General features: G+C 59.0%; 47 protein-coding genes and 2 pseudogenes (1 of these 49 cut by a window edge). 25 read left to right on the forward strand and 24 right to left on the reverse strand.

Features of this window, described 5'->3' with window-relative positions; translation table 11 throughout:
* From KQP88_RS25575 to KQP88_RS09495, 3 genes and pseudogenes are all read left to right on the forward strand, one after another.
* Positions 1 to 165: pseudogene (locus KQP88_RS25575) on the forward strand (MCP four helix bundle domain-containing protein); its annotated part reaches 606 nt to the left of the window's first position; the annotation flags it as partial.
* Between the two features lie 15 nt (positions 166 to 180).
* Complete coding sequence (locus KQP88_RS25580) at positions 181 to 1,020, forward strand: methyl-accepting chemotaxis protein (protein WP_407681833.1); 840 nt, start codon at positions 181 to 183, stop codon at positions 1,018 to 1,020.
* Between the two features lie 110 nt (positions 1,021 to 1,130).
* A complete protein-coding gene (locus KQP88_RS09495) occupies positions 1,131 to 2,375 on the forward strand; it encodes a D-mannose isomerase (protein WP_216705484.1) in 1,245 nt (414 codons plus the stop codon).
* A gap of 6 nt (positions 2,376 to 2,381) precedes the next feature.
* Here KQP88_RS09495 and KQP88_RS09500 read toward each other — a convergent pair whose 3' ends face one another.
* On the reverse strand, positions 2,382 to 3,473 hold the full coding sequence (locus KQP88_RS09500) for an AbrB family transcriptional regulator (protein WP_216705485.1): 1,092 nt from the start codon (positions 3,471 to 3,473) through the stop codon (positions 2,382 to 2,384).
* A gap of 120 nt (positions 3,474 to 3,593) precedes the next feature.
* Between KQP88_RS09500 and KQP88_RS09505 the strand changes: the two genes are divergently transcribed.
* Entirely contained in the window at positions 3,594 to 4,496 is a 903-nt protein-coding gene (locus tag KQP88_RS09505; RefSeq protein WP_216705921.1) for a LysR family transcriptional regulator, read from the forward strand.
* A 95-nt stretch (positions 4,497 to 4,591) separates the two neighbouring features.
* The gene (locus tag KQP88_RS09510) at positions 4,592 to 4,810 is read left to right on the forward strand and encodes a hypothetical protein (RefSeq protein ID WP_216705486.1); all 219 of its coding nucleotides are present in this window, start codon (positions 4,592 to 4,594) and stop codon (positions 4,808 to 4,810) included.
* Positions 4,811 to 4,956: 146 nt separating this feature from the next.
* Here KQP88_RS09510 and KQP88_RS09515 read toward each other — a convergent pair whose 3' ends face one another.
* The gene (locus KQP88_RS09515) at positions 4,957 to 5,454 is read right to left on the reverse strand and encodes a nucleoside 2-deoxyribosyltransferase (RefSeq protein ID WP_216705487.1); all 498 of its coding nucleotides are present in this window, start codon (positions 5,452 to 5,454) and stop codon (positions 4,957 to 4,959) included.
* A gap of 159 nt (positions 5,455 to 5,613) precedes the next feature.
* Here KQP88_RS09515 and KQP88_RS09520 point away from each other — a divergent pair, with 159 nt between their 5' ends.
* From KQP88_RS09520 to pstB, 5 genes are all read left to right on the forward strand, one after another.
* A complete protein-coding gene (locus KQP88_RS09520) occupies positions 5,614 to 7,266 on the forward strand; it encodes a VRR-NUC domain-containing protein (RefSeq protein WP_216705488.1) in 1,653 nt (550 codons plus the stop codon).
* Positions 7,267 to 7,621: 355 nt separating this feature from the next.
* Positions 7,622 to 8,641 (forward strand): phosphate ABC transporter substrate-binding protein PstS, encoded by a 1,020-nt coding sequence (gene pstS / locus KQP88_RS09525; RefSeq protein ID WP_200993080.1) that lies wholly within the window; start codon positions 7,622 to 7,624, stop codon positions 8,639 to 8,641.
* Between the two features lie 84 nt (positions 8,642 to 8,725).
* Positions 8,726 to 9,721, forward strand: a complete 996-nt coding sequence (gene pstC, locus KQP88_RS09530; protein ID WP_117164994.1) for a phosphate ABC transporter permease subunit PstC — start codon at positions 8,726 to 8,728, stop codon at positions 9,719 to 9,721.
* Positions 9,718 to 10,602: a phosphate ABC transporter permease PstA gene (gene pstA, locus KQP88_RS09535; RefSeq protein WP_025259633.1), complete on the forward strand. Its 885-nt coding sequence runs from the start codon at positions 9,718 to 9,720 to the stop codon at positions 10,600 to 10,602. Before pstC ends, pstA begins: the two co-directional genes overlap by 4 nt.
* Entirely contained in the window at positions 10,602 to 11,381 is a 780-nt protein-coding gene (pstB, locus tag KQP88_RS09540) for a phosphate ABC transporter ATP-binding protein PstB (RefSeq protein WP_117164992.1), read from the forward strand. Before pstA ends, pstB begins: the two co-directional genes overlap by 1 nt.
* Here the strand turns inward: pstB and KQP88_RS09545 are convergent.
* A complete protein-coding gene (locus KQP88_RS09545) occupies positions 11,362 to 12,309 on the reverse strand; it encodes a LysR family transcriptional regulator (protein ID WP_198728662.1) in 948 nt (315 codons plus the stop codon). The genes pstB and KQP88_RS09545 overlap by 20 nt on opposite strands.
* A gap of 167 nt (positions 12,310 to 12,476) precedes the next feature.
* Between KQP88_RS09545 and KQP88_RS09550 the strand changes: the two genes are divergently transcribed.
* Positions 12,477 to 13,481, forward strand: a complete 1,005-nt coding sequence (locus KQP88_RS09550) for an alpha/beta fold hydrolase (RefSeq protein ID WP_216705489.1) — start codon at positions 12,477 to 12,479, stop codon at positions 13,479 to 13,481.
* 183 nt (positions 13,482 to 13,664) lie between these two features.
* Here KQP88_RS09550 and KQP88_RS09555 read toward each other — a convergent pair whose 3' ends face one another.
* Positions 13,665 to 14,498 (reverse strand): HDOD domain-containing protein, encoded by an 834-nt coding sequence (locus tag KQP88_RS09555; RefSeq protein ID WP_216705490.1) that lies wholly within the window; start codon positions 14,496 to 14,498, stop codon positions 13,665 to 13,667.
* A 523-nt stretch (positions 14,499 to 15,021) separates the two neighbouring features.
* Here KQP88_RS09555 and KQP88_RS25585 point away from each other — a divergent pair.
* From KQP88_RS25585 to KQP88_RS09590, 8 genes and pseudogenes are all read left to right on the forward strand, one after another.
* Positions 15,022 to 16,056: pseudogene (locus KQP88_RS25585) on the forward strand (HAMP domain-containing protein); the annotation flags it as partial.
* A gap of 93 nt (positions 16,057 to 16,149) precedes the next feature.
* The gene (locus KQP88_RS25590; RefSeq protein ID WP_374011480.1) at positions 16,150 to 16,914 is read left to right on the forward strand and encodes a methyl-accepting chemotaxis protein; all 765 of its coding nucleotides are present in this window, start codon (positions 16,150 to 16,152) and stop codon (positions 16,912 to 16,914) included.
* A gap of 137 nt (positions 16,915 to 17,051) precedes the next feature.
* Positions 17,052 to 17,618: a phosphonate metabolism protein/1,5-bisphosphokinase (PRPP-forming) PhnN gene (gene phnN / locus KQP88_RS09565; RefSeq protein ID WP_216705491.1), complete on the forward strand. Its 567-nt coding sequence runs from the start codon at positions 17,052 to 17,054 to the stop codon at positions 17,616 to 17,618.
* A 157-nt stretch (positions 17,619 to 17,775) separates the two neighbouring features.
* The gene (locus KQP88_RS09570; protein WP_216705492.1) at positions 17,776 to 18,597 is read left to right on the forward strand and encodes an alpha/beta fold hydrolase; all 822 of its coding nucleotides are present in this window, start codon (positions 17,776 to 17,778) and stop codon (positions 18,595 to 18,597) included.
* A 261-nt stretch (positions 18,598 to 18,858) separates the two neighbouring features.
* Positions 18,859 to 20,154, forward strand: a complete 1,296-nt coding sequence (locus KQP88_RS09575; protein ID WP_216705493.1) for a nitrate regulatory protein — start codon at positions 18,859 to 18,861, stop codon at positions 20,152 to 20,154.
* 288 nt (positions 20,155 to 20,442) lie between these two features.
* Positions 20,443 to 21,777, forward strand: a complete 1,335-nt coding sequence (locus KQP88_RS09580) for a CmpA/NrtA family ABC transporter substrate-binding protein (RefSeq protein WP_216705494.1) — start codon at positions 20,443 to 20,445, stop codon at positions 21,775 to 21,777.
* 27 nt (positions 21,778 to 21,804) lie between these two features.
* Positions 21,805 to 22,680, forward strand: coding sequence for a nitrate ABC transporter permease (ntrB, locus tag KQP88_RS09585; RefSeq protein WP_200993071.1), 876 nt, complete (start codon positions 21,805 to 21,807; stop codon positions 22,678 to 22,680).
* Positions 22,681 to 22,691: 11 nt separating this feature from the next.
* Positions 22,692 to 23,501, forward strand: a complete 810-nt coding sequence (locus KQP88_RS09590; protein ID WP_216705495.1) for an ABC transporter ATP-binding protein — start codon at positions 22,692 to 22,694, stop codon at positions 23,499 to 23,501.
* Positions 23,502 to 23,553: 52 nt separating this feature from the next.
* Here KQP88_RS09590 and KQP88_RS09595 read toward each other — a convergent pair whose 3' ends face one another.
* The 9 genes from KQP88_RS09595 to KQP88_RS09635 form a co-directional block, all read right to left on the reverse strand.
* Positions 23,554 to 24,453, reverse strand: a complete 900-nt coding sequence (locus KQP88_RS09595; protein WP_216705496.1) for an AEC family transporter — start codon at positions 24,451 to 24,453, stop codon at positions 23,554 to 23,556.
* Positions 24,454 to 24,505: 52 nt separating this feature from the next.
* The gene (locus KQP88_RS09600) at positions 24,506 to 26,026 is read right to left on the reverse strand and encodes an amidase (protein ID WP_216705497.1); all 1,521 of its coding nucleotides are present in this window, start codon (positions 26,024 to 26,026) and stop codon (positions 24,506 to 24,508) included.
* A 212-nt stretch (positions 26,027 to 26,238) separates the two neighbouring features.
* On the reverse strand, positions 26,239 to 27,351 hold the full coding sequence (locus KQP88_RS09605; RefSeq protein ID WP_260406294.1) for a M20 family metallopeptidase: 1,113 nt from the start codon (positions 27,349 to 27,351) through the stop codon (positions 26,239 to 26,241).
* Between the two features lie 50 nt (positions 27,352 to 27,401).
* Positions 27,402 to 28,829, reverse strand: a complete 1,428-nt coding sequence (locus KQP88_RS09610) for a M20 family metallopeptidase (protein ID WP_216705499.1) — start codon at positions 28,827 to 28,829, stop codon at positions 27,402 to 27,404.
* Positions 28,826 to 29,812 (reverse strand): ABC transporter ATP-binding protein, encoded by a 987-nt coding sequence (locus KQP88_RS09615; RefSeq protein ID WP_216705500.1) that lies wholly within the window; start codon positions 29,810 to 29,812, stop codon positions 28,826 to 28,828. The genes KQP88_RS09610 and KQP88_RS09615 overlap by 4 nt, the downstream gene beginning before the upstream one ends.
* Positions 29,809 to 30,810: an ABC transporter ATP-binding protein gene (locus KQP88_RS09620; protein ID WP_216705501.1), complete on the reverse strand. Its 1,002-nt coding sequence runs from the start codon at positions 30,808 to 30,810 to the stop codon at positions 29,809 to 29,811. Before KQP88_RS09620 ends, KQP88_RS09615 begins: the two co-directional genes overlap by 4 nt.
* 16 nt (positions 30,811 to 30,826) lie before the next feature.
* Positions 30,827 to 31,735: an ABC transporter permease gene (locus KQP88_RS09625; RefSeq protein WP_198728646.1), complete on the reverse strand. Its 909-nt coding sequence runs from the start codon at positions 31,733 to 31,735 to the stop codon at positions 30,827 to 30,829.
* A gap of 8 nt (positions 31,736 to 31,743) precedes the next feature.
* Positions 31,744 to 32,661: an ABC transporter permease gene (locus KQP88_RS09630; RefSeq protein WP_025259652.1), complete on the reverse strand. Its 918-nt coding sequence runs from the start codon at positions 32,659 to 32,661 to the stop codon at positions 31,744 to 31,746.
* Between the two features lie 78 nt (positions 32,662 to 32,739).
* Positions 32,740 to 34,260, reverse strand: coding sequence for an ABC transporter substrate-binding protein (locus tag KQP88_RS09635; protein WP_216705502.1), 1,521 nt, complete (start codon positions 34,258 to 34,260; stop codon positions 32,740 to 32,742).
* A gap of 187 nt (positions 34,261 to 34,447) precedes the next feature.
* Between KQP88_RS09635 and KQP88_RS09640 the strand changes: the two genes are divergently transcribed.
* The 4 genes from KQP88_RS09640 (at position 34,448) to KQP88_RS09655 (ending at position 38,269) form a co-directional block, all read left to right on the forward strand.
* A complete protein-coding gene (locus tag KQP88_RS09640; protein WP_200993062.1) occupies positions 34,448 to 35,356 on the forward strand; it encodes a LysR substrate-binding domain-containing protein in 909 nt (302 codons plus the stop codon).
* 147 nt (positions 35,357 to 35,503) lie between these two features.
* Complete coding sequence (folE2, locus tag KQP88_RS09645; RefSeq protein WP_216705503.1) at positions 35,504 to 36,409, forward strand: GTP cyclohydrolase FolE2; 906 nt, start codon at positions 35,504 to 35,506, stop codon at positions 36,407 to 36,409.
* An 11-nt stretch (positions 36,410 to 36,420) separates the two neighbouring features.
* Positions 36,421 to 36,981 carry a gamma carbonic anhydrase family protein gene (locus tag KQP88_RS09650; protein ID WP_025259656.1) on the forward strand — a complete coding sequence of 187 codons (561 nt, stop codon included), beginning with the start codon at positions 36,421 to 36,423 and terminating at the stop codon, positions 36,979 to 36,981.
* Positions 36,982 to 37,102: 121 nt separating this feature from the next.
* Entirely contained in the window at positions 37,103 to 38,269 is a 1,167-nt protein-coding gene (locus tag KQP88_RS09655) for a DUF1624 domain-containing protein (RefSeq protein WP_216705504.1), read from the forward strand.
* Between the two features lie 178 nt (positions 38,270 to 38,447).
* On the opposite strand, the gene KQP88_RS09660 is transcribed toward KQP88_RS09655, so the two are convergent.
* From KQP88_RS09660 to KQP88_RS09675, 4 genes are all read right to left on the reverse strand, one after another.
* A complete protein-coding gene (locus KQP88_RS09660) occupies positions 38,448 to 39,176 on the reverse strand; it encodes a DUF4198 domain-containing protein (RefSeq protein ID WP_216705505.1) in 729 nt (242 codons plus the stop codon).
* Positions 39,177 to 39,198: 22 nt separating this feature from the next.
* Positions 39,199 to 41,322: a TonB-dependent siderophore receptor gene (locus tag KQP88_RS09665; protein WP_216705506.1), complete on the reverse strand. Its 2,124-nt coding sequence runs from the start codon at positions 41,320 to 41,322 to the stop codon at positions 39,199 to 39,201.
* Between the two features lie 165 nt (positions 41,323 to 41,487).
* A complete protein-coding gene (cuyB, locus tag KQP88_RS09670) occupies positions 41,488 to 42,984 on the reverse strand; it encodes a cysteate racemase (RefSeq protein WP_216705507.1) in 1,497 nt (498 codons plus the stop codon).
* Positions 42,985 to 42,994: 10 nt separating this feature from the next.
* On the reverse strand, positions 42,995 to 44,278 hold the full coding sequence (locus KQP88_RS09675) for a dicarboxylate/amino acid:cation symporter (protein ID WP_216705508.1): 1,284 nt from the start codon (positions 44,276 to 44,278) through the stop codon (positions 42,995 to 42,997).
* Between the two features lie 225 nt (positions 44,279 to 44,503).
* On the opposite strand from KQP88_RS09675, the gene KQP88_RS09680 reads away from it, so the two are divergent.
* Positions 44,504 to 45,430: a LysR substrate-binding domain-containing protein gene (locus KQP88_RS09680; RefSeq protein WP_216705509.1), complete on the forward strand. Its 927-nt coding sequence runs from the start codon at positions 44,504 to 44,506 to the stop codon at positions 45,428 to 45,430.
* A gap of 10 nt (positions 45,431 to 45,440) precedes the next feature.
* Here the strand turns inward: KQP88_RS09680 and KQP88_RS09685 are convergent, their stop codons facing one another.
* The 4 genes from KQP88_RS09685 to KQP88_RS09700 are packed head-to-tail and all read right to left on the reverse strand — an operon-like array spanning position 45,441 to position 51,658.
* Positions 45,441 to 48,314 carry a bpX6 domain-containing protein gene (locus tag KQP88_RS09685; RefSeq protein ID WP_216705510.1) on the reverse strand — a complete coding sequence of 958 codons (2,874 nt, stop codon included), beginning with the start codon at positions 48,312 to 48,314 and terminating at the stop codon, positions 45,441 to 45,443.
* Positions 48,311 to 50,104 (reverse strand): hypothetical protein, encoded by a 1,794-nt coding sequence (locus tag KQP88_RS09690; RefSeq protein WP_216705511.1) that lies wholly within the window; start codon positions 50,102 to 50,104, stop codon positions 48,311 to 48,313. Before KQP88_RS09690 ends, KQP88_RS09685 begins: the two co-directional genes overlap by 4 nt.
* Positions 50,091 to 50,531: a bpX5 domain-containing protein gene (locus tag KQP88_RS09695; RefSeq protein ID WP_216705922.1), complete on the reverse strand. Its 441-nt coding sequence runs from the start codon at positions 50,529 to 50,531 to the stop codon at positions 50,091 to 50,093. The genes KQP88_RS09690 and KQP88_RS09695 overlap by 14 nt, the downstream gene beginning before the upstream one ends.
* A 5-nt stretch (positions 50,532 to 50,536) precedes the next feature.
* The gene (locus KQP88_RS09700; RefSeq protein ID WP_216705512.1) at positions 50,537 to 51,658 is read right to left on the reverse strand and encodes an AAA family ATPase; all 1,122 of its coding nucleotides are present in this window, start codon (positions 51,656 to 51,658) and stop codon (positions 50,537 to 50,539) included.
* Positions 51,659 to 52,100: 442 nt separating this feature from the next.
* Here KQP88_RS09700 and KQP88_RS09705 point away from each other — a divergent pair, with 442 nt between their 5' ends.
* Complete coding sequence (locus tag KQP88_RS09705; RefSeq protein ID WP_216705513.1) at positions 52,101 to 52,283, forward strand: hypothetical protein; 183 nt, start codon at positions 52,101 to 52,103, stop codon at positions 52,281 to 52,283.
* Positions 52,284 to 52,518: 235 nt separating this feature from the next.
* On the opposite strand, the gene KQP88_RS09710 is transcribed toward KQP88_RS09705, so the two are convergent.
* The 3 genes from KQP88_RS09710 to nirB all read right to left on the reverse strand — a co-directional run bounded on the left by KQP88_RS09710 (position 52,519) and on the right by nirB (position 57,541).
* Positions 52,519 to 54,477, reverse strand: coding sequence for a DNA topoisomerase III (locus KQP88_RS09710; RefSeq protein WP_216705514.1), 1,959 nt, complete (start codon positions 54,475 to 54,477; stop codon positions 52,519 to 52,521).
* Between the two features lie 119 nt (positions 54,478 to 54,596).
* Positions 54,597 to 54,983 (reverse strand): nitrite reductase small subunit NirD, encoded by a 387-nt coding sequence (gene nirD / locus KQP88_RS09715; RefSeq protein WP_198728616.1) that lies wholly within the window; start codon positions 54,981 to 54,983, stop codon positions 54,597 to 54,599.
* Positions 54,983 to 57,541: a nitrite reductase large subunit NirB gene (nirB, locus tag KQP88_RS09720; protein WP_216705515.1), complete on the reverse strand. Its 2,559-nt coding sequence runs from the start codon at positions 57,539 to 57,541 to the stop codon at positions 54,983 to 54,985. Before nirB ends, nirD begins: the two co-directional genes overlap by 1 nt.
* Positions 57,542 to 57,671 lie beyond the last annotated feature (130 nt).

Raw genomic sequence — 57,671 nt, forward strand, 5'->3', positions numbered from 1 at the left:
ACTATCGGTCTGGCCCTGTTGCTGACTCGCAGTATCGTCAAGCCTCTGGAAAGCGCTGTGTCTGCCGCCGAGCATGTGGCCAGGGGTGATCTGACCCATGAGGTCGTAGTGGATGGCAGTGACGAAGTCACTCGTCTGTTGCGTGCCCTTGAGCAGATGAAAGACAACCTGCGCACCGCCATGCGCAATATCAGCAGTTCCGCCACCCAACTGGCTTCTGCTGCGACTGAACTCAACTCGGTCACTGAAGACAGTTATCGCGGCCTGAACCAACAGAACGCCGAGATCGATCAGGCAGCCACGGCTGTCAATGAAATGACCTCGGCCGTTGAAGAAGTGGCGCGCAACGCAGTGTCCACCTCCGATGCTTCCAACCATTCCAGCGCCTCGGCCAAGGCCGGTCAGGCGCGTGTGAACGAGACCGTGCAGTCGATCCAGACCCTGACCACCAACGTACAGTCTACTTCGTCGCTGGTTCAGAACCTGGCCGATCAGTCTCAGGACATCGGCAAGGTGCTGGATGTCATTCGCTCCATTGCCGAGCAGACCAACCTGCTGGCGCTCAACGCCGCCATCGAGGCTGCGCGTGCCGGTGAGTCGGGCCGTGGTTTTGCGGTGGTGGCCGACGAGGTGCGGGCACTGGCCCATCGTACCCAGCAGTCGACTCTGGAAATCGACACCATGGTCAGCGCCATGCGCAATGGCTCCGCTCAGGCGCTTGAGTCGATGATGACCAGTCGTGACCGTGCCCATTCAACCTTGTCGCTTGCCCAGGGGGCGGGTGAGTCCCTGAGCGAAATCACTTCGTCCATCAACCAGATTTCCGAGCGTAACCTGGTCATCGCCAGCGCCGCCGAGGAACAGGCACAAGTGGCCCGTGAAGTGGACCGCAATATCGTCAATATCCGCGACCTGTCCATGCAGTCCACCCAGGGTGCAAACCAGATCAGCGCCTCCAGCCATGAGCTATCGCGCCTGGCTGCCGACCTGAATCAGGTCGTGTCCAACTTCAAGGTCTGAAGCAGAACCTTTACAGGTCCGCTTGCCGCTGACCGGCCGTGGCGCGCATGATTGCCCACGGTCGGAAAGACCACCGGTAAATTTCTTATCGTTGGAGGCGGCATCGCGTCATGGACAATAACAACTACAACTTCAGCAGTTGGCTGCTTTCGCAACGTCATCATCAATGGCTGGCCCAGGAAGGCATGCGCCTGCTGGCTTTCGCCAAGGCCTCGAAGCTTGAGAACGGCTTCGGCAGCCTCGACGACTATGGTCGCCTCATGGTCGGTGCCACGGCTCAGACCATGAACACTGCCCGCATGACCCACAGTTTCGCCATGGCCCATGCTCAGGGCATTCCCGGCTGCGCCGCGCTGGTGGATCACGGCATTGCAGCCCTCAGCGGCCCGTTGCGTGACGCCGAGCACGGTGGCTGGTTCAGTGCAGCGCTGGAGGAGGGTGGCAAGACCGACAAGCAGGCCTATCTGCACGCCTTTGTCGCCCTGGCTGCCAGCTCCGCGGTGGTGGCCGGGCGCGAAGGTGCCCAGGCGCTGCTGTCCGATGCGATACAGATCATCAAGACCCGTTTCTGGAGCGAAGAAGAGGGCGCCATGCGCGAATCCTTCGCTCGGGACTGGCAGGGCGAAGAAGCCTATCGTGGTGCCAACAGCAACATGCACAGCACCGAGGCTTTCCTGGCCCTGGCGGATGTTACCGGCGACGCGCAATGGCTTGACCGGGCGCTGAGTATCGTCGAGCGGATCATCCATGAGCATGCCGCGGCCAATGACTTCCAGGTCGTCGAGCATTTCAGCCAGTCCTGGCAGCCTTTACCCGACTACAACCGCGACAACCCCGCAGACGGTTTCCGGCCTTTCGGCACCACGCCGGGGCATGCTTTCGAGTGGGCGCGTCTGGTTCTGCATCTGGAGGCCGCCCTCCAGCGCGCAGGCCGTCCGACGCCTGAGTGGTTGCTGAACGATGCCCGTCAGTTGTTTGCCAATGCCTGCCGCCATGGCTGGAATGTCGATGGCGCGCCAGGCATCGTCTACACCCTCGACTGGGAGAATCGCCCGGTGGTGCGCCATCGTCTGCACTGGACCCATTGCGAAGCCGCCGCCGCAGCCGCTGCGCTGTTGCAGCGTACGGGTGAAAAACAGTACGAGGACTGGTATCGCTGCTTCTGGGAGTTCAACGAAACCCTGTTCATCGACCATGAACACGGTAGCTGGCGTCATGAACTCAACGAGGAGAATGTGCCCAGCGCGGATATCTGGCCGGGCAAGCCTGACCTGTATCACGCCTATCAGGCCACTCTGCTGCCGGTATTGCCGCTGGCGCCAAGCCTGGCCAGTGCCTTGGCGGGCATGGCCTGACGCGAATCAGTGTGCCGGTATCCGCTTGTCGGTCAGGCGGATGATCTGCCGGGCCAGGAAGCTGCCGGTCAGGATCACGCCGAACAGGCGCAGGGTCTGCATCGCCAGCACGAAACCGACGTCGGCATGGGTGTCGATGGCAATGATCGCCATCGCATCCAGGCCGCCGGGGCTGGTGGCCAGGTAGACCGAGAGGTAATCCTTGTCCAGCATCACGGCAATCAGCCAGGCCGAAAGGGCGCACAGCACGATCAGCAGCATCGAAGCGAAGATCATCATCGGCAGGCGTCGCCAGACGTAGCTGATGGTTTCGCGGTCGAAACGCAGGCCGATGTAGCAGCCTATGGCGCCATACCCCATGGCCAGCATCCAGGTGGGGATGGTGATCTGCAGCAGGCCGCTCAATTGCAGAGCACCGCCTATTACCAGCGGCACCAGCAAGGCACCGGCAGGCAGTCGCGCGCCCAGCAGCACACCGAATACGATGACCCCCAGGCTCAGGCCGAAGTCCAGCAGGTTCATGCCTTGCAGCGCCACTTCACTGCTGTGCAGGTCTGCGCCACCACTATCGGGGGCGCCCATGAAGCGGCTGACCAGCGAGCCGACCACCACCACACACACGACCCGCACATATTGCATGGTGGCGACCACCCGGGAGTCTGCGCCGTAGTCTTCGGACATGGCCACCATCGCTGAGGCCGCACCCGGCGAGGTGCCCCAGGCTGCGGTGTTGCTGGGGATGTCGGCAAAGCGCACCAGCACCAGTCCGACCAGCGCACTGAGCAGCACGGTCAGGATCGTTGCGAACAGCATCACATGCCAGGACTGGATGGCGGTCATCAACACACCGATGGTCATGGCGTGGGCGATCAGCACGCCTACCGTGCCCTGGCCCAGCTGGAAAAGCTTTTTATTCATGCGGATGGTCGCACCCGATACACCGAAGCCGATGGCGACCAGCATCGGGCCAAGGAACAGCGCCGCAGGAACGTTCAGGTACTTGAGAAATTGTCCGAAGGTGCCTGCAATCAGCAGCAGACCTGCCCATTGGGCCAGAGGAGGCAGCGAGGATAGTGACAGACTTGAAGCACGTGGCAAGGAGGTTCTCCCAGACTTTGGCTGCCGATCAGGAACTGACCGGTCGCATAAAGTATCGACACTTCAATCGATCAAGTCTATTTTCTAATAATCATGAATTGATAACTTTGGTTGATGGATATGGACCTGCGGGACCTCACTTATTTTGAAACCATCGCTGAGCTGGGGCATCTGGGACGTGCAGCCGAAAAGCTCAATCGCAGCCAGCCGGCACTGACCAAAAGCATTCAGCGTCTGGAAGAGTCTTTTGGTACGCGCCTGTTCCAGCGCGACGGACGACGCATCAAGCTGACCCCGGTGGGCGAACTGCTTCAGGCACGGGGCAGGGAGTTGCAGCAGAGCATTGCCCAGACCCAGCGCGAGGTCCGGGATTTCGCCAGTGGCATGGTGGGTAATATTCGCGTGGGCTGCGCCGCCACCATGGCGGAGTATCTGATGCCCAAGCTGACCTCCGCCTTGCTGCAACGCGCGCCTGACGTGACCTTGAAGCTGGTGGTCGGCCAGGACGACTTGCTCGGCGAATCGCTGCGCTCCGGGCAACTGGACATGATTATCTGCTCGCTGATTCCTGATGATGAGCAGGTCATCAGCTACCCGATTCTCAAGGATGAAGCGGTGGTCATTGCCAGCAAGCATCACCCGATTTTCAAGGCTCCGATGCAGATGAGCGACTTGAATGCCTATCGCTGGGTGTTACCGCCTACAGGTGTGTCTTCACGCAAGTGGCTGGATGCGACCTTTGCCGCCCATGGCCTGCCGCTGCCTGTGGTGCAGATCGAGGCGAACTCCATTTCCCTGCTTCCAGGGCTGATTGCCCAAAGCAACCTGCTGAGCTTTATTGCCCGGGAGTCACTGGAGTTTGGCAAGAACATGCAGCATCTTCGCGAAGTGCCTCTGGAGCAGACCACGATGAAACGCACCATTGGCGTGACACTGCGCAGCAGTGGTTACCTGTCTCCGGCCGCCCAGAAAATGCTGCAGATGCTGCGTGACAATGGTGGCGAATTTGTAGGCTGGACCTGATGTTTTGCGCTTTCATTCGCGGCTGCGTTAGCCTGCGGCCATGCAGATACGTAGGACGTATCTGATTTCATGAAATAAACAGGAGCCAGACAGTCATGCAGGTATCTACATTCGCAACAGACTTTCCCGACGTTGCCCGTCCGGTGCAGCATTTTGGTGGCGACCAGTCGCCTTTGAACGATGCCGATGCCGATGAAGACAATGATCCGGAAGGCTATCTGGACCTGGATATCCTTGGCCTGGATGATTTTGTCGATGCCGACAAGCTGGACCCGACGATCACCGGCGATATTGGCTCCGCGACCTTGGGTTGACCCCCACCTGTAGGTAGCGAATCGGGCGGCGCTCCGCTCATTCGCGAGAGGCCGGTACGTATTCATCGTCCAAAGGCCCCTTCGCGAATAAATTCGCTCCCACACAGTCTGCACATGTTTGCTGCGCGACAGCCTTAGGTGATCTCCTACTTTGATGCCAGATACCTGGCCAATGCCTCTATCCCCGATTCTGCACTCGGGCTGCTTCCCGCCCAGGTGCAGGCCAGCATCAGGTTGCGGGGCAGGTTGAAGTCTTCCACGATGAAACCCTGGCTGTCGAAACCGTTTTCATCATGAGGCACCAGTTCGCGCAACGAGGCGACGGGCTCGAAATATCCCCAGACCGGTTTGTTCAGCGCCACCGCCATGCCCACCTCGAATGCGGTGCCTGAGTCGGGTTCCAGGCCACGAAAGACATTGAGGTTGGCCAGCACCGCCGTGCAGCGCTGGATCATTGCGATGTTCATCGTGCAGATCAATTGCGCGGTGTCGGAAGCAGACAGCCCGGGCGGCACTTCATTGTCGAACGGGTACAACCCTTCCAGACCCTGGGCTGCACACAGGTTCTTGAGGTATTGACCATATTCGACGGCGTCCTGGCGGAACACATCAAAACCTGCGAGGTAAACCAGCGGCGCTTGCATATCCGCTCCTTGCCAAAAAGGGCGATCTTACGACCCGCAGGCCCTTTTGCGAAATGCACCATTTATCGGGCGACGTGAAAACCAGAGGATTCATGGCTGGAATCTGTACGGATAACCAGTATCCTTGGCCGCCTGTCTCTGCCGTATGTGACCGTATCCTTGAGCACTTCACCTCTCGACAATCCGTTTTATTACCTGGAAAACTTCCGTCAGGTCCTGGCTTGGATCGTCCAGCGTTACGACGATCTGCTGGATGAGCACGAGCGCCGGTTTATCAGTGATTTTTCCGGTTTGCCGACGCCTGCCCAAGGGTTGCTGGTGCGTATGGTCATGCGCAAGGGCACGCTGTTCCGGGCCAGCAAGCTTGCTTACGACGAAATTGGCGATACCCGCGAAGCGGCGCTGCCATTGCTGGCACATGGCTGGATCGACGCGCGTCCGCTGCTGGATCTGGAAGCCTTGTTTCAATTGCTGCGCAAGGACGAACTGAGCCAGTGTTTCAAGGCCCATGCGATAAAGGGCCCGGAGCGCAAGCCACAGTGGCTTGAGCGGCTGCAATCGGTCTATGAAGTCGCCCAGCCTCTGGACCAGTGGCATCCCGATCTGGACGATCAGGTATTCGAGCTGAAGGTGATGCCACTGTGTGATCGCCTGCGCCTGCTGTATTTCGGCAATCTGTATCAGGAGTGGTCGGAGTTCGTGCTGGCGGATCTGGGGATCTTCCGCTACGAAAAAGTCGAGTTTTCGCCGGATTCACGGGCCATCAGCGAGCGGGTGGACATAGGCGTCTGCCTGCAACTGCATGCCTGCCGGGAAGCCATGGGGCAGGGTGTCGAGCTGGCGCTGCTGGCCGAGCAGGCGATGGCCATCGAAACCCGCAATCCATGGCTGCAAAGACGCTGTGCCAAGCTGTTGTTCCATATAGGGCAGCAGGCCGAGCGTCTGCAGGAATGGCCGCTGGCGCTGGAGGTCTATCGCCAGTGCAATTACCCGGGTGCCCGTTCGCGGCAGATCCGGGTTCTGGAACTCAGTGCCGAATATGTCCAGGCGATGGCGCTGCTGGAGCAGGTCAGGGCCGTGCCGCAGAACGATGCCGAGCTTCAGCATCTGCAACGCATTCTGCCGCGCTTACAGCGCAAGCTGGGCCTGGCGGTCGAGAAGCGTGCGGCCGCTCGCAGCGTGTCACGCCTGGATCTGAGCGTTGTGCCGGTGCCGGGCCTGAGTGTCGAGTTCCTGATCCGCGAGCATCTGGCAGAAGAGGGCAGCGAGGTGCATTACGTCGAGAATGCGCTGATCAACTCACTGTTCGGTCTGCTGTGCTGGAAAGCGATTTTCGCACCGCTGCCGGGAGCGTTTTTCCATCCCTTCCATAGCGCCCCCAGGGATCTGCTCAGCCCGGACTTCCATGAGCGCCGTGCCGCGCTGTTCGACGAGTGTCTGGCACAGTTGGAAAGCGGCGCCTATCAGGCAACGATTCGTGAGCACTTCCAGAGCAAGTCCGGGCTGCAATCGCCTTTCGTGTTCTGGAGCGTCCTGACCCCCGAGTTGCTTGAGCAGGCTCTGGAGTGTTTGCCTGCCGAGCACCTTGGCCTCTGGTTTCGCCGCTTGCTGCAAGACATCAAGGCCAATCGCACCGGCATGCCTGACCTGATTCAGTTTTTCCCCGCACAGCGCCGTTATCGCATGATCGAGGTCAAGGGGCCGGGTGACCGCCTACAGGACAACCAACTGCGCTGGCTGGATTTCTGTGCCGAGCATGGCATGCCTGTAGAGGTGTGTTACGTGCAGTGGGCATCCGGTCGGTCGGACTGATCTCAGCGGTCCGACCGACGGGTCGTGCAAGACCTTACGGCTATAAAAAAGTATCTGTTGCGTGAAACCGGTTCTAAAAAAACGTGCTTTCTTACAATTAAAAAACACGGATGGCTCTGTGCTATTGGTGGGTGATGTCAAATTGATGTTTTGCGGTTTTCCGGCGAATTTTCCCGTAAATACTGGGCTTTTCCGCTTTTCAAGGCTCGATGAACGTAGGAGATCGATTACAGAAAACGCTCATTTCTGACTGGAATCGACTGATTGTCATTAAACAGCAACATTTCAGGTTTTAAATCCGCCTCGGGCCTCCTTAAGTGGACCACAACACTTTCTCCTGGATTGAGGTATTACCGTGATACTGCTGACTAAAAAACGCTTGTCGCTTCTGATCGCTTCGCTGTGCCTGAGCGGCGCTGCTCACGCGACTGATGTCACTGGCGCTGGTTCGAGTTTCGTTTTCCCGGTTATTTCAAAGTGGTCCCAGGACTACAGCAAGAATTCTCCAAACCGCATCAACTATCAGTCGATCGGTTCGGGCGGCGGTATCGCTCAGATCAAGGCCGCCACCGTTGACTTCGGCGCATCCGATGCCCCGATGTCCGCAGAAGACCTGCAGGCCGCTGGCCTGGGTCAATTCCCTAGCGTGATCGGTGGCATCGTGCCAATCGTCAACGTTGAAGGCATCGAAAGCGGCAAGCTGAAGCTGGACGGCGAGACGCTGGCCAAGATCTTCATGGGCTCCGTGAAGACCTGGGACGACGAGGCCATCAAGGCCCTCAACCCTGGCGTGACTCTGCCTAAAACCAACATCACTGTTGTTCACCGTTCCGACGGCTCGGGCACTTCCTACAACTTCACCAACTACCTGAGCAAAGTCAGCCCGGAGTGGAACGAGAAGCTGCAGTTCGGTTCCACCGTCAAATGGCCGGTCGGTGTAGGTGGCAAGGGTAACGAAGGCGTTTCTGCCTACGTCAAGCAGATCAAGGGTTCCATCGGCTACGTCGAGTACTCCTACGCTGCGACCAACAAACTGGCCTACACCCAGCTGAAAAACGCTGCTGGCAAGTTCGTGACCCCGACTTCCAAGACCTTCGCCGCTGCGGCTGACACTGCCGACTGGGCAAACGCCAAGGATTTCGGTCTGATCATGACCAACGCTCCGGGCGACGAAGCATGGCCGATCACTGCGACCACCTGGATCATCATGTACAAGAAGGCCAAGAACGCAGAGAAGAGTGCAGCCACTTTCGACTTCTTCAAATGGTCTCTGGAAAATGGCCAGAAGCAAGCAGAAGAACTGGATTACGTCGCTCTGCCGAAATCGCTGGTTGAACGTGTAGAAGGCTACTGGAAAACCGAATTCACCAAGTAAGTGATTCAAGCCTGTAGCTCACCCCTGTCATCAACCGCGATATCGGTTCGGTGACGGGGGCTTTTTCTTGCGAGTGGACTCAACATGACTGAAAACACCCAATACCTGTCCGCGAACGTCTCAGACATCGACTCCGAAGGCGAGAAGCGCGCCAAGCGGGATCATCGACATGACGCCTGGTTCAGGCGTTCGCTGCAAGGCGCCGCCATGCTGGTGCTGGCATTGCTGGGATGTATTGCCCTGTCGACCCTGTGGGGCGGAAGTCTGGCATTCGAGACCTTTGGTTTTGGTTTTCTGACCAGTGCCGAGTGGGACGTGAACAACGGCAAGTTTGGTGCCCTGGTTCCGATCTACGGTACGCTGGTGACATCTTTTCTGGCTTTGCTGATCGCCGTTCCGGTGAGTTTCGGCATCGCCATCTTCCTGACGGAAGTCGCGCCGCCCTGGTTGAGGATGCCCATTGCCTCGGCCATCGAGCTGCTGGCCGGCATTCCTTCGATCATCTACGGGATGTGGGGGCTGTTCGTGTTCGGCCCGTTCATGGCTGAACACCTGTCGCCATGGATCAATGAGAACCTGGGTGGCCTGCCCTTTATCGGTACTTTGTTTCAGGGCCCGCCGCTGGGTATCGGCATGCTGACCGCCGGTATCGTCCTGGCGATCATGATCACGCCGTTCATTACTTCGGTGATGCAGGAAGTTTTCCGTACTGTTCCTACGACCCTCAAAGAGTCTGCCTACGCCTTGGGCGGCACGACCTGGGAAGTGGTCTGGGACATCGTTCTGCCTTACACCCGCTCGGCGGTGGTTGGCGGTGTGTTCCTGGGTCTTGGCCGTGCCTTGGGCGAAACCATGGCGGTGACCTTCGTTCTGGGTAACGCCCACCAGTTCTCCGCATCCCTGATGATGCCGAGCAGTTCCATTGCATCGGTTATCGCCAACGAGTTCAACGAAGCCTACACCGACCTGCACCGTTCGGCGCTGATCGCACTGGGCTTCCTGCTGTTTGTGGTTACTTTCATCGTGCTTGCCCTTGCACGTCTGATGTTGTCGCGTCTTTCGCGTAAGGAGGGGTTATGAGTAAGGACGTAACCGGTAGCGAGCGCCTGTACCGGGTTCGTGATATCAAGAACAAGATCGCAATGGTGCTCAGCTGCGGCGCCACTGCATTCGGCCTGTTGTGGCTGGTATGGATTCTGCTGACCACCATCATCAAGGGCATCGATGCCCTGAACCTGCAACTGTTCTCCGGCATGACCCCGCCGCCGGGTGTCGAAGGCGGTCTGGCCAACGCGTTCTACGGCAGCCTGCTGATGTCCGGTATCGGTCTGTTGATCGGTACGCCAATCGGCCTGATGGCCGGTATCTGGCTGGCCGAGTTCGCCCGCTACTCCAAGCTGGGTAACGCTGTGCGTTTCATCAACGACATTCTGCTGTCGGCGCCGTCGATTGTGCTGGGTCTGTTCGTGTACACCGTGGTCGTGCTGCCGCTCAACCAGCTCACAGGCCAGCAGGTCGGCTTCTCGGCGATCGCCGGTGCCCTGGCCCTGGCATTGCTGGTGATCCCGGTGGTGGTGCGTACTACCGATGAAATGATGCAACTGCAACCTTCGACCATGCGCGAAGCCGCACTGGCCCTGGGTGTGCCGCAATGGAAGCTGACCCTGCAAATCGTCCTGCGTGCCGCCAAGGCGGGCGTGGTGACAGGTGTTCTGCTGGCGCTGGCACGTATCACCGGCGAAACCGCGCCGCTGCTGTTCACCGCTTTCGGCAACCAGTTCTGGAGCAGCGACCTGCTCAAGCCAATCGCCAGCGTTCCGGTGGTTGTCTTCCAGTACGCCATGAGCCCGTTCGAAGACTGGCACTCCCTCGCATGGGCCGGTGCACTGGTCATGACGCTCTTCGTACTGATTCTGAGTCTGCTTTCTCGCTTAATTCTTCTGCGCAATAGGGCGTCCTGATGAACAACCTTTCCCTTGCCAACGAAAAAACCAAGATCCAAGTGCGTGGTCTGGAGTTTTTCTACAACGAACAGAAGTCACTGAAATCCATCGACATGATGATCCCTGAAAAGCGGATCACCTCGATCATCGGCCCGTCCGGCTGCGGCAAGTCCACTCTGCTGCGCGTGTTCAACCGTATCTATTCGATGTACCCGAAACAGGAAGCGCGCGGCGAAGTGCTGCTCAATGGCGAAAACATCCTGGCGCCGGGCTATTCGATGAACCGTCTGCGCAGTCAGGTGGGCATGGTGTTCCAGAAGCCGGTGCCGTTCCCGATGTCGATCTTCGAGAACATTGCCTACGCCATCCGTCACCACGAAAAGCTGTCGCGTCGTGAAATGGAAGACCGCGTCGAGCAGGCCCTGCGTGGCGCCGCGTTGTGGGATGAAGTGAAGGACAAGCTCAAGAACAGCGCCACCAGCCTGTCCGGTGGTCAGCAACAGCGTCTGTGTATCGCACGTACTATCGCGCTGCGTCCTCAGGTTCTGCTGCTCGATGAGCCGACTTCTGCACTCGACCCGATCTCCACTGGCCGTATTGAGCAGTTGATCACCGAACTGAAAGAGCAGTTCACCGTGATCATCGTGACCCACAACATGCAACAGGCGGCCCGTTGCTCGGACTACACCGCGTTCATGTTCATGGGCGAACTGATCGAGCACGGCGACACTGATACCATCTTCACCAAGCCTTCCAAGACCCAGACCGAAGACTACATCACCGGTCGCTTTGGCTGATGCCCTCCAGGGCGGGCGCCGCCTGGTGCTCGCCCATGAATTCCTCGATCCGGCTGCGCAACCAGCGTTCTGCCGGATCGCTGTCCATCACGCTCAACCATGTCATCGACAGATCCAGCCCCGGCGTACTGAACGGCAAGGGCTCATCGTGCAATAACCCCAACGCACTCATGGCACTGGCCGTGAAGTCGGACAGGCCGGCGATCAGGTCGGTCCCGGCCATCAGCGCGGGCAGGGTGGTGAAGCGCGGCACGGACAGTACCACCTTGCGCTTGCGTCCCAGCGCCGTCAGCCACTCATCGGCAAAGCTGCTGACGTTCGCGGCGTGAGACACCACCACATGAGGCCGTGAGCAGTATTCATCCAGCGTCATGGGTGTCGACGACTTGTCGGCCCTGACCACTCGCGGCTGTACATTGCGCAATGGCTTGCGCTTGGCATTGGCTGGCAGGTCGCGGGTCAGGCAGACGCCTACGGTAATCTCGCCGGACATCAGCACTTCCGAGATATTCAGGTAATCGACGTGCTTGACCACCAGCACCACGCCCGGTGCTTCCTTGCGTACCGCCTGGAGCAAGGCGGGGAGCAAGCCGAATTCCACATCGTCCGACATGCCGATGCGAAAGGTCATGGTGCTGACCGACGGATCGAAGTCGCTGGCCAGGCTGAGTGCCATGGACATGGCATCCAGTGCCGGGGTCAGGTGCCTGAGAATTTCATGGGCGCGGGCGGTGGGTTCCATGCGATGACCGACCCGGATGAACAGCGGGTCGTTGAGCAGGCTGCGTAACCGGTTGAGTGCGGCACTGATGGTCGGCTGACCGAGAAACAGTTTTTCGGCCGTGCGCGTCACATTGCGCTCCAGCATCAATGTCTCGAAAACCACCATCAGGTTGATGTCTGCCTTGCGCAACTCATTGCGATTCATCGTTATTCCTTTGCACCATGGCGGGTCGTACGTCGAAAGGATGGCGACAGTCTATCTGACTCGGCGTTAACACTATGAAATGTCTGCTTGCGTGACAGGAGCAAGTCTGTAGGCCAGCATGCTGAATTCCCGCATGTTCACGCTCTATTTCCTACAGGAGGTTCTTTATGCGTGCTGTAAAGATCGCAGGTTTTCTCATGACACTTGCGCTGCCGGGTGCAGTGTTTGCCGAAACACCCAGCTATGGCCAGCAACTCGAAGGGTTCGCTTATCCTCACACCCTGAAGAAATTCAGCTTCCAGTCCCAGGGCCAGAAACTGGAAATGGGCTACATGGATGTTGCGCCCACCGGCAAGGCCAATGGCCGCACGGCCGTATTGATGCATGGCAAGAATTTCTGTGCCGCGACCTGGGAAGACAGCATCAAGGCACTGAGCGAGGCAGGTTATCGCGTCGTGGCGCCGGATCAGATCGGTTTCTGTACCTCCACCAAACCCGGCTACTACCAATACAGCTTTCAGCAACTGGCAACCAATACCCATGAGTTGCTGACCAGCCTGAAGGTCGACAAGGTGTCGGTGATCGGTCATTCCACCGGTGGCATGCTGGCGACACGGTATGCGCTGATGTATCCGCAACAAACCGAAAAGCTGGTAATGGTCAACCCGATCGGCCTTGAAGACTGGAAAGCCCTGGGAGTGCCTTATCGCAGCATCGATCAATGGTATGAGCGTGAACTGAAGGTAACCGCCGAAGGGATTCGCCAATACGAGCAGAAGACGTATTACGACGGCCGCTGGAAGCCTGAGTACGACAAATGGGTCGATATGCTGGCCGGCCTGAACAAGGGACCGGGCCAGAAAGCGGTCGCCTGGAACTCGGCGCTGATCTACGACATGATTTTCACCCAGCCGGTCTTCTACGAATTCCCGAAACTCAAGGTCCCGACCGTGTTGATGATCGGTGATGCCGACACCACAGCCATTGGCAGCGACATTGCACCACCCGAGGTCAAGGCTCGCATCGGCAATTACAAGGTATTGGGCAAGCAGGTGACCGAGATGATTCCGGGCGCTACCCTGGTCGAGTTCAAAGGCATGGGACATGCACCGCAGATGGAAGAACCGGTGATGTTCAACAAGGCCCTGGTTTCAGGTCTGGTTCTGAAATAGCTTTCGCGACTGAAGTTGCTCCGCAGTCATGTCGATCAATCAAGAGGCTGACTTCAAAAAACAGGTGGCTGGATCACAATCCGTGGGAGGGGCCTTGGCCGCGACAGCCAGCTTTCAGGCACTGAAAAATGTGTTGCCTGTAAGCAGGTCGTCGCGGCCAAGGCCCCACCCACATAACGGAGATCAGGACAGCAATTGTGAAAACGCCTTGTCCGCTTCCAGTACTGCCGGCAGGCCCTTGAACAGAGTGTCCAGATCCACTTCCTCCGTCAGCGGGCCGGTGGCGGCCTTCTGGGCTTCGGGTGTGGCACCGTCATGGGCCTCAAGTGCATCGGAAATCATGATGGCCTGAGCCACGATCCGGGGCAGTTGAGCGTTTTCCGGGGCCTGCATCGGGCGGGCCTGATACGCGATGGCCTGCTGAATCACCTTCGGCAGTTGCCAGCGGCGGGCCAGTTCTTCGCCCACTTCCGGATAACCGAAGCCCAATTGCAGTGTTTCGTTGGCTGCACGACCTGCTGTCCCGGCCTTGGCAGCGTTGTTCAAGCGTTCGGCCACTTGTGGCGCACCAGTCTGGATCAGCAGCTCACCAATGTTATGCATGACCCCGCAGGTAAAGGCGATTTCAGGATCTGCGCCGGTCTGCTTGGCCAGCATCCGGCAGATCCCCGCGACCTGGAAGCTTTTGAGCCAGAAGGCCTTGAGGTCGAAACTCGGCCCGGCCTTGAAAGCACCGGTCACTGCCGACGCCATCACCAGCGTGCGCAGAGTATTGAAACCCAGGCGCATGGCAGCGTCTTCGATACTGGATGACTCACGGGAGCCACGGAACCGGGCCGAGTTGGCCAGGCGCAGTACCTTCGCGGCAATCACCGGGTCCTTCTCGATATTGCGGGCGATGCTTTCCAGGTTGGAGGAGGGGTTATCGAACTGCACCATCAGGTCCTGGGCCACTTTGGGAATGCTGGGCAGGCTGTGCAACTCTTCAAACAGTTTTTCAAGGGTCATCGATGGCATCCTCGTACGTCGGATGATTCAACGATAGTCAGTTTTTTCCTCTGTGCACGTTTCCTGATGGATTGTGAGAGGTGCATCTCAGCTCTGGCACCCTGAGCCCATCATCCAGGTATTTACGATGCGATGAGCGGCGTTGAAAAAAATGAATAAAAAGTTTATGGCCTATTTATGGTCAAGTAAGGCATGTCCGTTTGAAAAATATGTCTACTCGCCAGCTTGATCATTTAAGTCGCGTTGTTCGGCACTTTATTGACGTCATTAGTGAAAAACTTTAAACAGGAAACGTTTTCAGACAGGGCTTTTAAATAAATACTCAAATTGTCATGGAAAATGCATGTGTGTATGATATCAATTCGCTCCGTTTCCGGAGTGAGCTGTTGCTGAAAGCTTTCTGGATTGCAGGCACCTACTGACCTATCAGCGGTTTTTGCCAATCTTCCTGGTTCGTAGAAACGACACAGTTGTCAGGCTTTTCGGGTGATTGCTATTTCGCCGTTCCGGTTTCTGCAATGGAAGTATTCTCATGATTAAAAGTTTAGGTTTCAGCAAGAAAATCCTGCTGGCGGCTGCGTTGATTGTGGTTGTCGCGTTTAGTGCGTTTATTGTCATCAACGACTATCGACAACGCCAAACTTTGAAATCCAATGTCCTGTCCGAACTGCAACAGCTGGGCACTCTGACGACGCAGAATATTCAGACCTGGCTGGAAAGCCGTTCGCAATTGCTGCAGTCCATGGCCCAACAGATTGCTGTCGATGGCAAGGCCCTGCCTCAATTGCAACGGGCAATCGGCTTGCAGGCTTACAGCGAGAACTTCCAGCTCAGCTACTTCGGCAGCACCGAAGGCGTGATGTTTTCCATCCCGGCCGGCAATCGCGCCGCCGATTACGATCCGCGTGCCCGTGGCTGGTACAAGGCAGCGCAGAACGCACCCGGCATCATCGTCACCGAACCTTACATAGCCGCTTCCTCGGGCAAGCTGGTGGTCACCCTGGCGACGCCGGTCAAGATCCAGAACCAGTTTGCCGGTGTCGCGGGTGCAGACATTTCCCTGGACAGTATCAGCAAGACCATCAACTCCCTGAATTTCGGCGGCCATGGTTATGCGTACATTGTCAGCGCTGATGGCAAGATCCTGATTCACCCGGACAGCAAGCTGGTCCTCAAGAACATCAGCGAAGCCTATCCGAACAACACGCCGAAAATCGTCGCGGGTGTGACTGAAATTACATCCGGTGGCAAGACGGAGTTCGTCTCCTTCACGCCGGTCCAGGGTATTTCAACCGCGAACTGGTATGTCGCCCTGGTACTGGATCAGGAAGCGGCCTACTCGATGCTCAGCGAGTTCCGCACCTCGGCGATCACCGCCATGGGTGTGGTCGTGCTGGTGATCATCCTGTTGCTGGGCCTGCTGATTCGTGTGCTGATGCAGCCATTGCACCAGATGGGGCGCGCCATGCGTGACATCGCGGACGGTGAGGGCGACCTGACCAAGCGGCTGGCCATTACCTCCCAGGATGAGTTCGGTGAGCTGGCGCAATCCTTCAACCACTTTGTCGAGCGTATCCACACCTCGATCCGTGAAGTGGCTTCCACTGCCGGGCAACTGGGTGAAGTTGCAACGCGAGTGGTCAAGGCGTCCAATTCGTCCATGACCAACTCCGACCAGCAAGCCAACCGTACCGAAAGTGTGGCTGCGGCCATCAATCAACTGGGCGCTGCCGCCCATGAAATTGCCCAGAACGCTGCGCGCACCTCGCAACAGTCCAGCGATGCCAGCGACCTGGCCGGTGAAGGCCAGAGCGTCGTGCAGCAGACCATTGCCGCGATGAACGAACTGTCGGGCAAGATCAGCGAGTCGTGCGTCAACATCGAGAGCCTCAATGGCAAGACCGCCAATATCGGGCAGATTCTCGAGGTCATCACCAGCATTTCCCAGCAGACCAACCTGCTGGCCCTCAACGCTGCCATCGAGGCTGCTCGCGCAGGTGAAGCAGGCCGTGGTTTTGCCGTGGTGGCCGATGAGGTTCGCAATCTGGCGCACCGGACTCAGGATTCTGCCCAGCAAGTGCAGACCATGATCGAAGAGTTGCAGGTCGGCGCCCGTGAGGCGGTCGTGAACATGACTGAAAGCCAGCGTCAGAGCGAGGACAGCGTGAGCATCGCCAACCGCGCCGGTGAGCGCTTGGGCAGCGTCACCCGACGTATCGACGAAATCAACGGCATGAACCAGTCGGTTGCCACTGCAACTGAAGAGCAGACCGCCGTTGTGGAGTCGATCAACGTCGACATCACGCATATCAACACCCTCAACCAGCAGGGTGTCGATAACCTGCGCCTGACGCTGGATGCCTGCAACCTGCTGGAAGAGCAGGCCGCCCGTTTGCAACAATTGGTGGGAAGTTTCCGCATCTGACGTACGAAACAGGGCTACTGAATATCCCCTTGAACGATTATCATCCGGCCAGTCTTTTACTGGCCGTGGTGTGAATCGTTCATGTTCATCCGCCCCACGGCCTGTCGTTACCCGCAACGTCTGGCGAGGGTGTTTTGATGGTGGGCAGGTTGATCTATCTCATCGGGCCGTCGGGTTCAGGCAAGGACAGCCTGCTGGATGCCGCACGGGAAACATTGGCCCTCAATGATTGCCGTATCGTGCGGCGGGTCATTACCCGTTCTGCCGAGGCCGTGGGTGAAGCAGCCCAGGCCGTCAGTGTCGAACAGTTCGAAACCATGCGCGAGCAGGGCGCTTTTGCCTTGAGCTGGCAGGCCAATGGTCTGCGCTACGGCATTCCCATCGAAATAGACCAGTGGCTGCTTGAAGGCCATAACGTGCTCATCAACGGTTCAAGGGCTCACTTGCAGCAGGCGCAAGTGCGTTATCCGACGCTGCTGGCGGTGCTGCTGACGGTGGATCAGCAGGTCTTGCGTCAGCGTCTGTTGGCACGAGGACGCGAATCGGTTGCGGAAATCGAAGCAAGACTAGAGCGCAACGCTTCCTTTGCCGTGAATGTAATGGCTGGCAACCCCTCGGTTTTCCTGCTGGATAACTCCGGCGAACTGCAACAGACCGTCAACACCCTCATTCGCTACATCGACAGCCAGCGCGAACCCGCCTGACCGAACCATCGGTCCACCAGGGCACATCCACACAAGGTTGTGTCCTTATTCCCGTCTAGTCTCAATTCCCACACCTTCGATGCGTCGATTGCGCATGACGTCGCGCGAATGTCGTCCTTGTTCCTGTCACTGCTGCATAACATGAGGATTGATGTTTATGGGCCTGCTGAAAGTCAAAGATGGCACCGAGATCTACTACAAGGATTGGGGCACCGGGCAACCGATCGTGTTCTCCCATGGCTGGCCGCTGGATGCCGACGCCTGGGATGCCCAGATGAATTTCCTGGGTCGCCTCGGCTACCGGGTCATTGCTCACGACCGGCGCGGACATGGCCGCTCAAGCCAGCCGTGGGATGGCAATGAAATGGACACTTACGCCGACGATCTGGCCGAGCTGTTCGAGGCGCTGGACCTGAAGGACGCGGTTCTGGTCGGTCACTCCACTGGCGGCGGCGAAGTCGCCCGCTATATTGGCCGTCATGGCACTGCACGAGTCGCCAAGGCAGTGCTGATTGGTGCAGTGCCGCCGATCATGCTCAAGACGGAGGCCAATCCCGACGGGCTGCCTATCGAAGTCTTCGATGGCATTCGCGAAAGCGTCACGGCCAATCGTTCGCAGTTCTTCAAGGAGCTGGCGATACCTTTCTATGGTTTCAATCGCGAGGGCGCCGAGGTTTCCCAGGGCACCATCGATGCGTTCTGGGCCATCGGCATGCTGGGCTCTATCAAGGGTGAGCTGGATTGCATCAAGGCGTTTTCCGAAACCGATTTCACCGAAGACCTGAAGAAGTTCGATATTCCCACCCTGATTCTGCATGGCGATGACGACCAGATCGTGCCCATTGCCGCTTCGGCCCTGAAAAGCGCAGAACTGGTGCACGGCTCGGTGTTGAAGATCATCCCTGGTGCCTCCCATGGCATGTGCACGACATTGATCGATGAGATCAATGGCTATCTGCTGGACTTCATCAAGCAGTAATCACAGGGGCCGTGTGCAAATTCATTGGCTCTGTCTGCCGATAAATTGGGCGCAAACGAAACTGGCGGGAGGCAGCTTGCTGGCGACATCTACCGTGAAGCCGATAAAAATGCTTTGACTTCACCGGCCCCGTCGCCGGCAAGCCGCCTCCCACAGTAAGTGTCAGTCTTCTCCCGTTACACCTATTACATGCACCAGATTGAATCAGGCATGGACCTGCTTTTGCATGGAGACCCCCATCTCCAACCGTGAAGCTAGTCCATGACTGATAAAAACATGCCCGCAGCATTGCGTTTCATGTTGGCTGCGCGCCGCAGCGAACTGGAAGGCCTGGAAGGATTGGCCTCCACTTGTCAGATGGTGACGCAGGTCGGCCAGCTGGTGCATGCCCTGCAACGTGAGCGTGGTTATTCCAATATGTTTCTGGGCAGCGGCAAGGCCCATCACCTGACCCAGCTCGATGTACTGACAGCCGAGGCCAAGGCCGTTGAAGCCCGGGTCCTTGATTCTTTCGAGCGCATCGATCTGGACGCCGCCAGCGCATCCGACCGGGCCCGGCTGTTCAACCGTATTGCCTATGTCATGCATGGCCTGGATGAGTTGCCCGGCTTGCGGCGACGTATTCGCGAGCAGCGGCTGACCCCTCAGGACGCCACCATGGTGCTGAGCCGTCTGATCGGTGGCTTGCTGGCGGTGGTGTTCGAGGCCGCCGACACAGCGATTGATCCTGTGGTCACCCGTGTGCTGGTAGCGATGTTCAATTTCATGCAGGGCAAGGAACTGGCCGGGCAAGAGCGCGCCTGTGGTGTGGGAGGTTTTCTGGCGGGCTATTTCGATGCTGCAGCCCATGACCGGCTTCAGCATCTGGTGCAGAGCCAGGAGCGTTGCTTCCAGACCTTCATCCAGTTTGCCGACGACGATGCACGACGCCTGTGGCGCAATCAGGAAAGCAGCGATTGCGTGGCGCAGCTTGGGCGTTTGCGTGGCGTGGCGTTGAAAACCTCGGAAGACGAGAAAGTCGACTCGATGCTTTCCGAAGTCTGGTTCGACCTCAACACCCTGCGCATCGATGCCATGCGCGATATCGAGATCTATCTGGCCGACGGGCTGCTGGTCAAGTGTCAGGAGAGCATCAAGCAGGCCCGTGCCGATCTGGACAACCACCGACAATTGCTCACCCGTCTGGTGAGCCTGGAAGCCGAAGGCAGTGTCGATCAGGCGCGTCTGTTCAGTGTCCAGGCCATTGATCTGGACAGTACGCCAACCGATGGCCTGGGGCCGAACCTTGGGCGTTCGGTTCTGGATCTGTTGCAGTCCCAGACCCAGCGCCTGCTGAGCGCCAATGATGAACTCGAAGAGGCACGACAGGCCCTCAACGAACGCAAGCTGATCGAACGGGCCAAGCGTCTGTTGATGGACGAGCATCAATTGAGCGAAGGCCAGGCCTATGAGCGTCTGCGCCAGTCGGCGATGGAGCGTGGCCAGCGTATGGTCGATGTCTCCCAGACTCTGCTGGCCTTTGCCGCAGCACGTCCGGCGCCACGTAAACGCCACTGACCCTTGTGCACTTGCGCCGGGCAAGCGGCGCAGGTCGCGCCCCAGTAATGTGCGAAACGATCTTGAGGCGCACCGCGAGCCAGATACGTCATCTTCGCTACAAGCCACGCGATTCGTGGTTGCTGCAGAGCTGGCATGCAAACTGCTTTGCAGGTTGTGCAAGCCGGGTGCTTCCAGACGAAGACCGCGGCACATAAGCGAATTCCGGACAACGGCGTCCACATGCTCATTGGCAAAGCCAGGAGTGTGTGTACGCCGTTTTTTTATGCGTGTTTTTGGGGGAATGAAATGGACGATAAGCCAGATAGCCTTGAGCAAGACAGCCCGGAAAATGCACCTCGGCGGTCTTTCCTCAAACAGTCGCTGGGCTTGCTGGGCGGCGGTGCAGCACTGAGTATCCTGCCACCTGGCTTGCAGTCCGTGGTCTGGGCTGCTGGCACCGATGGCCTGGAAACCACCAGTGCCAAGCTGGGGTTCATTGCCCTGACCGACGCCGCGCCGCTGTTCGTGGCCGACGAGAAAGGTCTGTTCGCCAAGTACGGCATGACCGGTGTCGAAGTGCTGAAACAGTCGTCCTGGGGCACCACACGCGACAACCTGGTACTGGGCTCGGCCAGCAATGGCATCGATGGCGCACACATCCTGACGCCCATGCCTTACCTGATCGCCGCAGGCAAGATCACCCCCAATAACAGGCCGGTGCCGATGTACATCCTGGCGCGCCTGAACGTGGGTGGCCAGTGCATTTCCGTGGGCAACGAATACGCTGACCTGAAACTGGGCCTCGACTCGGCGCCTTTCAAGACCGCACTGGCTGCCAAGAAGACAGCCGGCAAGAGCATCAACGCCGCAATGACTTTCCCTGGCGGCACCCATGACCTGTGGATGCGCTACTGGCTGGCGGCCGGTGGCATCGATCCGAACAAGGACCTGTCGACCATCGTCGTGCCGCCACCGCAAATGGTCGCCAACATGAAGGTCGGCAGCATGGACAGCTTCTGTGTGGGCGAGCCGTGGAACGGGCAACTGGTCAATCAGAAGATCGGCTACACCGCCAACACCACCAGCGAAATCTGGAATAACCACCCGGAAAAAGCCCTGGCGTTGCGTGCCGACTATGTAGACGCCAATCCCAACGCGGCCAAGGCGTTGCTCAAGGCCGTGATGGAAGCGCAGATGTTCTGCGATCAGCCGGAAAACAAGGAAGAGGTCGCGCAAATCTGCGCCAAGCGCCGCTGGATCAACGCTCCTTACGACGACATCGTGCAACGCATGAAAGGCAACTTCGATTACGGCACCGGCAAGGTCGTGGAAAACAGCCCGTTCCTGATGCGCTACTGGAACGAGTTCGCGTCCTACCCGTTCAAGAGCCATGACCTGTGGTTCCTCACCGAGAACAAACGCTGGGGCTACCTGCCGCAGGGTTTCGACAGCCAGGCGCTGGTGGACAAGGTCAACCGTGAAGACATCTGGCGCAAGGCAGCGGCTGAACTGAACGTACCGGCGGCACAGATTCCGGCCTCCACCTCGCGTGGCATCGAGAGGTTCTTCGATGGCAAGACCTTTGATCCGCAAAACCCGCAGGCCTATCTGGACAGCCAGACCATCAAGGCTCTGTCCTGATAGTGGCCACTCGCTTGGGAGAAATCGATGAACGCTGAAAGTAAAAGCTTCAAGGCCGCGGGAACGCCCGTGAGCGTCACCGGCAAGCCTGCCAGTCGCTGGCCTGCCCGGATCAAGAACCTGCGTCAGTTCCTTGTGCAGGGTGTATTGCCACCGCTGGTGGTGGGCGCGCTGTTTCTGTTGCTGTGGCAAATGCTCTGCAGCGGCAAGGGCGCGGCCTTGCCGCCGCCGACCCAGGTCATTCATGAAACCTGGGAGCTGATCATCCATCCGTTCTATGACAACGGCGGTAATGACAAGGGCATGGCCTGGCAACTGCTCGCCAGCCTGCAACGTGTCGCTTACGGCTATACGCTGGCGGTGGTCGCCGGGATCAGCCTCGGGGTGTTGGTCGGTCAGTCGGCCTGGGCCATGCGCGCACTGGACCCGCTGTTCCAGATCCTGCGTACCGTACCGCCGCTGGCCTGGTTGCCGCTGTCGCTGGCAGGTTTCAAGGACAGCCATCCTTCGGCGATTTTCGTGATTTTCATCACCGCCATCTGGCCGATCATCATCAATACCTCGGTGGGCGTGCGCAACATTCCCGATGACTACCGCAACGTGGCCAAGGTCCTGCGTCTCAATGGCGTGGAGTACTTCTGCAAGATCATGCTGCCTGCTGCTGCGCCGTACATCTTCTCCGGCCTACGTATCGGCGTCGGCCTTTCCTGGCTGGCGATCATTGCCGCCGAAATGCTGATCGGTGGCGTGGGTATCGGCTTCTTCATCTGGGATGCGTGGAACGCCTCGCGCATCAGCGACATCATCCTGGCGCTGATCTATGTCGGTGTCGTCGGGTTTCTACTCGACCGGTTGGTGGCCCTGATCGGTCATCTGGTCACTCGCGGCACATCGGCCGGTTAAGGAGCAAGCACATGAATGCGCACGACAAATATCTGAGCATCGAAAACGTCAGCAAGACCTTCGAGCGTGACGGCGTCTCCAGCCAGGTCCTGACCGGTGTCAACCTGGAAGTGGCGCGGGGCGAGTACATCTCCATCATCGGCCACTCGGGCTGCGGCAAATCGACGGTATTGAATATTGTGGCCGGTCTGACCGAGTCCACCAGCGGTGCGGTGATTCTGGATGGCAAGGAGGTTCGCACACCGGGCCCGGATCGCAGCCTGGTGTTCCAGAACCATTCGCTGCTGCCCTGGCTGACGGTCTACGAGAACGTGGCGCTGGCGGTCGACAAGGTGTTCAAACACAGCAAGAGCAAGGCCGAGCGCCATGAATGGGTGCTCTATAACCTGGACATGGTCAGCATGAGCCATGCCCTGCACAAGCGCCCGAGTGAAGTGTCCGGCGGCATGAAGCAGCGGGTCGGCATCGCCCGTGCGCTGGCCATGCAGCCCAAGGTCCTGCTGCTGGACGAGCCCTTTGGCGCACTGGATGCGTTGACTCGCGCCCACTTGCAGGACGAGGTGATGCGTATCCAGAGCGAATTGCAGAACACGGTGCTGATGATCACCCACGACGTTGACGAAGCGGTGCTGCTTTCCGACCGCATCGTGATGATGACCAACGGCCCGTCGGCGACCATCGGCGAAATCCTCACGATCGACCTGCCGCGCCCACGCAACCGTATCGCCATGGCCGATGACCCGCTGTACAACCAGTATCGCCATGCGGTGTTGAGCTTCCTGTACGAGAAGCATCGCAAGGTAGAAGCAGTGGCCGTCTGATCCCCTGTGGGAGCGAATTTATTCGCGAAGCCCTTCGCGAATAAATTCGCTCCTACAGCCGCGTCCCGATCCACATCCACAGCGGCAATGTCCCCGCCGACAGAATGGTGGTCATGCAGATCGCCGAACTGGTTTTCTGCACATCCGGCATGTTCCGGGCAAAGCCCAGCACATTGACCCCGGACGGTCCTGCCGCCATCAGCACCAGCACGGATCGCGGCATGCCCTCGATACCCAGAACGATACAGGCCAGCAACACCAGCAGCGGCATCAGCGCCAGCTTGGCGAAGGTGATGCCCAATGCCTCGGCGCTGGGAGTCAGCCGGTAGCTGGAGAGGTTGGCGCCCAGCACGATCAAGGCGCAGGGCAGGGCGGCCTGGGCCAGCCAGGTGGTGAGGTGATCGGCCCAGTCCGGTAAGGCCAGGCCGGAGAGGTTCAGCGCCACGCCCAGCAGCAGACCAATGATCATCGGGTTGGCCAGGCTGGCAATCAATGAGCGTGAGTTGAATGGCTCGTTGCCCGCAAAACTGTCGTACAGGCTCTGGAAGCTGAACAGCAGCAGGCTGTGAACGGCAATCACGGTAAACAGCAGAACCAGCCCCGGATTGCCGAACAGACCGGCAATCATCGGAATGCCGATCAAGACGTTATTGGAAAAGCTCGCCGTCAGCCCAAAAGGTGTCGGCTTCCCCGCAAAGCGGTGGTTCACCAGATTGACCAGCGCAAAGACCATCAGCGCAGGAATGAAGTAGGCCGCCAGTATCCGGATATCCAGACCATCGTGCAGCGGCGCCTTGGCCATGCCGGTAAACAGCACCATGGGCATGAACAGCTTGAAGGCCAGATTGCTCAGGGCTTTGGTGCTGTCGGGAGTGAGTGCCTTGCGGCGCCCCAGCACGTACCCCAGGACGATCAACAGGAATATCGGCAGGATGGCTTGGGAAACGGCCACAGGTTGGAGCTCCTTGGGGGGAATGGCCGGGCATTATGCCCGACCATGCAGGTCACATCGCCCCTATCTCCGGCTTGCGGGTACTCGAACCGCCATAAATCGGTGGATGGGTGACGATATGAGTCAGGTCCACGGCCGAGGCCATCAGCTTTTGCAGATCCGGTCTGGGTCGGCAAAGACGTGGGTCGCCAGTGGTTGCGTCTTCAAGGGCCTGGGCGCAGGCCATCAAGTCTGCATCCTTGCGAAAGCCGCCAATCACTTGCAGGCCGAACGGCATGCCTTTGTGATCCAGGCCGCAAGGGACCGAAACCGCCGGGTTGGTGGTCAGCGTGATGGTGTAGCACAGCGCCAGCCAGCGATAGTAATTGTCCAGCGGCACGCCATTGACTTCACGCAGGTACAACTCGGTCCACGGGAAGGGCGAAACCGGCGTGGTGGGGGCGAGGATCAGGTCGTAGCGCTCGAACTGTCGCTGAAAGCTGCGGAAGATACGGCTTTGTTCGCCATGGGCCTTGACGCAATCCTGCAATGACATGGCCGCGCCCATTTCATAGTTGGCGCGGGTGTTGGGGCCAAGTGCATCCGGGTCGCGATCATGGGCATCCTGAAGACCGGCCACGAAAGCTTCGGCTCGCAAGACGTCGAACGTGTGATGGGCGCTTTCCAGATTGAGGTCGATGGCTTCGCAGGATTTGAACAGAGGCTTGAGGGCGTCGATTTTTGCCCGGAATACGGCGCGTATATCGTTATCCACTGCACAACTGCCGAAGTCTTCGCTGTAGCCGACGCGCAATTGACTCAGGTCGATGGAGCGGGGCGCGAACTCGTCGCTGTCGATGGCATAGCTCAGTGGGTCGGACTGGCCCAGGCCGGCAGAGGCGCGCAATTGCAGCAGCGTGTCAGCTACCGTTCGACCCATGGGGCCGACCACGGAAATGGGCGTCCAGCCCAGTTTCTTGCGCTCGCTGGGCACCAGCCCCGGTGAAGGTCGCAGGCCGACGATGCCGCACAACGCAGCGGGAATACGCAATGAACCGCCGGTATCGGAACCGCTGCACAGCGGCACCATGTCCACCGCCAGCGCAGCCGCCGAACCGCCCGATGAACCACCGGCATTCAGGTTCGGGTCGAAGGGGTTGCCGGTGGCGCCCCAGACCACATTGCGCGTGTTGGCACCTGCGCCCATTTCCGGGACGTTGGTCTTGCCGACCATGACCGCTCCGGCGCCGCGCAGGCGAGCCACGAACAGGTTGTCACGGCTGGGCACGTTGTCGCGAAACAGTTGTGAGCCATAAGTGGTCAGGACGTCGGCGGTTTCTTCCAGGTCCTTGATGCCGATGGGCAGGCCATGCAGCAACCCCAGCGGCTTGCCTTGCATCACCGCCTGCTCGGCCTCTTTGGACTCCTGGCGAGCGCGCTCGAAACAGGTGGCGGAAAAGGCGTTGATCTTCGGGTTGAGGGTTTCGATGCGCTGGATACAGGCGTCCAGCAACTCGACAGGAGAAAGCTGTTTATTGCCGATCAGGGCGCGCAGTTCAGTGGCGGATTGGCTGAGCAGGTCGGAGTCAGGCATGGGGCAGTCCTTGGAATAAGCGGTGGGCTTTTTCGCGAATGAATTCGCTACCGGGTAATGCCGAGCAGTTAAGGTCATAAATCATTTTGTGGGAGGCAGCTTGCTGGCGACTTTGGCGTACAGACGCAGAATATCTGTCGGTTTTCAGGCCTGTTCGCCAGCAAGCTGCCTCCCACAGGATTTGTTTTTGCCTTAACTGATCGGTATTACCCTTACCGGTTGAGAGCGGATGACTCATTCAGCGCCAGAATGGTGGCGACCAGTGCCTGGCCCCTTGGAACCAGCGTATCCAGTTCCAGGTATTCGCGGTCGGTATGCACCTTGCCGCCCACCGGGCCCAGGCCGCACAGGGTCGGGATGCCCAGGCTGGCAGTGAACCCTGAGTCGGCGCAGCCGCCGGTGAATTCGCCTTCTACGATGAAGCCCAGTTCAGTCGCCTGTTGCTGATAGAGACGCAGCAGCTCGGCACTGTGTCTGGCTTCCATGGGCAGGAAGGTGGTGGCTTCCAGCAGACGCGCTGACGTGCCGGGCAGTTCCTCTTCGGCGACGATGGCCTCAATGGCCTTGAGAATTTCATCCCACTGCCTGAGTTCCACAAAGCGTACATCGAGCTTTGCCGTGGCAGTGGGGGCGACGGTATTGCTGGAGGTGCCGCCGGACATCAAGCCCACATTGGTGGTGATGCCTGCCGCATAGTCGGTCAAGGCATGCAGTTTGATGATTTTGTGCGCCAGTGCCTCAATGGCGCTGGCACCGTCGGCATGGTTGACGCCCGAATGGGCGGCGCGTCCGCTGACTTCGATGATCAGCGTGGCGCCACCTTTGCGTGCGCTGACCACGTTGCCGCTGGCGCGTCCCGGCTCAGGGTTGAGCACGGCCTGTGCTGCACGGGCATAGCGTTCTATATGAGCACGGGCGCTGCCCGAGCCGATCTCTTCATCGCCGGTATAGAGGATCTGTACCGGAAACGGCAGGGGTGGCAGGCGTTTCAGGGCCTTGAGCGCAAAGCAGTTCAGCACCAGCCCGCCTTTCATGTCTGCAACGCCCGGGCCGTAGGCCAGTTTGTCATCGCGGGAATAGCCGCGAGTGGCGGTGGTGCCTTTGGGGAACACCGTATCGCGATGCCCCAGCAGCAGGACTGGCTTGCCCGGACCACCGGGCAGTTCCGCCAGCAGCACATCGCCAAAGTTTTCGACGGCGATGCGTTCGACAGGGATGCTGTCGGCCTGCAGTTCGGCGGCGAGCAGTTCACCTACCGCATCGACGCCTGCCTTGTCGTAGCTGTTGGAGTCGGTATCCACCAACCGTTGCAGCAGCGACTCCATGGCATCGTATTGCCCGGCCAGCCATTGGCGGGTCTGCTTTTGCAGTTCGTTCACAAAGCGTTCTCCATGGCCTGGTGTTCACGGGTCAGGCGTGCAGCATCATTGCCCAGGTCCCAGAACAGACCGGTCATGATTTGCAGGCTTTCCTTGACCACCGGTGCCAGCAGGTGTTCGTTGGGGGCATGCTGGGAGCACGCCGGGTACGAATGTGGCACCCAGACCGTGGGCAGGCCAAGCACTTCTGCAAAGACGTCATTGGGCAGCGAGCCGCCGAGGTTGGGCAGCAGGGCGGGTTTCTTGCCGGTGGTGGTGATCAGCGAACCCAGCGCCCATTCCACCCACGGGCTGTCAGGCGACAGGCGAGTAGCGTTCATGACGTCGATCCGGCCTTGTTTGACCTCGACATTGCTGAAGCCATGGGCATCCAGGTGAGCACGTACTGCCGGAATGAACGTGGTGTAGTCGCTGTCCACCACAAAGCGCATATGGCAATGGGCAAAGGCCTTGCCGGGGATCGCGTGAACCGGAGCGTCCGGGTTGCCGGTCTTGAACGCCAGAACATCCAGGGTATTCCAGCCGAACACCTTTTCGCTCAGGGTCAGGCCAGGTTCGCCCCAGTGCGGGTCGATATCCGGGTCGCCGGGGCCGCCGCCGACTTCGATGTCGCTCAGTGCTTCGCGTACTTTTTCAGTAATGGCCTTGGGCATGAGGCCTGCCACTTTCACACGGCCTTTTTCATCCACCATGCTGGCGATGGCATTGGCCAGGATGATGCCGGGGTTGGCCAGCAGCCCGCCCCAGTTGCCGGAGTGATGCGCGCCTTCACGCAGGTCCACGTTCAGCTCGAAATTGAAGACGCCCCGTGAGCCGAGAAACAGCGTCGGGCGTGAGGCCGCCAGGCGAGGACCGTCGGACGCAATGAAGATATCGGCCGCCAGCGCTTCGCTGTGCTCTTCGCAAAAGGCGCGCAGGCCGGGGGAGCCGTCTTCTTCGCCCATTTCCAGCAGCAGCTTCACGTTGAATCCCAGCTTGCCGTCGCGAGCCTTGAGGGTCTGCTCCAGTGCGGTCAGGTTGATCAGGTGCTGGCCCTTGTTATCGGCCGTGCCGCGACCGTACCAGCGCTCGCCACGCTCGACGACATTCCAGGGCGACAGGCCTTCGTACCATTGCGCGTCGTAGCCGCGCACGACATCGCCGTGGCCATAGCTGAGCAGGGTTGGCAGTTGCGGGTCTTCGATACGGGTGGCGATCATCAGCGGGCCGCGTTCGGCCACCGGGTTTTCATGGATCTGCACGCTGAAACCCAGGCGCTCCACATGGGGCGTGATGAATTCTTTCAGGTAGCGATACAGCTCCGGCAGGCTGGCGGCTTCCTGGCTTTGGGTCGGGTAGGCAACGCTGCTTTGCAGCAGGGCGAAGAAAGCGCCGTTGTCGAATTGTTCGCAGACGTTTTCGATAGCATTCGAGCGACTACTCATGAGGCAACGAGCTCCAGTTTTTGAGGGGTGTCGCGAAGATGGCAGCGTACGGTTCCGCCCTTGACGGAAGCATTGGCCGGGTAGTGTTGCTTGCAGTTGGCTTCGCAGTTGGGGCAGCGCGGATGAAATGTGCAGCCGGTCGGGGGCGACATCGGGTTGGGAAAGTTGCCGTGCAGGCCCAGATCGGGAATGCCCAGATGCGGGTCTGGGGTCAGCACCGAGTCCAGCAGTGCCTGGGTATAAGGATGCCCCGGCTCTGAAAACAGCGATTCACGGCTGCGTTCTTCGACGATACGGCCCAGATACATCACGGCAACCCGGTCGGCCAGATGTTCGATCACCGCCAGGTTGTGGCTGATCAGCAGGTAAGTGAGGCCGAACTCGTGCTTGAGGTCCTGCAGCAGATTGAGAATCTGTGCCTGCACCGAAACGTCCAGTGCAGAAGTAGGCTCATCACAGATCAGTACATCCGGACGCATGATCAGCGCCCGGGCGATGGCGACACGCTGCCGCTGGCCTCCGGACAACTGACTGGGGTAGCTGTCGATCACGCGCTTTGGCAAGCCGACCACATCCAGCATGTCTTCGGTACGCTTGCGGCGTTCGGCCGTGGTGCCGATGTCATGCACGATCATCGGCAGGGTAACGATTTCGCGCAGGGTCTTGCGTGGGTTCAGGGAGGAGTAGGGGTCCTGGAAGATCGGCTGGATGCGGCGCGCCATTTCCTTGCGGTCGGTGGCGGCCAGGTGTTTGCCGTTGACCAGCACGTCGCCGCTGCTGGGCGGCAGCAGTCCCAAGAGCATTTTTGCCAGCGTGCTCTTGCCACAGCCGGATTCACCCACCAGTCCCAGGGTTTCGCCGCGCATCAGGCGCAGGGACACGCCATCCACGGCTTTCAGGGTGGCGGTCGGTTTGAAGAAGCCGCGATTGATCTTGAATTCCCGACGGATATCACAGAGTTCCAGAGCGATATCTTTTTTCATGACAGTGCTCCTTCCCGGTGGAAGACGGGGTTGGTCCCAGGTGTGGCAAACAGGCAGCGGGCCATGTGCTCGTCGCTCTCCACCGCCGGTACGTGACTGGCGCAGGCTTCAACCGCCTGCGAGCAACGGTTGCGGAACGCGCAGCCCTGTTGTTCGCCCACCAGGCTCGGCACCAGACCGGGAATCGACCCCAGCGGCTGACCCGGTTGTGTGCGTCCCGGAATCGGGATACTGGCCAGCAGGCCGCGGGTATAAGGGTGCTGCGGGTTCTCGAACAACTGCACGGCGGGGGCCGTCTCGACGATTTGCCCGGCGTACATCACGGCCACCCGGTCCGCGATACGTGCAACCAGCCCCAGGTCGTGGGTGATGAAGATCACGGCCATGCCGAATTCTTTCTGGATGTCGCGAATCAGCCGCAGGATCTGCGCCTGAATGGTCACGTCCAGTGCCGTGGTGGGTTCATCGGCGATGATCACATCGGGCTCGCACATCAAGGCCATGGCGATGATGACCCGCTGGCGCAGACCGCCCGACAATTGATGCGGGTACTGGCGCAGGCGTTCGCCCGCATTGCTGATGCCGACTTTTTCCAGCATCTGCGCTGCACGCTGCATGGCGTCCTTGCGTGACACCTTGCGGTGGCGCAGCAGCACTTCGCACAACTGATCGCCAATGCTGTAGGCCGGGTTCAGGGACGTCATGGGTTCCTGAAAGATCATGGCCAGCCGGTTGCCCCGCAGGTCGCACATCTGGCGTTCGCTCTGGGTCAGCATATCGATGCCGTCCAGGCTGAGCTGCGTTGCCGTACGTTTTGCCTTGCGCGGCAGCAGGTCCATGAGCGCCAGGGACGTGAGGGACTTGCCGCATCCCGACTCGCCGACGATGCACAGCATTTCGCCGCGCTCGACATGGAAATCCAGGCCGCGAACGGCATGCAGGGTTTCCTGACCCAAAGGGATATCGACGCGCAGGTTTTCAACATGCAAAAGAGCCATGTCCGGATATCCTCTGTCAGTTGCGCCCATCGGGCAGGATCAAGTCACGCAGGCCGTCACCGACCAGGTTGATACCCAGCACCAGCACCATCAGTGCGACGCCGGGGATGGCAATGACCCATGGGGAAAAGAACATGTAGGGTTTACCTTCGGCGATCATCAGGCCCCAGGACGGAATCGGCGGTTGCACGCCAACGCCCAGGAACGACAGCGCAGATTCCAGAAGGATGGCGTGGGCCATCTCCAGAGTGGCGACCACGATCAGCGCGCCCACCAGGTTCGGCAGGATTTCACTGGCCAGAATGCGGAAGGTCGAGCAGCCCAGAGCCTGGGCCGAGGCGACATATTCGGCGTCGCGAATCTGTTGCACGGCGGCACGTACCACCACGGCAAAACGGTCCCAGAGCAGGCAGCCGAGCAGGATGATCACCACCTTCAGCGAGCCGCCCATCAGCGAGGCCGAGGCCAGGGCGACCATGACCACGGGCATAGCCAGTCGCGTGGTGATCAGGTAGCTGATCACGGCATCGACCTTGCCGCCGAAGTAACCGGCCAGCAGGCCCATGACCGTGCCGATCAGGCCGGAAATCAGCGCTGCCGAGAAGCCGATGAACAGCGAAATCCGCGCCCCATAGAGCAGACGCGAGAGGTAATCGCGGCCCAGCTTGTCGGTGCCCAGAATGTAGTCCCATGAACCATTGGCCATCCATACCGGTGGCTTCATGCGCAGCATGACGTCCTGGGCGTAAGGGTCGTAAGGTGCAAGCCAGGGCGCGAACAGCGCACCGAACAGAATGATTGCCAGCAGCAACATGCCAATCGCAAAGCCGCGATGACGCAGGCTGTTGCGCAGGCTACGCAGGATGCTTTTTGCCGGTGGCTGGTAGTCGTTGATGACCAGAGCGGATGAAGTCGTCGTGCTCATGGGGCCTCCTATTTCACGCGAATGCGCGGATCGAGCAGTGCGTTGAGCACGTCGGCCAGCAGGGTGAGAACGATGTAGATCACGGCAATCAGCAGCACCACGGCCTGAACCACCGGGAAGTCGTCACGGGCGATGGCATCCCAGGCCAGTTGACCGATGCCTTGCAACGAGAACACTGTTTCGATGACCACCGAGCCACCGAGCATGAAGCCGAACTCCACGGCAGCCAGGGCGACCACCGGGATCAGGGCATTGCGCAGCGCATGCTTGAACAGCACGGTGGAAGGCCGCAGCCCTTTGGCGCGGGCCGTGCGGATGTAATCGGAGTTGAGGACATCGAGCATGCCGGCACGGGTCAGGCGCATGATCGCCGGCGTGGCGTAGTAACCCAGGGCAATGGCGGGCATCACGAAGTGCGCCCAGGTGGCATTGCCCGAAACCGGCAGCCATTTCAGCGTGACCGAGAACACCACGATCAGCATCAGGGCAAACCAGAAGCTGGGCATCGCCTGACCGAGAACGGCGATGCTCAAGGCCAGGCGATCGATCCAGGTGTCGCGCTTGACCGCTGCCAGCACGCCCAGGGGAATGGCGATCAACAGGGCGATGCCCAGAGCCATGGCGCCCAGGCCCAATGTGATGGAAAGGCGCGAGGCAATCAGGTTGTAGACCGATTCCTGGAAGAAGAACGAATCACCCAGGTCCAGGCGCAGCAGGTCGCCCAGCCAGTTGAAGTATTGCGTGACCAGCGGCTTGTCGAGGCCGTACTGCACGCGGATCTGCTCGATCTGTTCGCTGGTGGCTTCCGGTCCGCCAATGGCGGTGGCCAGGTCACCGGAAAGGTGCAGGAGAGAGAAACTGATGATCGACACGGTAATCGCCACGCACAGGGCGATACCAAGACGACGCAAAAGGAATCCATACATGGCAAGTGACCTTGTATCCATGGGATGAACGCAAGTGCGGCAGTCGTGCCGCACTCACCGGTTTGCTTCAGGTGGCGCTTACTTCCAGCTCGACAGGACGAAGCGGGGCAGTTCGTCCGGGTACGGCTTGAAGTTCAGGTCCGAGACGTACGCGTAGTTCATCGAGTAGTTGAACAGCGGTGCCCAGTAGGCCTGTTCGCTGATGCGCTGCAAGGCCAGGCGGTAGTTGTCCTTGCGCACCTGTGGGTCCAGTGCGTTGTCTGCGGTTTGCAGCCAGCTCTGGACTTGCGGGTCCTTGATGTTGTCGTCCGGGTTGCCTTTGAACCAGGTACCGGCCGAGGCGGAAGTGTCGAGGATCGAGAACGAGCCCCAGGCCTGGAACGACATCGGCACCTTGCCGCCGCGCTGCTGGTCACGCAGTGCCGCGTATTTCAGGTAGCGAAGCTTGGCGTTGATCCCTACGGCGCGCAGGTTGCCGATAATCGCTTCTACATAGTCACGGTCGCGGTAGGCGAAGATTTCAGTCTCGAAACCATTGGGGTAGCCCGCTTCGGCAAGCAGTGCCTTGGCCTTGGCCGGGTCATAGTTATAGACAGTCGCAGCCGTGGTGTCGCAACCGAACTGGCCAGGGTAGCAGGCCACTTGCAGCGGTTTGCTTTCGCCGCCCACCAGTTGTGAAGCCAGGCCTTCACGGTTGATGGCGTGGTTGATTGCCTGACGCACCTTGAGGTGTTTCATGGGCGAGTCGGCACTGGAGGTGCCACGGGCATCGAGGATCAGAAAGCCGATACGCATGGTCCCGCCGCTGGTCACCACCAGGCTTTGCATGCCCTTGAGGCTTTGCGCCTGATCGGGTGCCACGCGCCAGACCCAGTCAACGCCACCGGTCATCAGCTCGGCAAGGCGTGTTTCGGAGTCGGCAATCACCTTGAACTGGATATGACCGATCTTCGGCTGGCCTTGCGGGCTGCCCTGGAAGTAGTCCGGGTTCTTGTCCATGTTCACGCCGACACCGCTGGAGATGGACGCAACCTTATAAGGACCGGTGCCCACCGGCTTGCGGCTGAATTCAGCCAGGCCGACTTTCTCGAAATAGTTTTTCGGGAACATCGGTACGGCGTTGGACAGGTATTCGAGCGCGGCCGGGAAAGGCTTTTTCAGGTGCAGGCGGACGCTGTAATCCCCCAGCTTTTCTGCGCTCTTGATCCAGTCGACGTTCTGTATGGTGACGACCTTGGAGTCCGGCGACACCACGTAGTTGAGGGTGAACACCACATCGTCGGCCGTGAAGGCATCGCCGTTGTGGAATTTCACGCCCTGGCGCAATTCGAAATCGATGGTGCTGTCGTCGACCTGTTTCCAGCTGGTGGCCAGCATGGGTTCCAGTTGGCCGCTGTCGGGGTTGCGATAGACCAGGTTGTCCCAGATGAGGCGACCGAGGATGACACCCTCGCGCAAGTCGTTGTGATAGGGGCTGATGTTTTCAGGTTCACTGTCGGATGCGTAAACCAGCGTGTCATCGGCTTTGCCTGCGAAGGCGGTAAAGCTGCTGAACAAGCCCAGCAGCGCAATGCTGCGAGCGAAACCCTTGATGCCCATGCCGTCGTCTCCAAAAGGCGAAGTGGTTGTATCAAAGGGCAGTGGATCGCAAATGCGAAAGGAGAAAGGGGTGTAAGCAGGCAATGGTTTTATTAGGCCTCGACATGACTCTAGGCAAAGCGTATCAATGCCACAAGCACAATCTTTCGATACTTGCTTTGCCGAAAAGGCAACGCTGGAGGCGTTCATGCAGCTCTACGGTGTGCAATCCACGGCCTTGCGCTACTTTCTGGAAGTGTCGCGCTGCGGGTCGATCAGTGAGGCCTCATTGCGACTGAATGTCGCGGCATCGGCGGTCAGCCGCCAGATCGCCAAGCTGGAGCGGGATCTGGACGCGGTGCTGTTCGAGCGGCGTGCCCGGGGCATGGTGTTGAGCGAGGCGGGGATACGCCTGGCGGCCTATGCGCGCAAATCCCAGCTCGAAGCCGAGCAGGTCGTACTGGAAATCACCGAGTTGCACGGCTTGCAGCGCGGGCATGTCCGCATCGCCTGTTCCGAAGGTTTCGCCCTGGAATTCCTGCCCAAGGCCATCGCGCTGTTTCGCCGGATCTATCAGGGCATTCATTTTTCCCTGGAAGTCTGCGCACCGGCCCAGGCCACGGAAAAGGTCCGTTCCGGCGATGCCGACCTCGGCCTGACGTTCAGCCTGACCCCGCAAAAGGAAATCAAGGTCGAGTACATCCACACCGGCGCCATCTGCGCGGTGGTGAGCAACACCCATCCTCTGGCTGAACGCCCTGAAGTCTCGTTGGCAGAGCTTCAACCCTATGCCATCGCCCTGACCAATACCGATACGACACTGCGCCAGTTGTTCGATATCTGCTGCGGCGTGCAGGGTCTGCTGTTCGATCCGGTGCTGACCAGCAATTACATCGGCGCGCTGCTGCGCTTTGTCCGGGAGGAGGGCGGCATCAGCCTGTCCAGTGAAATGACGCTGGACAGGCGTCTGCTGGGCAAGGAGCTGTGCTCTCTGCCGATCAGCGACGAAGGCATGAAAGCCCGACGCATCGAGTTGCAGAGCATGGCCGGGCGCAACCTGCCCGCGGCGGTCAGTGCGTTTCGGGATTTCCTGATCGAGGAGCTGGCGAAAACCTGAGGGGCAATACCTGAGCAGGCATGTCTGGTTCTACTTGTTGTTAATGTTATAGTGTATCAATATTGGTTGGCGTAGAACGTTGCCCATATCGCTTACATCATGCTTCGCCCGTGGCGGCGAAGCAGGCCAACGAGATGAACTACAGACATGAATAACCCCCTCCCTGACGTTGCCCTGACGGAAGTTTCCAAAGTCCTGATCCCTCTTGACTGGGTAGGCATGCAAGGTGTCGAAGTCCCGATTCTGCTGGGTGAACCCGGTTTGGCGCATCCGATACATGCCTATGTGGATCTTCAGGTCGATCTGGCCGATCCCGGCGTCAAGGGCATTCATATGTCGCGCCTCTACACCTTGCTCGACAGCTTTGCCGAACATCAGCCATTCACTCCCGGCACCCTGGCGGCGCTGCTTGAAGCCATGGTCACCAGCCATGCCGACTGCCATTCCAGTCGCGCCCGGCTCAAGGTGAATTTCAATCTGTTGTGTCGCCGACCGGCATTGAAAACCCAAGGCCTGAGTGGCTGGAAATCCTACCCGGTGACATTGAATGCGCTCTGGGTCGGAGGGCGGTTGTCTCTGGATGCCTCGGTGGACGTCACTTATTCCTCGACCTGCCCCTGTTCAGCGGCCCTGTCGCGTCAACTGGTGGAGCAGGCGTTCCTGACGCGCTTTGCCGGGCAGGAAACGCTGACGCCCGATCAGGCGGCGGTGTGGCTGCGTGACAACGCTTCCTTCGCGACCCCTCACAGCCAGCGCAGCGTGGCAACGGTTCAGGTACGCATCCCGGAGCAGGCCACCGCTCTTGGCCTGATGGCATTGATCGATGCCACCGAAAGCGCCCTGGGCACTCCGGTGCAGACCGCCGTCAAGCGTGCTGACGAGCAGGCCTTTGCCCGTCTCAATGGCCAGAACCTGATGTACGTCGAAGACGCTGCCCGCAAGATCCAGCAAGCACTGGAAGGGCTGTTCGCCGCCTCCAGTGTCGGCGTGCGTCACCTGGAAAGCCTGCACCCCCACGATGCCGTGGCCTATACCTCCAACTACATGTCCTGAGGACTACCACCGTGATCCGCAAGAACCCTTCCGGCCATCTGCCGGTCATTGCCGAGTCGGCCTATATCGATAAAACCGCGATCATCTGCGGCAAGGTCATCATCAAGGACAACGTCTTTGTCGGCCCCTATGCCGTGATCCGTGCCGACGAGGTCAACGCCAATGGCGACATGGACCCGATCATCATCGGCGCCAATTCCAATATTCAGGATGGTGTGGTGATCCACTCCAAGTCCGGCGCGGCAGTGACCATCGGCGAATACACGTCCATTGCCCACCGCTCCATCGTCCATGGACCCTGCACGGTGGGTGATCGTGTCTTCGTCGGCTTCAACAGCGTGCTGTTCAACTGTCAGGTGGGGAATGGCAGTGTCGTGCGCCATAACTCGGTGGTGGATGGTCGCGATCTGCCGGAAAGCTTCTATGTGCCATCGACCACTCGCATCGGCCCGAACACCGATCTTTCGCAGTTCCCGCCGGTGAGTATCTCGGCTTCGGAGTTTTCCGAGGATGTGGCACACACCAATATCGATCTGGTTCGCGGCTACAAAGCCTTGCAGAACGAGTTCTGAAATATGGCACTGTCACGGGCAAGCCTGACTGCGGCACAATGCGCCCGGCGTTTTGTGTGAGCGAGCTTGCCCGCTGAAGCAATATGCACCTGTTACAGCCCTCAACGGACAACAACCTCCCATGACAACAGCTGTTTCCTCGACTCCTGCGCCGTCCTCACGGTTGCGATCGATCGACGCCCTGCGCGGGCTGATCATCCTTTTCATGTTGCTGGACCATGTGCGGGAAACCTTCTTCCTGCATCGCCAGGTCAGCGATCCCATGGATGTGACTACCACAGCTCCGGAACTGTTCTTCAGCCGCTTGCTGGCCCATGTCTGCGCGCCCTTGTTCGTGCTGCTGACCGGGCTTTCGGCCTATCTGTACGGCGAAAAATACAGTGGCAGGACTGATGTTTCTGCCTTTCTGCTCAAGCGTGGCCTGTTCCTGATTGCCCTGGAGTTCACCCTGGTGAGCTTCGCCTGGACCTTCAAATTCCCGCCCACCATCATTTACCTGCAAGTCATCTGGGCCATCGGCCTGAGCATGGTGGCCTTGTCGGCGATGGTGTTCCTGCCGCGCTGGGCGCTGGTGGTGATCGGGCTGATGATCGTGGCCGGGCACAACCTGCTGGACTCGCTGCATTTCGGTGTCGAGTCGGCCATGCACATTCCATGGGCGATCCTGCATGATCGTGGCTGGATTGAAGTCAGCGATACGCTGCGTCTGCGCACCTCCTATCCGTTGCTGCCCTGGATCGGTGTCATCGCTCTGGGCTATGCCGCAGGCCCCTGGTTTTCCTCGGGCATGGACGCTGTAGCACGTCGCAGCCGTTTGCTGGTCTGGGGACTGGGTGCGCTGATCGGTTTCATGGTCCTGCGCGTGATCAACGGCTATGGCGAAAAGCCCTGGAGCGTTGGTGAAACCGGCGTGCAGACGCTGATGAGCTTTTTCAATATCACCAAATACCCGCCGTCATTGCTGTTCCTCAGCCTGACCCTGGGCATTGGTCTGCTGGTGTTGATCTGGTTCGAGCGTATTCAGGAGAAGGGCTGGCTGAAACCGCTGGTGATCCTGGGCGCGGCACCGATGTTCTTCTACTTGCTGCATCTGTATGTACTGAAGTTCCTGTACCTGATTGCCGTAGCGATCTGGGGCAAGAATCAGGGCGATTACTTCGGCTTCGATGCGATGTGGGGCGTATGGCTGAGTTCAGTGCTGCTGGCGGTGGCGCTGTTCCCGGCAGTGCGCTGGTTTGCCGGGCTCAAGGCACGGCGGCGTGACATTACTTGGTTGAAATACCTGTAGTCACAAATGCCGATCAGTTAAGGCACAAACAAAACTTGTGGGAGGCAGCTTGCTGGCGAAAAAGGCTTGAAACCGGCAGATATTCTGCGTCGTACGCTGAAGTCGCCAGCAAGCTGCCTCCCACAAAGTGATTTTTTGACCTTAACTGACAGGCATTACTCCTACAGATTTTATTGCATCAATCGTGATGCGCTTCACCCACGAAGGTCAGCGAGGTAAACAGGCCTCGCGCTTCGATATCGGCATCGTTCTTGACCGGCAGCGTGACCTCGGCTGCGATCACATTCAATCCCTCGTTACGCACCACCACACTGGCACGTCCCTCGGCATCGGTCTCGGCACTCACCACGTCCGGAGCGCTGCGATAATCCCCGAACAGCTTGATACCCGCCGCAGGCTTGCCATCCACCAGCACGCGAACCGGCAAAGGTTTGCCTGGCCCGACCGTCAGCGGATCGACCTGAGGCACGATCACGAACTTCAGTTTGTCGAACGACGGTAAGCGAGCGCCTTCTTCATAGATCGCCAGGCTGTACTTGAAGGTATGGATCGAATCGGTGCCGCCCGGTACCTTGCTGCGGCCTTCGTTGATCCATTTCTTCTCTCTGTTTTTTGTCCACATGCCGTTGTCCAGCGCGACAGACATCACAGCCACCGGCTTCAAGGGTTGCAGGCGTGCATGGTCGTCCAGACGCTGCACGGTGACCGGAACCATCCGGCCAGCAAGATCATAGGCCCAGGCTCCGCTGACCTTTTGCGCCTTGAAGGCGTTGTCTTCCGCGCCATGGCCGTAGACCACTTCAATATTGCCGCGACGCTGTTCGGTCCACAGGCCATGGGCACTGGCCTGACCCATGAACAGCGTACCCAGCAGGCTCAAGGCCAGAACTGATGGTTTGCAAAACATGATGCATCCTTGTTGTTATCGATCAGAGATTGAGGGTCAGGCTGACAGTGAAGTTACGAGGCTCGCCCGGTGCAACCCAGTAGTTGCTGTAGGAGCGCTCGAAGTATTTCTCGTCAAACAGGTTGTTGAGGTTCAAGCCCACGGTCACGTTCTCGGTGGCCTTGTAGTGAGCCAGCAGGTCCACGGTATGGTAAGCCGGCAGCTCGAAGCTGGTGCCTGCTTCACCGGAGCGATCCCCGACATAAGTGAACGCAGCACCCACATCGGAGCCTCGCAGCGCGCCTTCCTGGAACTCATAGACACCCAACAGGCTGCCGCTGCGCTTGGCCACGCCGAGAATCCGGCTACCGGTCGGAATGGTCCCGCTACCCTTGGTCACTTCGGCATCGATATAGGCAAAGGCACCGATCACGCGAATGGCATCGGTGACCTGACCGGTCAGTTGCAGATCGAGGCCCTGGCTGCGAGCTTCGCCGATGGCGCGATTGACGTTGGTGGACGGGTCCAGGGTCAGAACGTTTTCCTTCTCGATATGGAAGGCGGCGAGGGTGGTGCTCAAGCGGTCGTCGAACAGCTCGCTCTTGATCCCGATCTCGTAACCGACACCTTCTTCCGGATCGAAGGTTTTACCTGACGCGTCCAGCCCGTTATTGGGTTTGAACGAGGTCGAGGCGTTGGCGAACAGCCCCACTTGCGGTGTCAGTTGGTAGATCAGGCCTGCGCGCTGGGTGAACGCATCATGGCGCTGTCTTGAGGTCGGGTTGGTTGCGGTAGGGGTGTAGTCATCGATCTGCTGATCGAAATGCTCGTAGCGGGCACCGATCATGCCGCGCAGCTTGTCGGTGAAGACGATCTGATCCTGCAGGTTCAGGGCGCGGCTTTCTACGTGCTCGAAGAAGTCCGTACCGGTGCGCACACCATTGGGCTTGGCCTGGCCGTAGACCGGGTTGTAGATATCGATGGCATAGTTGCTGCCGCCAATATTGGTCACCCGCTCGTTCTTGCGGTAGTTCTCGTATTCGGTGCCGATCAGCACCTCATGCTCCAGCCCCACGGCGTCGAAACGACCGCGCAGTTCCAACTGGGTGATGCTGTCATGCCAGTTCATGTCGCGTTCGCGATAGCGGCGGTTGACCGTACGTCCGTCGGGATTCAGCGCCCGGGACTCACTGGCGTAGCCCGACAGTTCGCCTTCCTTGTAATGACTGGCCAGACGCAGCGACCAGACATCATTGAGATGATGATCCAGCGCGACCTGAATCATGTTGTTGTCGTTCTCGATATCGCCGTCGCTCGGTTCGCCAAGGAAGGTCGAACGGGACATGCCGCTCCACTTGTTGTTCGGCGCAACGATGCCGCGGTCGAAAGTGGACTTGTGACGCACGAACTCGGTTTCTACCAGCAGGCTGGTATCGGGGTTCAACTGCCAGCTGAAAGAGGGCGCCACAAAGACACGGCTGCTCTCGACATAATCGCGAAAACTGTTGTTGTCCTCGACCGCCAGATTGACCCGCGACAGGACATTGCCTTCTTCATCCAGGGGCGTGTTGACGTCCAGCGCCGTGCGATAACGGTCCCAACTGCCGGCACTGGTTTGCAGCGTGGTGAACGCCTCGCGTTGCGGCTTCTTGGTCACGATATTGACCGTACCGCCCGGATCGCCACGGCCATACAGACTGGCTGCCGGGCCTTTCAAGACTTCGATACGCTCGATATTGGCAGTGTCCGGCGTCGCCGGGTAGCCACGGTTGGCGCTGAAGCCATCCTTGTAGAACTCGGAAGTGGTAAAGCCGCGAATGCTGTACTCGTAAAGCGTCAGGCCGCCGAAGTTATTCTGCTTCGACACACCACCGGCATAGTCCAGGGCGCGTTCGACATTATTGCTGCCCAGGTCCTTGAGCACCGAGGCCGGAACCACGCTGATGGATTGCGGAATGTCCTTGATGGCCGTATCGGTCTTGGTCGCCGTCGCCGAGCGGGTGGCTCGATAACCCTGAACCGGGCTGGTGGCCGTCTCGTAGTGGTAATCGGAGGAAATGTTGACGCTATCGAGTTCAAGTGTTTGCGGCAGTTCTTCGGCGAAGCTGACATTGCCCAGCACCCCGATTGCCAGGCTGGTCAGGGACGCGATTTTACGAGACGACATGGAGGACTTCCTGATAGTTATGGATACAATATAACATCTCCGATGAGAATTATTACCGAATGTGGATGTAACTGGATGTAAAAGTTTGATTTGATGGCGCGTAGAGAAACTGATCGCCAGGAGGGAGGTCCTGATCGGCGTTGCAGATCAGCATTCATCGTTCATTCAAGCCGCATCAATCTTTATCCCCGCCAACTCTCCTCCCGCCAACTCAACGCATTTGCGCGCCAGAATCGTGGTCGGATCGACCAGCGCGACACTGTGCTCCTTTATCTGAAACGCTTCGCTGTGGGCGAGCACCAGTGGCAATTCCGTGCAGCCGAGAATTAGCACGTCAGCGCCCAGTTCGCACAGGTGTTCCGCCGCCAGCAGCAGTTGCTCCTTGCAGAGCCCTTCGGTGAACCCGGCCTTGATGCCGAGCTCGCTGTAGATGGCGTCCATGACCATATGCTGGTAATCGAGCCCCGGCGTGATGATCTGTAGCCCGGCTTGCCTGGCGGCTTCATGGTAGACCTGGCTCTGCACCGTTCCCGATGTCGCCAGAAGTCCGATGGTCTTGCCCGAGCCGTATTTCTGCACGATCCACTCCACTGTCTCGGTCAGCATGTTGACGATGGGGACCTGCAAATGGGGCTGGATGCGTTCGACAAATGCGTGTGCGGTGTTGCAGGGGATCGCGATTGCCTTTGCCCCAGCGTTTTCCAGGCGTTTGCAGGTTGCGTACATTGCCATGGTCGGGTCGGTTTTGTCGTGCAACAGACTGGCAGTGCGATCGGGAATCTGTGGATTCTGCTCGACCACCATCTTGATGTGTTCCTGATCCTTTCCCGCGGGTGTGTTGGCAACCACTTTGCCCATGAAGTCCACGGTGGCTGCAGGTCCTATACCGCCCACAATGCCAAGCTTGAAAGCCGGGCGTGCAGGCTGACTTTTCTCCAGGGTCGCAAAGCTTGCGTAGATTTCGTTGATATCCAGCACCGGCATCCCGCGCCCTTGAAGACCAGGGCAGACCAGAGAAAGCTCCGTCATGCCCGGAACCAACACCGAAGCGCCTTGTGCCTGCAGGGAAAGACACGCCTGATAAACAGTTTCCAGAGGGGCACCTTCAAGATAGCCGTCCTTGATGCCGTTGACGCCGTACATCGCTTCCATCAGTGCCGACTGTGCCTCGGGGTCGGGATAGACGATGCTGAAATCCTTGCCCAGATATCGCTCGAACAATCCCGAATGGGCGACGAAGTCCGAAGCGATCACACCCAGCGTCGCGCCGGGTGGGGTCGTGAGGCGAATGTGCCGGGCCAGCGCCTGCATCATGTCCAGTACCGCAATGCCCAGTTCTTCCTGGATTTCTGCGCGAAACGTATGGCTGGCGAAGCAGGGGAGCATTACCGCGTCGACACCGCTTTCCTCGAACGACTTGCACACCTGGAACACATAGAACTTGCGCGATGTCATGCTGGCTTCCTTGTCCAGAGGCAGCAACACATCCTTGAACGGGTGCTGCTCCAGCAGGAAGTGGTAGTGACCCTGATCTTCAAGCACTGCCCTGGATTTCACCAGTTTGTAGAAGAGATCGCCCCCGGCCAGCGAGCCCAGCCCTGCGACAATACCCAGCTTGCGGACAAGGGCTCCCTTGTTGGCCGATTTCGATTTTCTCTTCATGATCTGCTCCTCAGGCAACCGGGACCGGCTGTCCGGATCGGGTACTCACTTCTTCGTTATCCGGTTCTTCGTGGGGCTCCGATTTTGCAACCACGGCAGTGGCGATGCTGTTGCCCACGACGTTGGTGGCAGTGCGCGCCATGTCCAGGAACTGATCGATACCGATGATCAGTAGCAATCCGGCTTCCGGAAGGTTGAACATCGGCAGGGTTGCGGCGACCACGACCACCGAGGCTCGTGCCACGCCTGCCATGCCTTTGCTGGTGATCATCAACGTCAGCAGAATCAACAGTTGCTGAGTGAAACTCAGGTCGATGTTGTAAGCCTGGGCGATGAACATGATGGCGAAGGCCTGGTACATCATCGAACCATCGAGGTTGAACGAATAACCCAGCGGCAACACGAAGCTGGAAACCCGTTTGGGCGCACCGAACTTTTCCAGGGCTTCCATGGTTTTCGGATAGGCGGATTCGCTACTGGCTGTCGAAAACGCCAGCAGAACGGGTTCGCGGATCAGCTTGCCCAGGGTGAAAACGGAATGCCCGAGGAACAGGTAGCCGGCACCAAAGAGCACGGCCCAGAGGATGACAATTCCCAGATAGAACTCGGCGATCAGCTTGCCGTAGTCGACCAGCAGACCAAGCCCCTGAGTGGTGATCGCCGAGGCGATGGCGGCAAACACACCAATGGGTGCCAGGGCCATGACGTAGTCGGTGATCTTGAACATCACTTTGGCCAGTTCATCGATGGTGTCGGTGATTCGCGTGTAACCGGCGCGCTTGACGCCTGCCAGCGCAAAGCCGAAGAACAGCGAGAACACCACGATCTGCAGAATTTCGTTATTGGCCATGGCTTCGGCAATGCTGCGGGGGAACACATGACTGATAAACACCTTCAGGCTGAAGTCGCCGGTATTGACCGGGACGGCAGCCGATGCATGTTGGGCAACTTCCATGTTGAGCCCGGCTCCCGGCTGGAACAGGTTGACCAGGCCCATGCCGATGGCCAGTGAAATCACCGAGGCGGTCACGAACCAGATCATGGCCCGCATACCGATTCGCCCGACGGACTTTGAACTCCCCATGCTGGCAATGCCGCCGACCAGCGTCGCAAAAACCAGCGGAGCGATGATCATCTTGATCATGCGCAGGAAAATATCGGTGGCCATCGAAAAGTACGAAGCGATCTGCCTGGCGTTCTGCTCGTTTCCAGCAAAATGGTGACACGCCCAACCCACCAGCACGCCCAATGCAATGCCCATCGCGATTTGACGTGGAAGTCTGTTTTTCTTCACGAAGCTGTCCTCAAGTGGTTTTTGATTTTTTTATCCGGCAGGAGACAAATCAGATTCGCCCAATGGCTCTTGTGGCCCTGGTGCGAGGACGATTCTAGGCAAGCGTCCGGCGGCGATGATGAGTAATCACGCTAACCTCATGCGCTTTTGGAATAGTTGTTGAAATGGCTGCGATAGGACCATGAAGACGACGTAAAATGTGCTTCTCATCGCAGGAGACGGGTTATGCAAATCAAATGGCTGGACGATCTTCTGGCGATTGCCGAGTGGAAGAATTTCTCTCGTGCGGCCGAAGTTCGCTGCGTCACCCAATCGGCCCTGTCGCGACGCATTCGATCACTGGAGGAGTGGGTGGGTGTGGAGCTGGTCGATCGCGGCACTTATCCCGTGCGGCTGACAGCTGCCGGAAGCGCCTTCTGCGAGGAAAGTCGTGAGGTGCTGGCGGGCTTGCTGAGGCTGCGCTCAACCTTGCGTGAAGTTGAACGCATGCCAGGACGCTCCATTCAGGTGACTGCCGGGCACAGCCTGTCGATGACGTTTCTGCCCAAATGGCTTTCGCAGTTTCAGCAACACAATGAGCAATTCAACGCACGGGTCGTGGCTGCCAACATCCATGACGCCGTGATTGCCCTGGAGGAGGGCAGTTGCGACCTGATGATCGTCTATCACCATCCTCTTGCGCCGATCCTGCTGAACGCCGAACGTTTCGGCAGCCTGGCACTGGGGCATGACGCCTTCATTCCCTTGTGTGCCCCGGACAAGAGAGGTCAGCCTCTTTACCGCCTGCCGGGCAGCGCTGCAAGACCCGTCCCGCACCTTGCCTATACCGCGACCACCTTCCTTGGACGCGTCGCCGATATCGTCATCAAGAATGGCCCGACGCCCGTCAAACTTGAGCGCTGCTACGAAGCGGACATGGCCATGCTCCTGATGCGCATGGCCATCGAAGGCTACGGCGTGGCCTGGCTGCCGCAAAGCGCGGTTGTCAACGAGCTTGAACGAGGGCTGCTGGTGAGAGCCGGTGGCGAAGAGTGGAGCACCCGCCTGGAAATCCGCTCGTATTGCGCGATAGCGAATCAGAATCCGACCATGCGTAATCTCTGGAAAACGCTGGAAGGGGCTTCGCGGCATGTGGTGGAGTCTGTGCCTTGACTCCAGCGTTTCACACGATACTGAGCCCGCGTGGCCTTGCGTCTTCGACATTCAGGCAGAACAACCGGCCCTGGGCATCGAAGGCTGTCCACTGTCCGGCGATGCAATTCACCCGGATGTGTTCGCGTCCGGGCCAGTCGATACAGGCGTAGGTGTAATCGTCGGTGCGTCTGAAAAAGCGCAGTTGCTGATTGCCATCGCTGGTCGCGTAAGCCACCACCATCCATTCACTACCCAGGTAGATACAGGGACAGTCGATGGCATTGCGGTCCAGGCCTGGCAAGCTGTATCCCGCGCACCGACCGCTGTGTTCGATCATGATGACCGGCTCGGGGGCTTCAGGGCCGTTGAGCCAGTATTCGATGGGTTCGCCAGCCAGCCCGAAAGCAAGTGAAGAGCCTTTACGCAGGTTCAGGGGCAATTCGTCGCGCGCCTGCAAGCGGCGGCCCGGAAGCTGGTAGCGCCAGCATTGCAGATTGCCGCCGGGGTCACTCAGCAACAGATGTTCGCTGCTGGCATTGGCAAAGACCCCGACCACCGTTCCCGGCAGATTGTCTATGTGCCATAGGGTGCCAAAGCCCGGGGACGTGTCGACCACGCGCACATGATTGCCTTTGCCGATAGTCCAGCCGATCCCATCGAACTGGCGGGCAAAGTCATCCATCGCCAATACGCCCAGGTCGTGCACCTTTCTGTTCAAAAGATCCAGCTTGCTGACGCGCCACAGTTCACCTCGACGAGTCACGGCCAAAGCTACTTGTCTGCTTTCGGCCAGGATCAGGCGCTGGGCGGGGACCGCGAAATGACACAGGGTGCGTCCCTGTGCATCAAGTATTAGGACGCCACTTTCACCCAATGCAATCAGGCTGCGCAGATCGTCCAGAGGCACCGCATCAGCTATGTCTCTGACACCCGGCGCAGGTGCTTGCCAGTGGTAAATGTCGGGTGCTTCCCGTAACGGCAAGGAAGGCAAAGGTTTAAAACTCAGTCTGGGCAGGTCGGCTTGCATCAAGGGATCATTGCTCAACTTTGCCAACTGTTGCAGGCCAGCAGATTCCAGTTGCTGATCGGCTGCAATTGCGCCCAGGAAGATGGTTGTGAGCCATGCGCAGGTTTTTGTGTGTTTGCGGTTGGCGATAAGGGCCCGGGCGATGGCCAGACGCTCGGTTTTGCGGGCCGGGTCATTGCGTAGCTCTGTCAGGAAGGACTCATAAGCCTGCAGGGTATCGGGCAGAAGCATGGCTCTTTTTACCAGTGCCTGGGCTGCCAGTTTTTCTCCGCCAGCCTCGGCATTCAAAAGCAATTGGGCTGCTCGTGGGCGTTCATGAGTCAGGCTCCAGATCACATCTACCGCTTTTATCCATTCACCCTTGTCTGCCAGCGCCTCTGCCCACTCCAGGCGCAAGCGTTGCGCATGCTCCGGCCATTTGCTTTCCATGGATGTCACAGCCGCTTCGAATGCATTGTCGCGTCGGGCTACCTGAATTGCGCGTTGCCAGTCATCAGTCAGACAGAGGTGGCGCACTATGGTTGCTGCTGGCATGTCCCATGCCAGTGCCAGCTCAGCGCTTTGTCTGTAGCGCTTGTGACGTTCCAGATAGTCGAGAGCTTCCTGATGCACCTTGAGCAGTTCGGCAAGTACAAACACCGCTTCATCGATACGCCCTTCGCGGTCCAGCTTCTCGAAGCTGGTGCGGTAGGTCTTGCGCAGCAGGTCTTGAAAGTCTTCAGAGGACCCGATGGACGCACCTGATTCCTGCTGTTGCCTCAGCTTCAGATCGGCACGAGGTTTTGGTGTGGCAAAGGACTGTTTACGCTCGCCTGCATCGCTGCCCAGAGGGATTGCATGGCGCAGGGCTTCATTCAGGTTGCCTTCTTCAAACATATCGAGCATGCGCTGCAGATAATCGGCCTGGCGTTTGCCAAACAACAGATTGAGGCGCGATGCGTTAGTCAGGCGTGTCAGCCATTTATCGACAAGGCTGGGCGTGAAGCGGCGTTTCTTGCGACGTGCCGGGATATCCGAAGAGCCATGTCTTGCAGCTGTTGAAGGTGCAGCAGGTGCGTGGCGGGAAGTCGCCTGGCCGGAACGCTGCAATAAACCGGATTGCATCAGCCAGCGACCGATGAAGAATCCCGACGCCACCAGCGCAATCAGCAGGTAGTTGCTTGCTGCCGAGTGACCGGTTGAGGCCGCCGGGGCGAGATCCTGGATCTTTGCAGTGCTATCTGCGGCATCCGGCAGCAGGTTGAACAAGGCGACAGCCACGGTCAGCCCCAGGATTATTTTCAATGCTGTGCTGACGATTGGTCTGGAAGTCTTTCCAGCAGGGGCACCGCCGGTCCGCATGGCCTCCATGATCTCGTCCCGTTCACTCGGTGGTGCGCCGACGGTATTGCCCAGAACTTCCCGAATATCAGGGGACGCATTCAGCGGTGGCATGACGGGTTCTGGCAAGACAGCACTGCAATCGTAAGTGTCGAGCAAGGTGTAGGCGTTGATATCCAGCCATTGGCCGGGCTCGATGGCCGTCGCATCTTTCAGGTCCAGAGTTTCGACTTGGGAGTTGCGCACCAGCCAGAGGTCGCCTGTCGGCAGCTGGCCATACTCATGCTTCTGCAAAGGTGCCGAGCACAGGGTCCGGTTTATCAGCACCAGAGGCCAGCCCAGCAACTGTTCGCACTGCAAGCGTTGTGGCTCGCTCCAGCGAATCAGGTCGCCTTGCTCGAAACACCAGGCACTGGAGCCGGGCAGCCAATACGTCAGCAGCAGTTGTCTTCGTTCTGCTTCATCAAAACGCTCTGCCGGAAACCACAGCCCTGCGACTGCCTGCTGTCCCCGCAATACCGGTTGGTGTATCCCGTTGGTGGCAATGTGTGTCATGAAGCAGTTTCCTGGCTGCTGACACCGTTGCACAAAACCTGTAGTCGCATCGCGTTCTCTCGCACGGAAAACACCAGTAGCTCGCGTGTTTCGGTCAGTACCGCAAGCAGACCGCTGACCGGGCAAAAGCTCTGGCGCACGATTGGGGTCGAGGTCGTGAACAGCGTCTGGACCTGATGTTCCCTGTAAAGGCTGACGGTCGTTTTCCCTGCGCTTATCAAGACCAGGCTCCATTGATCGTTGGCTGTGTCATACAGCAGACCTACAGGCTGGTGGCCCGAGTTCAGGCTGACGATTTCTGTATGCAGCGGGTCTGCGGCACAACTGTGAACATGCCAGGCACCGTCGGTGGTGTGATAAACCGCACAGGGTACAAAATCGCTGCGTCGTTTTGGCGAGCCTGCAAACAGAACCTGAGTCGCATCGGCTGCCGAACCCGGCACAGATCGGGTCTTGATGGTGTCGCGACTGTCACATGTCTTGAGAAACAGCCGTCCGGATTCGTTTTTCAGATAGGCGAGAGTCTCCTGACCAATGCGCGCCAGACCAATGACCCCTTGCTCCACAGATGTCAGCCTGGTTTCCTGCTTCTGGTCATTGCCCCAGTAAATCAGTTTGCCCTGCTTGTCGAGGCAGTAGAGGCGACTCCGGTCATGTAACCAGACACAGGGCTGTAATGTCGCTGTTCCCGTAGGAATCAGAAAGGTTTCGCGCAATGGTTGCCTGATTCCCTGAAAGCAAGCCATTTTCCAGAAGTGCAGGTTGGCAGCATTTGAAAGTACCGCCGCAAACTTGTTGCCGATAAAGTATGCAGCGACAGGTTTGAGTCCGGCAGACCATAACTGCCGATGGCCTGACTGTGCTTTCTTCTGATTCACTTGCGGTACACGAAATACCAGAGAGCCCGGCTCATCCAGCAACATCAACGCCACATAGCTGCCCGAGGGTGAAATGACGGGAGGGCAGGTCAGTGCCACGCGCGCGCTTTTGTCCGGAGCACGTGCAGTGGAAGATCGTGTTTCAAACTGCCCTTTGAGTAATTTCTGTCCGGCAGTCTGGTTGGGCATCGGAAGGATCACACGTTGAGGGTTCCTGCTGTAGAGGTCGAGCTGTATTCCCGTGCCGTCCAGCGTTCGTTGCAGGTGTACTCGATGGGTAAATGCGGGAAGAACGGCTTCCCGGTCATGCCACAAGCCAACGGCCCAGCATTCCCCGGGTGTCTGAGGCTGCTCACCCAGCCAGTCTCTCCATTGTTCCCACTGCTGTGCAGTTGCGGGCGAGTCGGTGCGGGCCTGAAGCATGTTCTTGAGCGAACTGGATGCCGTCAGGCTGGCCAGTTTTCCGGGGTTTTGCACAACCCCCCATTTCAGTTCTCCGCCGGCAGCCTGAGCCCTTCGCGCCAGAAGAATCATCAGGGCAAGGTGCACCAGACGTGGAGCGCCCCATTGCAGCGGGCCTGCATCGAACAGCACCACCACTTGCCGATTGGCCTTGCGGGCTCGTTGCTCCGGTGCCAGAAACAGATGCTCCCCGGTAGAAGCGCGGCGCAGAAATTCCTCGGGAAGTTCATCTGCCAATAGCCATTCGCTGGTCAGCAGCCGCTCATAGGGGCCGCGTCGTTGCAGATCGGCCAGACCCTCGAGATCTGGCGTCCCGCCTGCCTGCACCCCATGCAAAGGACCGAGTAACGGGTTTACGCGACCCAGAATGTCGCTGAAACCGGGCCATAGGTCTGGCGAAAACCACTCCAGCCATTCACGCCAGGGTTGCAGTGCGTCAGGTATCTGCATGGTTTCCCCACAGGCTCTGGATTCGCGGCAGATGGTGCTCCAGGTCAAGGGGCAGTTGCCGGTCCAGCGCAATGATCAGCGTCGGCTCATGCCACAGCAGCAAGGGTTGGCGGTCATAGCGCGCAGAAAGGGCCTGCAACAGCAATTCGGCGCTGACATCCGGCTGCCAGAGAGTCGGCAGCCACAGACCCGAAGCCTGAGCATCGGGAGCTGCGTATTCGATGCCTTCAACCCACGGCAGATCGGCAGTTTCTCCGGTCACGATCAGCAAATCATGACTGGCTGTGGCATGCAGCCGGTTGCGCTGCCCTGCAGGCAGTTGTTCAAGGCGTTTGTGTAAACGTCGGGCGACCTCTCCCCATGCAACCGCTGCACGTGGCTCCAGAGTTTCAACCCGCCGTTTCCATGTCCATGGCAGCAGAAGCATTCTGCTCACGGTGCGAAAGACGTATGGCCAGCCAGACGGCTGCGCAAGGTCTGAAGCTCTTCTGGCAAGTTGTCGCCAGTGAAGTTGGCATCGATTTCACGCAGCAGGCTTTCACGCTCGGCGACTACCGTAGAGGCTTCCTTGCTCAGGCAGTCGGTCGCGGCTTCGATGAGACGGCTCAAGCGTGACAGGGGCTGCAAGGTCGCTTCTTCCACTGCGCTGAACAAGTGACTGCTGGCCGATATGGAAAACAGTGCACGCAGAACCTCACGGCCATGCTGCTGCGCCTCCTGGGTAGGCAGCACATACAGCAAGGGCCACAGATCGGCTTCACTGGCCTGACTTCTGCCGTTCAAAGCCGCGGCGGCCGCGATCAGTCGCTGCGATTTGACGATTCGGCGATCCGACAGGTGCAGACCCGCTTCGCGCAGGCTGCGAATGGCGCTGGCGAGGGCAGGGCGTACTTCGTTCAAATCAACGTTACAAGCTGCCTGCGCGAGTACATCGAGCTGGCTCAGATTCAGAAGTTGTTCTATCGGGCGTCGCTCGGATTGCCAGCCACCGGCAAGCATTGCTTCAAGCTGATGATCCGGGACTGAATCGACGAACAGATGCAGCAGGAATCGATCCCCGAATGCGGCAAGGCCTTCATCGTCCGGCAGACCGTTGGCAGCCCCGACGCATACCCGCAAGGGGCAATCGATTCGGGTATGGCCCCGTCGAAAGCGTCGTTCGTTGAGTACGCCCAGCAAGGTGTTGAGGATGGCAGTGGAGCCCAGGAAAACCTCATCGAGAAAGACGATATCAGCCTCGGGCAACATCCCGGTGGTATCGGTTTCGACACGACCTTCGCGCAGCTTCTGCAAATCTACCGAGCCGAACAGTTCGGAAGGCTCCGTGAAGCGCCCCAGCAGGTATTCAAAATAGCGACCGCCCATGGCCTGTGCGACTCGACGCACAACTGCGCTTTTGGCTGTACCCGGTGGACCAACAATCAGGATGTGTTCCTGAGCGACAGCGGCCAGTACGATCAGCTCTGCCAACTGCTCACGACCGACCAGTCCCTCTGTAGCCACTTTCACTGCCGTACGGACCTGGAGGATCGCTTCCTGCAACAAGACGCTCATGAAAAATGTTTTCCTGATTATTCAAGCGGGCAAGCCTGCCCGAAAAGAAAGCCACGGGCAAATATGTGTTTAAAGACTTTTCGCGAATGAACTCGCTCACACACGGTCGCGAGATACCGGTGCATCCGCAGATATGTATCGTCTTCAATGGGAGTGGATAACTCCACGTTTTATCCGCAATCAGAAAACATCCGATTCTGGGGGTAAATAGGTCACTTGTACTATTGATACAACTGGCTCAGCGTAATCAAATGGAACGGAGGCGTGTGCTTGCTGAATACATGTTGTTTCAGTAGTTACCACTCCTCCGCTGTCATTATTCAGATGCAGTTCGATAAAGCAAAAAGTGGCAGCTCTGCCACAGGCGTTGCGGGTGATTTTGACAACCGCCGCTCCTTTACCTGCTAGACCGCACAGTGACCGAGTGATAGAGGAAGTCTCCATGAAGAACAGAATGAAGAAAGCACGTTTGACAATTGGCACGGCGCTCGCCCTTTCAATGGGAATCGCGTTTAGCAGCACGGCAAGTGCCTTTACCTTTGAGCACGGCTGGAGTTGCCAGAATAGGTGGTATCAAATGGGACTCATTGAGTTGATTGCTTGTGGCGGCGGAGGCGAAGGTTGATCTGTCAGGGGTTTTTTGTACTGGTTAATACGCATGTAATAAAACCCTCAACCAAACAATAAGCGGGGCGTTGTAAAACATGCAGCGCCCTCGCAGAAGTACCAGCGGCTTGTAAGTAGCGACTTCAGTATTGTGGTCAACGAGAAAAATGTCGTTATTACCGAGGCGGCGATTGAGTCGATCAGAAGTCGATAGTCAAACGCTGCCTTTAGAGCTGGCTGATGTCAGGCGTCCCTCAGGCTTTTTTCGTTGCTCTTGCAGGGCGCTTGCCCTTGCTTGCAGTGGCACCGGCAGCCTTTCGCGTACCGGTCTTGCGTTTTTTCTTCCAGGGCGCAGCGCCACCGGCCGGGCTGGCGGGGCCGCTGATGGTCATGCGCAGGCCGACGCAACGGCTGACCTGCTTGCTCATCCAGGCAGCCTGTTTGGCGACGAACTCTTCCAGGCTCATTTCACCGTTTTGCACCATGTCCAGTGCCTGCTCCCAGATGGCAGTGGTGCCGGGGTCGGCGATGGCGCGCGGTACGGCATCGATCAGGCTGAATGCCGCGGCAGTGGCGGACAATGCCTTGCCTTGCTTGACCAGATAACCCCGGTCGAGCAGGCCCTGGATGATGCCGGCGCGAGTGGCTTCGGTGCCGATGCCGGTGGTGTCCTTGAGTTTCTGCTTGAGCAGAGGGTCTTCCACCAGTCTGGCGACATTCTTCATGGCCTTGATCAGATCGCCTTCGGTGAAAGGCTTGGGCGGCTGGGTCCAGAGATCCTTGAGAGTGACATCGCTTACTGCGCAATCGCAGCCTTGAAACAGCGCAGGCAGGTTTTGCGGGGCCGGGGCTTCGCGACCCTTGGCCGGAGCCAGTGCCTCGGGCATGGCGCGTTTCCAGCCGGGTTCGATGACTTGTTTGCCGATGGCGCGCAAGGCATGTCCGGCGCAGTCGAAGTCGGCCTGGGTCCGGTCGAATTCGTGATTGGGCAGGAACTGCGCCAGATAGCGTGCCCGGATCAGGGTGTATACCGCTCGCGGCTTGCCGGTCAGGCGCTCGATGCCACGGGCGGCAGCGGTGGGAATGATGCCGTGGTGAGCGCCGACCTTTGCGTCGTTCCAGGCCCTTGAGCGGCGTTGCGGGTCCAGGTGCCTGAGCAGTTCGCTCAGTGCGGGGTCTGATTTGCCCAGCGCGGCGATGATGCCCGCCGCTTCGCCATGCTGGCTCATGGGCAGGTAACCGCAATCGCTGCGCGGGTAGGTGATGACCTTGTGGGTTTCATATAGGGCCTGGGCGATATCCAGGGTTTCCTGAGCACCGAGGCCGAGCTTTTTCGAGCAGATTTCCTGCAGGGTGCCCAGGTCGAAGGGCAGGGGCGCGGCTTCGCGAATCCGTTCGGTGCGCAGTTTGACGACCCTGGCGCTGGCGGCGTTGCCAATCGCTTGCGCGGCCTGTTGCGCCAGTGGCTGGTTCAGGCAGCGGTCCTGGTCGTCACAGACATCCGAAGGCGCTCGCCACTGGGCAATGAAGGCCTGTCCGTCATGCAGCAGCTTGACGTCGATGGCCCAGTAAGGCACCGGGACGAAGTCGGCGATGCTGCGGTCGCGATCCACCACCAGCCGCAGGGTCGGTGTCTGCACACGGCCTACTGGCAACACGCCCTGATACCCGGACTGGCGACCCAGCAGGGTGAACAGACGGCTCATGTTCATGCCGATCAGCCAGTCGGCGCGGGAGCGGCCAAGTGCCGAATGATAGAGGCTGAAGGTATCGGCACCGGGTTTGAGGGAAGCCAGGGCCTTGCGGATCGAGGCGTCGTCCAGTGCTGATAGCCACAAGCGCTGGATCGGCCCACGATAACGGCAATGTTCTACCAGTTCGCGGGCAATCATCTCGCCTTCGCGGTCGGCATCGGTGGCGATGATCAGTTCGCGGGCTTCACTCAGCAGGCGTTTGACGGCCTTGAACTGGCTGGCGGTACGGGGTTTGACCAGCATCTTCCATTGCTGGGGGACAATCGGCAGGTCTTCCAGCACCCAGCGCTTGTAGCGGGCGTCGTAGGCATCCGGTGGCGCGGTTTCCAGCAGGTGGCCGATGCACCAGGTCACCGTGGCATTGGGACCTGTCCAGCAGCCGTCCCCACGCCGGGTCGCGCCGAGGACGGCGGCGATATCTTTGGCCTGTGAGGGTTTTTCGCAGAGAAACAGCCGCATAACCACCGCTTGTATTGACGGGTCTGGAATGCGTCAAGGATGAACACTGAATGCGTCGGGGGCAAGGTTTATCTGTATGGATATACAGATAAACCTTGTAGGACTTGCCCAGCGGCAGTTTAAACCGCGATTTCCACCTGCTCGCCATTCAACCGCACCGGCCAGACTTCCAGTTGTTGCTCCGGGTATTCCACGCAGGTGCCGTCGTGCAGGCGGAAGTGCTGTTTGTACAGCGGAGAGGCGATGACCAGCTCTCCGCCAATCTGGCCTATGAGGCCGCGCCCGATGACATTGGCGCCGGATTTGGGGTCTCGGTTCTCGATGGCGTAGAGCTTTTCGCCTTCGCCGGTTTCAGGCAGGTAGAACAGCGCGACCTGTGCGCCGTCGAGCCAGGCCACTACGCCGGAGTTGGCCACCAGATCCCTGCGCGAGCACAGGGTCTGCCACTGGATGTGGGCGACCGGTGCGGATGTTTTTTCGGCATAGGCCACGTTTGACTGGCTCATCAGACCACCTCCTTGAAAGGGATAAGGGCGATTTCTTCAGGTTTTGCCGGACGGCGTTGCTGACGTTCCTTGACGAAATGGACGTCTGGATCGCTGCGCTTGTCGTTGACGAAGGTGCGGAAACGCTTGAGCTTTTCCGGGTCCTTGAGGGCATTGGCCCATTCGCATTCATAGCGATCGACCACCAGTTGCATCTGGGCTTCCAGCTCGTCGGCCAACCCCAGGCTGTCGTCGATGATCACGGCCTTGAGGTAATCCAGGCCGCCTTCCAGGGATTCGCGCCAGACCGAGGTGCGTTGCAGTTTGTCGGCAGTGCGGATGTAGAGCATCAGGAAGCGGTCGATGTAACGGATCAGGGTTTCGTCATCCAGATCGGTGGCGAACAGTTCTGCATGGCGCGGCCGCATGCCGCCGTTGCCGCTGACATAGAGGTTCCAGCCGTTCTCGGTGGCGATGACGCCCACGTCCTTGCTTTGTGCTTCCGCGCATTCGCGGGTACAGCCGGAAACGGCGAACTTGAGTTTGTGCGGCGAGCGCAGGCCCTTGTAACGGTCTTCGATGCGCAGAGCCATGGCCACGCTGTCCTGCACGCCATAACGGCACCAGGTACTGCCCACGCAGGATTTCACGGTGCGGGTCGACTTGCCGTAGGCATGGCCGGTCTCGAAACCGGCTTCGATCAGCTCGCTCCAGATATCCGGCAGTTCGTGCAGTTGTGCGCCGAACAGGTCGATACGCTGGCCGCCGGTGATCTTGGTGTACAGGTCGTATTTCTTGGCCACGGCGCCGATGGCAATCAGGCCGTCCGGTGTGATCTCGCCACCAGGAATGCGCGGCACCACCGAGTAGGTGCCGTTTTTCTGCATGTTGGCCATGAAGGTGTCGTTGGTGTCCTGTAGCGGCACCAGCGAAGCGTCGGTGATGGGGCGGTTCCAGCAGGACGCGAGGATCGAGCCTACAGCCGGTTTGCAGATGTCGCAGCCATGAGCGCCCTTGCCGTGGCGGGTCAGCAGTTCCTCGAAGGTTTCGATGCCTTCGACACGAACCAGCGAATACAGCTCTTGGCGGGTGTAGGCGAAGTGTTCGCACAGGCTCTTGTCGACGCTGACGCCACGGGCAATCAGTTCATGTTCGAAGACCTGCTTGAGCAAGGCCGCGCAGCCGCCACAGCCGGTGCAGGCCTTGGTCTGGGTCTTGATGCCCGCCAGATCGGTGCATCCCGCATCGATGGCCGAACAGATCGAGCCCTTGCTGACGTTATGGCAGGAGCAGATGGTCGCCGTGGCGGGCAGGGCATCGGCTCCCAGAGTCGGCGCGCCTTCGCCACGAGGCAGAATCAGGCTGGATGGGTCGGCGGGGAGGGGAATGCCATTCTGCGCGTATTGCAGCAGGGTGTCGTAATAGCTGTTGTCGCCCACCAGCACCGCGCCCAGCACTTGCTTGCCATCGGCCGACACCACCAGACGGCGATAGCTGGAAGTGGCTTCATCGATAAAACGGTAGCTGACCGCACCGGCCAGTGCGCCATGGGCATCGCCGATGGAGCCTACATCCACGCCCAGCAGTTTGAGCTTGGTGGACATGTCGGCGCCAAAGAAGGCGTCGGCGTCCTGATCGCACAACTGGGCAGCCACGTTACGGGCCATCTGATAGCCCGGCGCAACCAGACCGAAGACACTGCCATTCCAGGCCGCGCACTCACCAATCGCATAGATATCCGCATCGCTGGTGCGACAGTGTTCATCAATCGCGATACCGCCACGTGGACCGAGTTCCAGCCCGCATTGGCGAGCCAGGGCGTCCTGCGGGCGAATGCCGGCAGAGAACACGATCAGATCGGTTTCCAGAAACTCGTCGTTGGCGAAATTCATGCGATAGCGATATTGCTTGCCGTCGCTGATCGATTGCGTGGCGCGGGACAGGTGTACACCAACGCCCAGAGCCTCGATCCGTGCCTTGAGGGCCGCGCCGCCATGGTCGTCCAGTTGCACCGGCATCAGGCGCGGGGCGAACTCCACCACATGGGCTTCGAGTCCCAGAGACTTCAGGGCGTTGGCCGCTTCCAGCCCCAGCAGGCCACCGCCCACTACCACGCCGCGACGGGCCTTGCTGGCGGCATAGCGAATGGTGTCCAGATCTTCGAGAGTGCGGTAGACCAGGCGCGAATTGCCTTGCGCACCTTCAATCGGCGGCACGAACGGGAACGAGCCCGTGGCCATGATCAGCTTGTCATAGGTGAAGCAGCCTTCGGCGGTGATGATCTCGCGGCGTTCACGGTCGATCTCCAGTACCGGAACGCCCAGGTGCAGGGTCAGCCCGGCCTGCTCATAAAGGGCTGCATCGCTCATGGCCAGGGATTCGGCATCGCGGCCGGTGAAGTACTCGGAAAGATGCACGCGGTCATAGGCACGCTGGCGTTCTTCGCCGAAGACATGAATGCGATAGCGATCAAGGGCGCCGCCTGCGATCAACTGCTCGACGCAATGATGACCGACCATGCCATTGCCGACGACGATAAGGGTCTGTACATCGTTGAAGGGTAAGACTGTGGTGTTCATAGCAAGTCCCGGCCTAGGCCAATCAGGTTTTTCAAAGCCAAAAAAAAGACGCCCGGAACCTTTCGGTTCCAGGCGCCTTTGCCTGTTATTCATCATGTGTTGTGGGTGACATCGGACGACGTTGCCGGAT

Origin of the sequence: Pseudomonas lijiangensis (assembly GCF_018968705.1) — a bacterium.
Taxonomy (GTDB): domain Bacteria; phylum Pseudomonadota; class Gammaproteobacteria; order Pseudomonadales; family Pseudomonadaceae; genus Aquipseudomonas; species Aquipseudomonas lijiangensis.

Excerpts from the sequence above, each read along its gene's own strand:
- KQP88_RS09690 (WP_216705511.1), bottom strand. The coding sequence starts at position 50,104 with ATGCAGATACCTGACGCACTGCAACCCTGGCGTGAATGGCTGGAGTGG.
- KQP88_RS09600 (WP_216705497.1), bottom strand. The coding sequence starts at position 26,026 with ATGCCTGACTCCGACCTGCTCAGCCAATCCGCCACTGAACTGCGCGCC.
- KQP88_RS09680 (WP_216705509.1), top strand. The coding sequence starts at position 44,504 with ATGCAAATCAAATGGCTGGACGATCTTCTGGCGATTGCCGAGTGGAAG.
- KQP88_RS09705 (WP_216705513.1), top strand. The coding sequence starts at position 52,101 with ATGAAGAACAGAATGAAGAAAGCACGTTTGACAATTGGCACGGCGCTC.
- KQP88_RS09640 (WP_200993062.1), top strand. The coding sequence starts at position 34,448 with ATGCAGCTCTACGGTGTGCAATCCACGGCCTTGCGCTACTTTCTGGAA.
- KQP88_RS09505 (WP_216705921.1), top strand. The coding sequence starts at position 3,594 with ATGGACCTGCGGGACCTCACTTATTTTGAAACCATCGCTGAGCTGGGG.
- KQP88_RS09665 (WP_216705506.1), bottom strand. The coding sequence starts at position 41,322 with ATGTCGTCTCGTAAAATCGCGTCCCTGACCAGCCTGGCAATCGGGGTG.
- pstA (WP_025259633.1), top strand. The coding sequence starts at position 9,718 with ATGAGTAAGGACGTAACCGGTAGCGAGCGCCTGTACCGGGTTCGTGAT.
- ntrB (WP_200993071.1), top strand. The coding sequence starts at position 21,805 with ATGAACGCTGAAAGTAAAAGCTTCAAGGCCGCGGGAACGCCCGTGAGC.
- KQP88_RS09635 (WP_216705502.1), bottom strand. The coding sequence starts at position 34,260 with ATGGGCATCAAGGGTTTCGCTCGCAGCATTGCGCTGCTGGGCTTGTTC.
- KQP88_RS25580 (WP_407681833.1), top strand. The coding sequence starts at position 181 with ATGCGCAATATCAGCAGTTCCGCCACCCAACTGGCTTCTGCTGCGACT.
- KQP88_RS09695 (WP_216705922.1), bottom strand. The coding sequence starts at position 50,531 with ATGCTTCTGCTGCCATGGACATGGAAACGGCGGGTTGAAACTCTGGAG.
- KQP88_RS09660 (WP_216705505.1), bottom strand. The coding sequence starts at position 39,176 with ATGTTTTGCAAACCATCAGTTCTGGCCTTGAGCCTGCTGGGTACGCTG.
- KQP88_RS09545 (WP_198728662.1), bottom strand. The coding sequence starts at position 12,309 with ATGAATCGCAATGAGTTGCGCAAGGCAGACATCAACCTGATGGTGGTT.
- KQP88_RS09510 (WP_216705486.1), top strand. The coding sequence starts at position 4,592 with ATGCAGGTATCTACATTCGCAACAGACTTTCCCGACGTTGCCCGTCCG.
- KQP88_RS09555 (WP_216705490.1), bottom strand. The coding sequence starts at position 14,498 with ATGCCATCGATGACCCTTGAAAAACTGTTTGAAGAGTTGCACAGCCTG.
- KQP88_RS09630 (WP_025259652.1), bottom strand. The coding sequence starts at position 32,661 with ATGTATGGATTCCTTTTGCGTCGTCTTGGTATCGCCCTGTGCGTGGCG.
- pstB (WP_117164992.1), top strand. The coding sequence starts at position 10,602 with ATGAACAACCTTTCCCTTGCCAACGAAAAAACCAAGATCCAAGTGCGT.
- KQP88_RS09620 (WP_216705501.1), bottom strand. The coding sequence starts at position 30,810 with ATGGCTCTTTTGCATGTTGAAAACCTGCGCGTCGATATCCCTTTGGGT.
- KQP88_RS09605 (WP_260406294.1), bottom strand. The coding sequence starts at position 27,351 with ATGGAGTCGCTGCTGCAACGGTTGGTGGATACCGACTCCAACAGCTAC.
- KQP88_RS09590 (WP_216705495.1), top strand. The coding sequence starts at position 22,692 with ATGAATGCGCACGACAAATATCTGAGCATCGAAAACGTCAGCAAGACC.
- cuyB (WP_216705507.1), bottom strand. The coding sequence starts at position 42,984 with ATGAAGAGAAAATCGAAATCGGCCAACAAGGGAGCCCTTGTCCGCAAG.
- folE2 (WP_216705503.1), top strand. The coding sequence starts at position 35,504 with ATGAATAACCCCCTCCCTGACGTTGCCCTGACGGAAGTTTCCAAAGTC.
- KQP88_RS09700 (WP_216705512.1), bottom strand. The coding sequence starts at position 51,658 with ATGAGCGTCTTGTTGCAGGAAGCGATCCTCCAGGTCCGTACGGCAGTG.
- KQP88_RS09710 (WP_216705514.1), bottom strand. The coding sequence starts at position 54,477 with ATGCGGCTGTTTCTCTGCGAAAAACCCTCACAGGCCAAAGATATCGCC.
- KQP88_RS09655 (WP_216705504.1), top strand. The coding sequence starts at position 37,103 with ATGACAACAGCTGTTTCCTCGACTCCTGCGCCGTCCTCACGGTTGCGA.
- nirD (WP_198728616.1), bottom strand. The coding sequence starts at position 54,983 with ATGAGCCAGTCAAACGTGGCCTATGCCGAAAAAACATCCGCACCGGTC.
- pstC (WP_117164994.1), top strand. The coding sequence starts at position 8,726 with ATGACTGAAAACACCCAATACCTGTCCGCGAACGTCTCAGACATCGAC.
- KQP88_RS09580 (WP_216705494.1), top strand. The coding sequence starts at position 20,443 with ATGGACGATAAGCCAGATAGCCTTGAGCAAGACAGCCCGGAAAATGCA.
- KQP88_RS09615 (WP_216705500.1), bottom strand. The coding sequence starts at position 29,812 with ATGAAAAAAGATATCGCTCTGGAACTCTGTGATATCCGTCGGGAATTC.
- KQP88_RS09495 (WP_216705484.1), top strand. The coding sequence starts at position 1,131 with ATGGACAATAACAACTACAACTTCAGCAGTTGGCTGCTTTCGCAACGT.
- phnN (WP_216705491.1), top strand. The coding sequence starts at position 17,052 with ATGGTGGGCAGGTTGATCTATCTCATCGGGCCGTCGGGTTCAGGCAAG.
- nirB (WP_216705515.1), bottom strand. The coding sequence starts at position 57,541 with ATGAACACCACAGTCTTACCCTTCAACGATGTACAGACCCTTATCGTC.
- KQP88_RS09515 (WP_216705487.1), bottom strand. The coding sequence starts at position 5,454 with ATGCAAGCGCCGCTGGTTTACCTCGCAGGTTTTGATGTGTTCCGCCAG.
- KQP88_RS09570 (WP_216705492.1), top strand. The coding sequence starts at position 17,776 with ATGGGCCTGCTGAAAGTCAAAGATGGCACCGAGATCTACTACAAGGAT.
- KQP88_RS25590 (WP_374011480.1), top strand. The coding sequence starts at position 16,150 with ATGACCAACTCCGACCAGCAAGCCAACCGTACCGAAAGTGTGGCTGCG.
- KQP88_RS09610 (WP_216705499.1), bottom strand. The coding sequence starts at position 28,829 with ATGAGTAGTCGCTCGAATGCTATCGAAAACGTCTGCGAACAATTCGAC.
- KQP88_RS09550 (WP_216705489.1), top strand. The coding sequence starts at position 12,477 with ATGCGTGCTGTAAAGATCGCAGGTTTTCTCATGACACTTGCGCTGCCG.
- KQP88_RS09685 (WP_216705510.1), bottom strand. The coding sequence starts at position 48,314 with ATGACACACATTGCCACCAACGGGATACACCAACCGGTATTGCGGGGA.
- KQP88_RS09625 (WP_198728646.1), bottom strand. The coding sequence starts at position 31,735 with ATGAGCACGACGACTTCATCCGCTCTGGTCATCAACGACTACCAGCCA.
- KQP88_RS09575 (WP_216705493.1), top strand. The coding sequence starts at position 18,859 with ATGACTGATAAAAACATGCCCGCAGCATTGCGTTTCATGTTGGCTGCG.